Consider the following 57,671-nt stretch of genomic DNA (forward strand, 5'->3'; position numbering starts at 1 on the left):
GGGTTAAGTAGCAAAAAGTGTGTCCGCTCGGCGTGTTGCGGGGCGGGCACACCGTTTGTTACTTCATGGGGCCTTTTCTGATTCCTATCGAGTGTTCGTACTCGGTTGGGATAGCGTTGTCGTAGAAGGCTGGTCGGCCTGTTTCATGGTCGGCTTTGTTGTGGTCTTCTTCGACAAGATCGTTGACTTTGGCGAGTTGATCTTGGCCGAAATTGCACTGCCTGGCGATCTTTAATGGGTCGTCAGGCAGTTGCGTTTTCGAGTGCAGGTACCACTCGAGCATTTTTCGTTGGCGTTCCCCGGACCTGCCGCGATGCGCGTCGGCGATGCGTTTGAGCCCGGCGTTGATGCCGCCTTCCAGACTGTTTGTCGTTGAAGCCCAGCGTTGAGGCTCAAGCGCATTCGGTGGTGGCTGCAGGTAGGTAAACAGCCATCCTTTCCGTGAGAGGTGCAGCAGGGAGTTGTATGCCTTGCGAACTCGCAGATGGGTCCATTCCCACTGGTTGTTGAGTGTGCGGCGCTCTTTTGACACGGGCGTTTTCTCGTTGAGGAATGCTTTGAATACCTGTCCGAAGTCGTGCAGACGCAGCGTCCACTCCCGTGCCTGGTCGAGTGTGGTGATACGGGTCAGTTTCAACGCCAGGGCGTAGATGGCTTTGCCGGCGTCGGTGCGTGGTCGTGATGTGGTGTAGCGGCGGATGACGCGTTGCGCATGGACGAGGCATCGTTGGATTATCGCGTTCGGCCAGCAGGCTTTAATCGCAGTAAGTGCGCCTTGTCCGCCGTCGAGGACGACGCAGAGCGGCTCAGCGATTTTGCGGAGTAGCTGCGTGTAGGCGTGGGCGGTTTCGTGTTTGGTCCAGTGCCATGCGATGACGTGGTCGTGGCTGGCTGCGACGAGCAAGCATCCGGCGGCGGTGTAGGTACCGTCGATGAAGATCTGGTCGTAGATGCGCTGTGGGTCACCGTCGTTGGGGATGTCGATGAGCCAGAACGGTTTGAATCGGCGGTCAAGTGTCCAACGGCTTACCCCTTGTTGCTGGGCGAGTTCAGACAACGTTGCTGTGGAGGTGGCATAAGAGACGAAGGCTTTAAAGTCGCGGGTCTGCGTGCGGTCGGTGCGGGTTCGTGTCGTGGAACTGCCGCAGTTCGGGTCCTTGCATCGCCACCTGGTTGTGCCTTTAGAAGTGGTTCCGTTTTTCTTCATTTGCCCAGCGCATATCGGGCATCGTGGTCTGTTTTTACTCACCCGGAAAGCACACCAACCCCCGATTAGCACATGCGGGTGCCATTCCGGTGGATTGAACACTAATCGGGCGGATATAAGGTCTTGATGCTTATATCCGCCCGATTTACCCAGCCTAATCAGCAGTAATGCTGAAAGTCAGACACACTTTTTGCTACTTAACCCCCAACTTGCAACCCTCGCTCGCACCCCACGCCTGACTCAAACAAGGGTTAGATACGCAAAAGCGCACGACCCCAGGCAACCACCCGAAGCGCGTGCGCTAATTACCGAAAAACTATTTAGCAGCAGTCTCAATCATCTCGCGAATGCGGTCAATTTCCTTGCTGCGATTGCGGTTGCGACGAATGCCCATTGCGATGCCACCAACAACAAGTGCGGCAACGACGCCCAGTGCTGCCTGCACCTTCGGCTCATTCAGAGCATCGAAAACACGGGTCTTTGCGTCATCCGCAACGTTCTTCGGATTCGTTCGCACGGTTAGCTCATCCAGAGTACGGGCGAGCTGGTTACGGTTACGCTCAATATCGCGCTGGATATCTTCAATGCTGCGAGCCACGTAAACTCCCTAAAAAGTTGAATATCTAAAGTGATTGTTCGCCTAAAAGACTAACACTTCCACTACAGCAACGTGGGCGAGCACGGGGAAAAACTCAACGCATTGCTTCAGAGTCGACACGCACCGCTCCAGAGTCGATACGATGAAGCCATGACTACTTCTTCCTCCAGCGACAAAGAATACGGCCAGAACAACATCCGTCTGGAAGCTGGCGACCCTGCCCCAGCGTTTACTCTTCTCAACGACGCCGAAGAGCAGGTTTCTCTGTCGGACTACGCGGGCAAGCCCGTGCTGATTTACTTCTACCCGCGGGCCAACACCCCAGGTTGCACCACTGAGGCATGCGACTTCCGCGATGAATCCGCTGCCCTGAACGATGCCGGCATTCCTGTCGTAGGTATTTCTCCGGACAAGCCGGCGAAACTCGCAAAGTTCCGCGAGGACCACGGCTTAAACTTCACCCTTCTGTCCGATCCGGACAAGGAAACCATGACCGCATTCGGCGCTTTCGGCGAGAAGAAGAACTACGGCAAGATTGTCCAGGGCGTCATCCGCTCGACTTTCCTGGTTAATGCCGAAGGAGAAATTGAAAAGGCCTGGTACAACGTTCGCGCCAAGGGGCACGTCCAGCGCGTACTGCGTGACTTGGGCGTGGAATCACAGGCTTCCGAAAGCTAACTAGCCGCAAGGCCTACTTTGACCCTGGCCCCAAACTCTCCTCCCACATCATCCCGATTAGACGGTTTCGTAGTAGTGACTCAATCCCAGGACGCACCGAATATTCTTCGTCCCCGTCGCACTCCGGCTCAGCAACGCAGCCGAGAGCGGTACGCACGCATGCTCAGCTCGGCACGCACAGTGCTCATCGAGCACGGGTTTGAGTCTTTCACTTTCGACGAAGTCGCTCGCATCGCAGATATCCCCATTGGCACGCTCTACCAATTCTTCGCAAACAAGTATGTGATGATCTGCGAGCTCGACCGTCAGGACACCGAGGCCGTCATCGAGGAAGTCTCACGCTTCGGCGAAACAGTCCCCACCTTGAAATGGCCGGAGTTTCTCTCGGAGTTCATCGATCACCTGGCAAAACTCTGGCGCGAGGACGTTTCCAGAAGAGCCGTATGGCTGGCTGTTCAATCAACGCCCGCCACACGCGCAACCGCAGAAGATACGAAGTCACGCCTGGTCACCGAGATTTCAAAGGTGCTGCGCCCGCTGGTGCCGTCGTCAAGCGATGCGGAACTGAACTTCATCTCCGACCTCATGATTAACGCCACGTACGCCCTGCTGAATTATGCGGTGGACCATCCGGGAAGCGATGCTGAGCGGGAAGCTCATTACGAGCTGACGGTGCAGGAAATCAAACGCATGACAATCTCTTATCTCATGAGCGTCGCGGAGGCCGCAGACTAGAGAGCACCCCTCGCCCACCTCGGCAGGGGCATTTATTGCCCTTATCAATACGCGGAGGGTAGGCTTGCCTTAGTTTACGCTTTACTCTGGTCAGCGCGGTGGGGTTCCCTGTTTTTCGCCGCGCCTGCGCCGGAACTCCCAAACAGAATCAGAGGTTCACATGTCCACGACGCAGGGCGCTTTCCGACGGAGCCTGCTTCCCCGCTCTATTGTTTTAGCTTCGGCAATCGTAGTGAGTACGGGATTTTTACCCGCAGTCCCCGCATCGGCACAGTCACTGCCATCGATTGGACAGCTCGGCGGTTCGCTCCCCGGCATCGGCGACCTTCTCGGCGGCAGCACCGATCAGTCTGAGCGCCAGCTCTCTGTGACCCCTGCCACCGATCTGTCCGACGGCGCCACCGTGACCATCAAGGGAGTCGGCTACCCCGCTAACGCAAATATTTACCTGGCCCAGACAATCGAGAAGCCAAAGTCGGGCTACCCTTCGACCTACGGCGAAGCGGCCAAGGTGACAGTCGGCGCTGACGGAAGTTTTACGCAGGAGATGAAGGTCGCGACCAGCTTTGGCGATGTCGACTGCACCTCCACCCAGTGCTACGTAGCCTCCTTTACTGCGTTCCCTAATCTTTCTGACCGCAGCAATGACCAGTGGGTCCCCATCACCTTCAAGGCGGGTGCTACTTCCCAGGCTGCTCAATCACAGGGTTCCACCAGCGCGGCACCGAGCGGTGGCCAGAGCACTGGTTCGGGCTCCCAGTCACAGTCGGGCTCGCAGTCACCGTCGCAGTCACGGGGTAACGCATCGGTGAGCCTGTCCAAGACCTCAGACTTGAACCCGAGCGGCGACACCATTCGAGTTGAAGGCAAGGGATTCAAGACCTCTGGACCGGGCATCTACGTCGGTATCGCGCAAAATGACCAGATGGATGTGACCAACGCCGATTCCTTCGGCCCGGATACCCAGTTTGTGTCTACCTCTCGCGGCAACTTGAAGTCCGACGGCAGCTTCAGCGTGGATCTTCCGGTCAGCGCGAAGTTCGGCACGGCAGACTGCATGCAGAACGCTTGCTCGGTCTACACCATTGCTGCTCACGGTTCTTCCGACCGCAGCCAGGACACGGCGACCGCGGTATCGTTTGCCGGCGGAGCTGCCAAGCAGGACGCTACCCTGCCCTCCGGCGGTGGCTCCTCACAGTCCGCAGGCAGCGCAAGCTCCGGCACCAGTGGCAGCACAGGGTCTAGTGGAACGAGTAGCACCAGCGCTTCCAGTGGCTCCAGCAGCTCCAACGGCAGCAGCTCCTCGACCGGCACCCCGTCGGTAAGCCTCTCCACCACGGAACTGAACCCATCGGGCAGCACCGCAATTACTGTCTCCGGCAGCGGATTCAAGACCAGCGGCAACGGCATCTACGTCGCAGTGGCTGAGAAGAACAAGTTCTCCACCACCAACGCTGATGCTTTCTCCGCCGCTGAGTTTGTGCGCACCTCCCAGATGTCCTCCGACGGCAGCTTCTCTACAACGCTCAATGTCGAGGCCGTCACCTCGGCCGCCAACTGCGTCGAAAATGACTGCGCGCTCTACACCTTTGCTGCTCACGGTTCCTCCGACCGCAGCCAGGACACGGCCACGGACCTCAGCGTCGGCGGCTCCGCCAAGGAACGCGAAGAAGCTGTGAAGACCGGTGCCTCCAAGACCGGAGAGTCCAAGGCCAGCGGCTCCTCCAAGGCATCTGGCAAGGTTTCCGCAAAGTCCAACGCTTCCGGCAATGGCCTCGACGAAGTTGATGTGCAGACTCAGCAGGCCGCGACCAACTCCCCGCTCCAAACCGCCGCAGTCGCCGGAACCGGCGCAATCCTGGGCGCGCTAATCTTCGGTGCCGGCATCCTGGTCGGTCGCCGTCAGAAGTCCGTCGATTAGCGCGGTGCCGGACTAGTCCAGGCGTACGACGGCGATTGCGTAGTCGCCGTCGTGCGAGATGCTTAACGACGGCCCCAGCTGCCACTCCTGATCGTGGAAATGGCGGCTCACAGCACCGTGGAGACTGATGCTCACGCGACCGTAGGCATCCGGCTGCACCTCTATTTCCCGCCAGTCCAGCTGATCGCGCGCAATCGGCGGTTGGCTGCCGAAGAGGGTCTGCGACCAGGCCTTGATGAAGGCTTCCTTCGCAGCCCAGCGGCCCGCTAAGTGACGCGCCAGCGCGCCGCCGACTGCTCCGCGGCGCCTAGCTACCAGTAGCTCCGCAGGTGTGAAAACAGCCTGCGCGAACTGACTTCCTGGCATATTCAGCTGCTCTTCGAAGCCCGGAATATAGACGAGGTCTACGCCAATCATGGCTGGAGGACACCATCGATCAGACGGGCGCCGTCGGAAAGCAGAACTGCCTTTTCCAATGCAGCGGGTGAACCGAACCGACCACCGTCCGCCAGGTTTCGCTCGCGTGGACGCTCGTAGAGGGCTTCTCCACCGTAAATAGCCTCATCAATGCGACGCAGACCAGCCGCTTCGCGGTTGTACGCCGCGGACCGCCAACGCTCCGCAGCCTCAGCGCCATCGTGCTGCACTATCGCTTGGTAGAAAGCTTCCGGATGCACGACTGCCACCAGTGCCGAGACATGTCCGAACCCGAGCGAGGTAACAAAGCCAGCCTTCAGCGGCAACGTATTGCCGAAATTGACTGCCTTCGTTGGCCATACCAGACGCGAATGCTCAGCCAATGCGGGATCGACGCAGTCCAGCGATCGATTACCTGGCACAATGCCGCTGCGCAACACCTGGGTCAGACCAATGATCTGGAACGCTGCAGCACCACCCTTAGCGTGTCCCGTCAGCGATTTCTGAGAGACCACCAACAGCGGGTTAGAGCGCTCGCGACCGAGTTCATCTGCAATGCGTTCATGCAGTTCGGACTCATTTGGGTCGTTGGCATTGGTCGAGGTGTCGTGCTTGGACAACACCGCGACCTGATCCGCAGTGACATCGAGTGCTGCAAGGGCGCGAGCCAACCGAGACTTCTCGCCGCCCTGAGCGGCCGCTAGCGCGCCCAAACCCGGCGCCGGAATGGATGTGTGCGCGCCGTCGGCGAAGGACTGGGCGTATGCGACGACACCGAGCACGGGGAGCCCCATGTCACGGGCGATGTCTCCGCGAGCCAACAGCACCGTGCCACCGCCTTGCGATTCCACAAAACCTCCGCGTCGACGATCGTTCGGCCTGGAGAAGTACTCATGCTCGATGCCTTTGTTTTCCATGGTGGCGGAGTCAGCTGTGGCGGCCATGTCGCCGAAACCTGTGATTCCCTCTGTGGATAGGTCATCAAAGCCACCCGCGACAACAAAATCTGCCTTACCCAGGGCAATCTTGTCGACGCCCTCCTCCACCGACACCGCTGCCGTCGCACAGGCTGCCACAGGGTGAATCATCTGCCCGTAGCCACCGACATACGACTGCATAACGTGGGCGGCAATAACATTTGGCAATGCCTCTTGCAGGACGTCATTGGCTCGCGGTTGCCCCAGCAGACCGTCGATGTAAAGACTGCGCAGCGACTCCATCGCACCAATACCTGTGCCCTGTGTCGACGACACTCGCGCCGGGTTGACCGCTTCCAGCAGCTGCGCTGGGCTGAAGCCCGATGACAAGAAGGCATCGACAGTACAGACAATGTTCCACAAGCTCACGCGGTCCAGATTGTCCATCATGTCTGCCGGAATACCGTAGCGTGCCGGGTCAAAGCCCTGCGGAATTTGACCGCCAACATAGCGGCTCATCGCCATTCGGCGTGGAACCTGAACTGGCGTGCCAGCGGCCCGTGTCACAAGCCACTGCCCTGTCTCGGCATCGAAGCTCGCAGTGGTGTTGTCCGGGTTGGAACTGACAAAAGTCTCCGCTGCCGCGCGGTCACGCACAGCAAAGCTCAACGCACGATCCAGGTAGACCGTGGTCAGCTCAGTCATCGTATTGTCAACCAAATCGCCATCATCGGCGTAACGACGCACACCAACTCGCGCCAGTACTTCATCGCGGTAGCGCGTAGCAATGTCGCTTTCTGCCAACGGTTGCCCGTCGGCATCGCGCCAGCCACCCTCATAGGAAATCAGCCCCATTGACCAGGCTAATTCCACAATTCCTGCTGCAGAAATATCATCGACTTCAGCCTCAAAGCGCGTCCGGGAAGAACCGTACGGCCCAAGCTCACCGGCGCCCACAATGACCACCATGTCCTCCGGAGCCGCTGCGATGTCACCAAAGGTCGGTGTTGTCTGCGCAATTGGTCGGCGTGGGCTTGGCAGACCGCTCAGAACACGGCTTGACGACGGCTCCTGCGAACGCGCCCCGCTAGCGACCTCGGAGCTTTGAGCTGTTGGGCCAGCCGCCTGCGCAGCCTCCTGCGCCAATTGCGCAATGTTGAGGTCGACGTCACCCAATCCGCCGGTGAGATCGGCCTGAATCGGGCGGGTTTGTGCCTTCTTCCGAGCCTCCGAGCTCGCGAGCTCAATGAGTTCAGCTGCCATTTCTTCGGTGGAGAAGGTGCGAACTCCCTTTGTTTCCACTGCAGCAACCAGCGGATCGTTTCCACCCATCAGGTTGGTGCCTCGAACCCAACCAATCTGTGCATGAGCCAGAGTGGCGCGGGTGCGCCAAGCGTCCTCCACATTCCAGCGCGCCACCACTGCATCGAGTGCGGCCTTGGCTTCACCATAGGCACCATCACCGCCGAAGCGACCACGGTTCGGTGAACCCGGCAGCACCACATGCAAACGATGGTCCAGATTATTGTCCCCGCCAAGTGCTGACATCCCTGCGATGAGTCGTTCCACCGACCACAGAAGCAGACGCATTTGGGTCTCGGACGCAGGACCGGCGTCGGCAAGCGAACCCGAAACCGTAGGCGCCGCGAACGGGAATAGCAACGTCGGTGACAGTGCAGGCTTGGTCACAACCACTTCCGCACCAATCGTCGTAGTCTGCTCGGTTCCGATCCAGTCGATAAGGGAATCCAGGTCCTGGAAGCTGGACAGGTTCGCCGGTACCACCCACAGCTTCGCCTCGCCCTGCGCATGCATGCGGTAGAGCTGCTTGTAGAAGCTCAGGCGCTCATGTCCCAGGCGTGAGGTAGTGACAACAACGGTTGCTCCCTGAGACAGCAACTGTGCAGTCACAGCGGAGCCAATCGAATTTGGCGATGCACCGGTAACAACTGCGATGTCGGCATTCATCGATAGTTCGTCCACATTCGTGATGGACTCATCCGCCAGCTGTCGGTAGATACTCGCCAACTGTGCCCGCCCTGCCGCGTCTGCCTTGGCAGCCCACCACTGTGCCTGCTCGACTGCGGTTTCGTGGATACTGCCCGGCGCGGTGTCAGCCACGTCTTCATCAGCGGCTGCCCAGAGGCGTGCTAGGTCATCGCGGGAGGTGGCCCAGCGGTCGTCGAGCAGCACTGCCTTGGTGGGCGTAAACGTCGGGGTGACCAGCTTCGGCCAGTCCGCACCGAGTTCAGCAGTGACGAGATTTACCAGGTTGCTGTCGGCGTCTTCGGCATCGAAGTCAATGGCACCGGTAATTTCGTGGCCGAGTTGCTCCAGAATCGTGCGTGCAGCGGTGGCAAGAATTCCTCGTTGACCAGTCAGTTTATCTGCAAACTCAGTGAGTGCAGCCGAGTCGACCATCCCAGCACTACTGTCGCTTGCCGACGGCTTAGCGACAGATACACCTCGTTGCGAGGCGACCGCGAGGATTGCTTCATCGATCAGCTGGTTGAGTTCAGCAGTACTGGTTGGGGCGGCCGGCGCCAGATGCGCAAGATCACCACCGCGCAGGGATGCGCCCTCGCGAGTACCGAGCATGATCTCGGCGCTAACTGCGGTTGCCCACCCCTTGCCGAGCTGCCATTCATCGGCCACATAGTCATCGATGTAATTCGCGCCTGCACCGGCAGGACCGGTAATCCGGCGAATACCGTCGGCAATGGCTTCGGAGAGAATCGGGCCGAATGCGGAATATCCACTGGCCAAGCTATCAATCTTGTCCTTTAGATCAGCCAGTTCCGCATCTGCGGCCCCTTCGATTGAACCGAGGTCGAATTCGACTCCGAGATCGAGCAGCAGTTGATTGCGTCGAGATGAGACTCCATCGACCAGAGTCTCAATGGAGTCGGCGGCACCGAGCTGGTCGGGACGTACCTTCGTCCATTGGCAAATAAGAACTTCCAACGCTTCTGCCGGGCTGACTGCGATATCAGCAACTTCGGCAGCCGGAGTGGCAGCACTCGTGATCGTGGTTGCCTGTTCGGTCGCCGCGAGTTGGTCGACAGATACTGCCGGCTCCGCTGCTCCTGCTGCTCCTGTTTCTCCCGCTGCTCCAGATAGAGCCTGCGCCGTGTCCTGCTCCGGTGTCACCTCCGACTCGAGCTCAGTCTTTTCCGGCTGAATTTGGTCGCGCATAAACACTGCATCAGCATCACGTTCGAGATTGAGTACTCGAATGTCACGGCTTCGGTGACGGGGCAACTGGCAGGTGCGGGCAGCCAGGTTTGCCAGTGTGGGCGCTGTACCTACACCAACTTCAATAATGCGGCTGACGCCGAGATCCTCAAGCAGCAGATCCTGCGTTTCGATCCACCTCACCGGTGAGCAGAATTGCCAGGCCAGTAACTCGACCAGCAACATGCGGGCCAGGCGCGCCGGGTTTTCAGCGGCAGTATCAAAGTCGGCAAGGATTTGTTCCAAAATGTCTGAGTCGACGACTGCAGCCATCTGGCGGACGAACTTCTCAGTCAGCTCAAAAGAGGTCGCGGTGAGATTCGGGATATAGCGTCCCACCAGGCGCTCTGGAGTGATTTCCGCTGGCAGCAGCCGCTCCAGGTGTTTACGGAAGGAATCCACACCGTCGCGTAGGACACTGGAGTGGAATGGCACATCAATACCTGGGATACGCACGTATCCCTTGCCGTCCGAGCTGCGGCGCTCGCACTGTTCAGCCAGTGCCGCAAGACCCGCGACGGTGCCGGCGACGGCGTACTGCTTGCCTGCCAGGTTGAGATTTACGACTTCGAGGAACTCACCGGTTTCCTGCGACAACCGATTAACAAACTCAGTGACCTCGTCCTCGCGTACGCCGATCTTGTCCGGACGCAGGGCGCACAAACCATAGTTGGACCTCCCCTGCTCATCACGTTCGACCAGTTCATGCATGGTCAAACCGCGGCGGTAGACAACCTCCAACGCGGCATCTGCGTCAAGCGCACCAGCGAAAGCCGCCAGCGCGTTGTACTCACCGACAGAGTGTCCCGCAAAGTGAGCTGTTTCATCCAGCAGCCCTGCTTCACGGAGCTCCGCAACCTGCGCCAGCCCCAACGTCGCCATCGCAACCTGGGTGAACTGAGTCAGATTCAGGACACCTTCTGGGTGGAAATAGCGCACACCACCCACAACCACCTCTACCGGGTTGTCCCGAACAATAGCCAGTACGGAAAAGCCAAGCTTCTCTCGGGTCATCGCATCCGCCTGGTCCCACACGCGGCGGGCCGCTACGCTGCGAGTCCGGGCAGACAGCCCCATCCCCTGTGATTGAATTCCCTGGCCAGGGAAGACATATGCAGTCGTCGGTGCGGCAATTACAGCAGTGGCAGTCAGTACCAGCTCGCCCTCTACTGTGGCCGTGGCTTCACGGACTTCACCGGCGCCTGGACGGTCATCAAAACCACGGCGTTCGACAGAGAATTTCACTTCCTGACCAGGTAGAACCGGACTCAGCATAGTAGCCGTGAACTCAATCACCCGATTGCCAATGCCGGCATCCGACGTGGCAACAGCCGCATGCTCGGCCATTGCAGACAGCCACATTCCATGGACAATAACCCCTGGTAGACCAGCTAGCGCTGCCGCGCGGGAATCGACGTGGATAGGATTGCGATCGCCTGTGACACAGCTAAATGGCTCCATCGCCTTAGGCGCTTCCACGGTCAACGCACCGCGGAAACTCCGTGGCGTGTCCGTGACCGTTGGAAATGGCACAGTATTGGTCCGTGCTGTCTCGCCGCCGTTTCGGCCACGAATGGCAAACCGTTCGCTCAAGGTGGCGAGCAGCGTATCGCCATCACGAACCTCCGCGCGCACCACAACTAGTCGCCCTAAGTCCGTATCAACGACCTCATCGACACGCGCGCTAATCCGCAACGTTGTGGTTTCCTGCGGCAGAGCCCCAATCATACGAATGTGATGCTCAAGGTGAACAAGCGCGAGCATGCCCTCAACAACATCAATGCCGGTCTCAGTACGCGCCTGCGCGACTGCCGCAAAAATCGCTGGCCAAGCATGCCCGACCAACGCGTCCGGCACCGTCGCCTGCGACTCGTCGCCGGCAGCTGCAATAGTGACCGCATCGTAGTCAGCCATCGCCATCGGATCCCACTCGGATTCCCACTCCGCGACCCCATCGACGATGTTTGCAAGCTCACCGCCAGCCGCGATTCGCGTCAGCTCCCGCATCGCGGCTGCCGCATCCTCATGCTTGACGACGGGCACTGCGCCCACCGCTGCACTCTGGCACAGGCGAATTCGCAGTTGCGTATTCTCCCCCGCAGCATCGGGCAGCGGAACGGTCAGCTGTGCCCAGACGAGCTCCTCCCCGCCCTCATCATTGCTGCCATCAGCTCCAATGGTCTCCAAAATGGCACCAGTACCTGGGTGCTCCAGGCGTTGTGAACGAGAGACATCACTTGCGTCAGATACACATACCCACTCATGTTCCGCGCCAAGTGCCAGCGCCGGATTCGGCTGCTGTCGACCAGCCCACCAAATCACAGGTGCTGCGAGCATCCGGCTGAGGGCGTCAACAGGTGCCTCCGGCAGGTAGCCGGTATCCGTCAATGCCTGTGCAGTAGCTTTTTCAAACCGACCCAGAATTTCCGCTACTGGCTCATTCGCGCGGGTAATGCCCGAAACAGCCTGCGGCCCTGGGATGATGCAGACTTGATCCGCATCGTAGCGAGAGTCATGCGCCTGCCATAGGGAGTCCGATCGCCACCAGCGACGAACCTCATCATCGATAACCGGAACGAATGGCACAGGTTTGCCAGGTGTGCGGCAGAGCTCAGAGATAAAGAAGGTGACATCTGCTGGGTGGAGCTGGGTATCCAGATCCAGCAGGCCGGACAGTCGCGAGATTTCGTTCTGCGGCTGGGTGTGCAAGCTGTCGCCGTCGGCAAGCGCGTCAAACGTGCCCGCGTCGACTGCATTCAGTCGTGCCTCTACGCGGTCGACGAGTGCGACGAAGCGCGTCGACCACGTTGGATCGAGGAACGTCCCTTCGGGCGCACACAGTTCGAGATAGCGGTTCAGCACCTCGGCATACGTCATGGTGCTGACATCTCCGAAGTACGGCTTCGCGGTGGCGTTAATCGCCTCGATGATCTCTGCGCGTCGTTCAGTCACCTTAGTGAGGTCACCTGCGACTTCGTCAAGCAATCTGCCTGCGCGTGCTGCGGCGTTATCAATTTCGTGGATATCAGCACCCAACTGGCTGCGCCCCGACGCCATGCCATCCATGGCGCTACCAGCGGGAATCCAGTTGTCAGTGCCGACGGTGTCGACCAACATTTGTTTCACGGACTCGGAGGCGGTCGACTCCTTTGCTGCCATCGCAGCTGTGCCGATGATGACAGCATCTACCGGCATCGGCGCCAATCCGCACCGTGTCGACCACGTGCCCATCAGATAATCACGGGCCTGCTCTGGCTTGCCGATACCGCCGCCAACAGCAAGCACCACATCTCGCTTGCGGATCTTTGCGTAGGTGTTAATTAGCAGGTCATCGAGATCTTCCCAGGAGTGGTGGCCACCGGCACGCCCACCTTCAACCTGCATGATGATTGGATACGGCGTGCCCTGCTGCGCCAAGGTGTCTGCAATTTCGAGCACCGACTCGATTTGAGCGATTGTGCCCGGTTTGAAGGAGATATGCGGAATCCCGCCCTCACGCAGCTGCTTTACTAGCTCAACTGCCTCGTCCACCTCGGGGATTCCCGCGGAGATGGTGACGCCATCAATCGGTCGCCCCGCTGCCACTGCGCGCGGGAGCAAACGGCGGCTTCCAATGTGCAAACCCCACAGGTACGGATCCAAAAACATGGTGTTGAACTGTGCACTGCGGCCCTCCTCGAGCAGATCGGAGAGTCGCGCCACATTAGCCTCGAAGATTTCCGGCGTGACTTGGCCGCCACCGGCCAGCTCCGCCCAGAACCCCGCATTCGCAGCAGCCGCCACAATTTCAGGGTCAACGGTTGTCGGGGTCATACCGCCGAGCAGAATTGGCGAGCGCCCGGTCAACTTGGTGAACTTCGTCTCGACACGGGGCTTGTCTCCAGTGACCAGACGCGGCGCAAACTCCAGCCACGATGTCGGGTGCTCAATGTCGCTCTCAGACAGGACGCCCCTCCCCGCAGCTGTCGCCGCAGGAATCACCGCCACGCCATAGCCTTCAGCGTTGCGTTCTGTCAGCTTGACGACGCCTGTGTTCGGCCCCAGATCCAAAATGGTGGTTGCTCCTTGGTCGATGAGCCCCCGTACCTCGGCGCTCCAGTCACTGGGGTCAACCAAGATTGCACGCGCAAGCCGGTCCGCCGTTTCCGCATCTAGCCCAATGCGCTCAGCTCGCTCCACTACCCATGCCACAGCAGGTACCAGCGCTGGGTGATGGAATGCGCCACTAACTGGCAGAACTGTACATTCGACTCTCCGACCCTTCGGCTGCTGCGTTGTGAGCTGCTCTGCCAGCTGGTCTAGTTCATCCTGCTTGCCGATAACTACGCTGGTAGTCTGCGTATTCTTCAGACCGATGACACAGCCCTGGGGGAGGAAAGGCTCCAACTCCTCGACCGTCAGGCCAGAGATACTCATCATCGGCGCGTGCCCAAATCCGGCTACTCGGCTTCCGCGCGCACACGCCACACCGATGAGGCGAGCTAGCGCCAGAAGCTCTGCTGCCTTCTCTGGGCGAGCGACAATCTCAGCGGCAAGAACACCTTGCGAATGACCGGTTACCGCTACCGCTTCGGTGATATTAATTCCCTGCTTTTCCAGCAACTCGACAATGCCCAACTGTGCCAAGACGATGCCCGGGACGCTGACCGCAGGGTTGGTTGTATCTCCGGTAAATGGCTCGTCTGTAACGAGTGAGATTGCCCAGCCAAAGGGGTCGAAACCTGCGGGAAGCTGGCCGATGAGATCGTCGTCAAGCGGTGTGAGCAGTTCCTCAGCGCGAGTGAAAACTTCCCGTAGTTTCTTTGAGTTGCCACTGGCCATGACGCTGGAGAGAGTGTCCAGCCATGGTTGCGATTGACCGGCGAAAGTGACTGCAAAAGTGCCCAGGTCTGGAGCAGTTACGACGTTGGTCTGCAAAGTGGCGAGTTTTTCGTATTTCACGTGGCTGAGGTCCTTGTCTTGTGGAGTACGAAATGAAAACATCTTTTGTTTCCAAATCCTTGCCAGGACACTATGCCATAAATCATGAGGAATCCATCATGTTTTTCTCGCGCAGTTTCGCGGCGCCATCAACGCGAAGATAATTTGCAGCCCCAAAACGAGAGGCTGAACACGGCTGCGAAATCAGCGAGTACAACGCTTCGAAAGCGCAAGAACTTCGCAGGTAGGAAACAGTGTTCCCCTGTCGAAAAGTTGCTTGCGCTTCACCACCCTGGCAGCGCCGGCGGTGGAAAATAAAACGCGGAAGACCGAGCCAATTTATGCCCAATCGGTGATGAACATCACACCCGGAATGCGTGTCAATGGGCGCCGAGAACGCTCAATCTTTCCTCGATTAATCGCCTAGCATATCCAGAATTGTGGACTCCGCTTCTTCTAAGCGCCGCTCTGACTCTTCAAGATCCTGCTGCGACTTACCATCGCGCTCGACCTTGCCGTCGAAGATTGCGCAGGGATCATCGTTGACCACAGTGTCGTCGGGAACTATGCCACGACGCGCCATGTACTCATCCAGATGCATCGAGATGCTCATGTTGCCTCCCTGCTTCCACCTTACGATTCAAGATACGATTCGATCAGCGTCATTGTATCGACAGATTCGATTGCCCTACGCAGTGGAATGAGCGAACAAAGGTTTCCCAGAATGGCACTCACGCGCGCTGTGCGACTGCCCCGTCTTGCGTTCCCGCTAAAAGAGGCAGGACTGTCGCAGGTCTACAACTGGTCTGGCGGCCAGGGTTTTCCATCGGGGAAATACCGGTCAAATTTCCAGCCCAGACGGAAGGGGAGCACGAACTTTGGCGGGCAGTTGTTGGCCTCCCACATTGTCTTGGGTTTTGCCGCGTGTTCAGCCACCTTGCGGTCGGTGTACACCCCGTGACAGATGGGGTCCCAGAAATTGCTATCGGTGATTTCAAGAGTGGGCGTACCACTAAATACCCCGTAGAGAATCTGGTCGCGGCTTTCGACCTCGACCTCGAAATCTTCCCAGGTACCAATCATGTCGCCAGGTTGTGCACGCCACCAGTCGTCTATCTTGCGGGCGGTCTCCTCGGACTCGACGAACCCGCCGAGAGGTTCAGTGTTATCCGGATAGCGGGGATAAACGACGCAGACAACAATTTTCATAGTCATGGTTCTACACCGTGCACGGGAGATTAGCGACCTTGGAATAGCTTCGGGCGGGAAATGGGGCAGATTTTGGGCACGCAGCGTAATGAGGGCGAAAAATCTGGCGGGCTGGAGAACGAAAACACCCCGTGACCTGCATAGTCACGGGGTATTTATGTGTGCGCCTGGGGAGACTTGAACTCCCACGCCCTAAGGCACTGGAACCTAAATCCAGCGCGTCTGCCAATTCCGCCACAGGCGCCCGTCGCGAATCCGTGACAGTTACGTACAGTCCCCGTAAGCATGGACTACCTATTAGCCACCTACAGGCACAACGAACTTTCACAGCTCATTTGGACTGTACACACTTTAACGGGTTTGCCGCAGATTTCCTAATGTCCCATCCCCTGCCTATCCAGCGAGCGCGCTAGCTTGGCAGGTCACGGACTAGCTATGGTGGTTATGTGTCCACTTCACAGCATTCCAATACCACTGACAAGCCAGCGAAGATTCCCACTCGTACCCGCGTGGTGCAACTAATCTTCTTGGCTCTTGCAGTCGGCGCCACTCTTGCACTCGCCTACTGGCAGCTCAGCAGGTGGAACACAACCAGCTCATTCCAAAACCTGGGCTACGCACTGCAGTGGCCAGCTTTCGGCCTGTTCTTTATTTGGGCCTACCGCAAATACATGGAGTACGAACGCGAACGCCTGAGCGGCAATAGCGAGGCCGCATTTGAGGCTAAAGACGATGTCATGACGGAAATTCCAGACGAATTCCTGCCGACCAACCCAGATGGCTCGCGAAAGGTGCAGCGTGTGGATGAGACACAATCGACGGATTCTGGCACCAACGCCTAGGCGATAACTGCTTATTCGAGAAAAGGACTTTTAGTGACCAACATCAATCCAGATCGTCAAGAGCGCGTAAGGAAGGCACTGACGTACTTCTCCGTCACCGCCTACTTCACGGGTGTGATGCTGCTCTTGCTGTGTGCCGAGATGATTTACAAGTACCTCATCCTCGACAACTCCGCCGACGCGCCGCGGTGGTTCTTCTACACCGCCCAGATTCACGGCTTCGGCTACATGGCATTCCTCATTGCCACCGTAAACCTGGGTACCAAGGCCCGCTGGGAACCAGCAAAGTGGATTATCACCGCGCTCGGTGGCGTGGTCCCGTTCCTCTCCTTCTTCGTCGAGAAGAAGCGTCGTGAGGAAGTCGAGACCGCTTTCCAGCTGAAGTAGCGGGCTCTCGGCAGCCCGAGGGCTACCCCTTAGCCTCAACCTCAGCCAGAATTTTCAGCGCCGGAGTCAAGGCACGCAGTGCACGCCCCCTGTGGCTAAAAGCGTCCTTGTCTTCGGCGCTCATTTGTGCCGCAGACAAGGCCCCCTCAGCTTCGTTGCCCTCCCCAACTGCGGGCGCGAACACCGGATCGTAGCCGAACCCATTGTCCCCAACAGGCTCGCGCAGAATGGCGCCAGGCCAGCGGCCCTCTACAACCAGCAGCAGATTACCGGCTTCATCGAGGACGGCTGGGAAACCGCCGTCGGCAAGCGCGGACGGCACCTCCTTGACACCGGGGACGACCAACGCGCAGGCGGTACGGAAGGACGCCGTACGACGCTCATCTGGGCAGTCCCCCATCTGGGCGAGCAGCAGCTCGTAGTTAGCGACATCGTCGCCGTGAGTGCCGGACCAGCGCGCCGAGAGCACACCCGGCATGCCGTTTAGCTCATCGACGCTGAGCCCCGAATCGTCTGCCAAGCACGCGTAGCCGGTGTGTGTCGCACCATCGAAAGCCTTGATGTAGGCGTTGTCCGCAAAAGTGCGACCGGTTTCGGGGCGCTCTGGGTACTCCGGGACGTCGCTAAGCGAAAGAAGTTCCACCGAATCAATACCCGCCGCACGCAGGATGCGGTCGAGCTCGACTAGTTTTTTAGAATTTCGGGTAGCGACGAGGAGCTTCACGGCAGCTCACCCGGGTACGGCGCACGCAGAACTTCCTGCTGCAGGGCAACGAGCTCACGCAGACCCTTTTCCGCCGAGTCGAGCATGTCATTCAGCTGACCTCGGTCAAAGGTGCCTTCCTCGCCAGTGCCCTGGATTTCGACGAACTTACCCTCTGCGGTCATCACCACGTTGAGGTCGACCTCAGCGCGAGAGTCCTCCTCGTAAGGCAGATCCAGGCAGACACGGCCATCAATAATGCCAACCGAAACAGCTGCGACTGGTGCCTTCAGCGGGGTGCCCGGAACTGCACCCGCTGCATGCAGGTAGGTCAGGGCATCAGCCAGCGCGACGTACGCACCGGTGATGGAAGCGGTTCGGGTACCACCATCCGCCTGCAGAACATCACAGTCGATGTTGATGGTGTTCTCACCGAGTTCCTTCAAGTCGATAGCAGCTCGCAAGGAGCGACCGATCAGACGGGAAATCTCGTGAGTGCGACCCTTGACCTTGCCGCGCATTGACTCGCGGGGCATGCGCTCGTGGGTAGAGGCCGGCAGCATGGAGTACTCAGCGGTCAACCAGCCCTCGCCGGAGTCACGCTTGAATCGTGGCACCGACTGTTCGACGGAAGCGGTGCACATTACACGCGTATTACCGAAAGTAACCAGCACAGAACCGGCCGGATTGTCGGTGAAGCCGCGAGTGATGGTCACCTTGCGCATTTCATCAACCGCGCGTCCATCGGCACGGCGAAAATCGGAATTAGCTGTAGTCATGCCAACTACCCTACCGCCCGGCGCGGAAGCGGTGCGACAGCTGTACGGAAACCCGATAGTCGCTGTGACTAGCCGCCTAGCTCCATGCCCAGGTAGGCCAATTCAACGTCACCGGCAAAGGTACTCTTCGCAGCACGTAGTGCTTCTTCACCGTCGGCGTATGGCGGAATGTGAGTCAGCACCAGCTTCTTAACCCCCGCCAGCGTCGCTGCCTTTCCGGCCTCAAAGCCTGTCAGGTGCATGTCCGGTGGGGTGCCCTCTTCGTTGCTGCACCATGTGGCTTCGCAGATGAAGATATCCGCATCCCGCGCCAGCTCCACCAATTCATCGGTCCACGCAGTATCTCCGGTGTACGCAATGGTCAGACCATCTGCTTCAATGCGATATCCAACAGCTGGCACCGGGTGGACCATGTTATACGGCGTGACGACGGCGCCTCCGTCCGCTTCGTCCCCACCGACTAACAGTGGCTCACCGGGGTTACTCACAACCTGATCAAAAGTGTCTTCCAGGTTGGCATCTTCTTCACTTCCCAGTGCTTTGCACATGGTGCCTATCCGGTCGTGAATGTCTCCGGGGCCAACCAGGAGATTCCGGGAACTCGCCGGGGCTGTCGGGTGGAAGCGACGCCAGACGAGCAGCCCTGGAATGTCTGCAGTGTGGTCTGGGTGCACATGAGTTAGTAACAAATCACAAGCTGCAGGATCAGAGATCTTCTGCAATTCGGCGAGGACACCGGGACCCAAATCAATGACAAAGGTTCGACCGTTATCCAGCTCAATGAGGTAGCCAGATGCTGGCGCCGATGGGCCACCCATGCTGCCTGTACATCCCAGAACCTTCAATCGCATACTTCAAGCTTGCCATGTAATTGATCAAAAACGAGCAAAAAACCAATGGAGTGTCTGGATTTAATAAGAAAGGTCACATTTGGGAATGCATAGTGACCTGGCTAATACCCGGCCCAAGGAAGCGCTTTGCCAGGGATGCAAAAACTTGCGGATCTCCAGTGGATTCGAATGTGCGCACAGGGTTCGGATTACTCTCCGGGTCAGCGAGCATGTCGGTCTTTGTGAGGATGCGCAGAACATCCTTCGACGTCTCCTCCGCCGACGACACTAGGGCGACGTCCTCCCCCATAGCCAGCTGAATCACACCAGACAGCAGCGGATAGTGGGTGCAGCCCAGCACGAGGGTGTCCACACCATCGGCCTGCAATGGCGCGAGGTAGCCCTCTGCAAGTCCCAGAATCTGGCGACCGGAGGTAATTCCTCGCTCGACAAAGTCCACGAATCGCGGGCAGTCGACCGCGGAGACATCCACGCCGGGCACTGCATCAAAGAGATCTTGGTAGGCACGGGAGCGAATTGTGGCGGCGGTACCGATTACGCCGACTTTTCCGTTCCTGGTGGTCGAGACCGCACGGCGCACAGCGGGCAGAATGACCTCGACTACTGGGACTGGGTAGCGCTCGCGGGCATCACGCAAAAATGCGGCCGAAGCCGTGTTGCAGGCAATGACAATCATCTTGCAGCCGCGTGCAACCAGTTCATCGGCAATCGCTTCAGCGTGCTGACGAACCTCGGCGATGCGCAGCGGCCCGTAAGGGCCGTTGGCAGTATCGCCGATGTACATAATCGACTCGTGCGGCAGCTGATCCATGATGGCACGTGCCACTGTCAGCCCACCGACGCCGGAGTCAAAGATGCCAATCGGCGCTGTTCGGTCGGGGAAGCCACTATCCTGCGCTGTCAGCTGATTGACTGCCTGAGTTTCTGCTCCTGCTCCCACCGCTATCTGGACTCCTCATATCGTTGGTCAAACACCGAAGCTCCTATTCTAGGCCGATTTCGTCAGGAGCTGATGCCACGTACCTCGGGCTCTTAGCGACGTGCACTCTTAGCCACGTGCACGACCGCGCTTAAACATCACCGCAGCCCAGATGCCCGCAAGCCCACCGAAGAGGTGCATCTGCCAACTAACAGCCATCTGTGTTGGCAGCACTCCCCAGATAAGACCCGAATACATCGATGCCAGAATCACGCCCAAAATAATCTGCATCACCCGACGATTCACGAAACCGCGTACGACCAAAAACGCCAGCCAGCCGTAAATCAGGCCGGACGCACCGATGTGGACGGTATTTACACCGCCGACCAGCCAGGTCAGACCGCCACCAACGACCGTAATCAAGAGTGTGACCTGCCAAAATAGCCGCTTCGACGACATTGCAATCAAACCGGCGAACAACGCCCCGGGCAGAGAGTTCGCCACAATGTGCCCGTAATCTGCGTGCAGCAGCGGTGCGGTCAAAATTCCCCACAGCGTCGAGGTTTCGCGTGGGCGCACACCGAAGTTGTTCAGCGCCCCACCAAAGATGAATTCGTTGACAAGAAAGACCGTCCAGATAAGTGCCAGGTACCCAATAGCCGTACTGATGGCCGCCCCGAGCCCGCCGTCGCGATCCTGTGGAACAATCTGATTATTCCGCCGCGTCTGCACGGGACCGCCCATCGGGTACTGCGCATAGTTCTGGTAATTCTGCTGTTGTCCCGAGCTCCATTGCGGATTCATTGGCGCACTTCCCTCACTACTTATCCAGCATCTCTGACAGCGCGGCCACTCCCGCGCGTCCCGTTGCACTCATCACGGCATCGACAATAGCCATCTGCACCGCATCGGCCGCCATCGCAGCCAACAGGGCCACCACATCCGAGCCCACGGGTTCAGCGTTTCCGCTATCCGCCGCATCGGCCGAGCTGAGGGCAAACAGCGTGTCACCGTCCATCGGCGCATGGGCCGGCCGAATCGCTCGTGCCAGCCCATCATGACCGCACATCGCCAACCGCTTCAACTGCGCAGTTGTCACCGGCGCATTGGTTATCAATGTGCCAATCGTTGTGTTTCGCGTGCTTGCCGACGATTCCCCGTGTCCAGCCTCATCGGCGAGAATCTTGGTCCTACCGACGAAAACCTGGTCCAGCTGGGCCAATGCCTCCTTGCTGGCACCGGCAGCCGCGGGCATTCCGTAAAGGTGTCCCTCCGGGTCAATGACCGCACCAAAGGAGTTGACCACCATTGCGGCAGCCACAAAGTACTTACCATCGGCGGAGGTCACACGGGCTTGTCCAAAACCACCCTTGATTGCCCCGGCCATAGCGCCAACACCGGCACCTATTGTGCCGGAGGGAGTGCCCTCCGGGACGTCGTCAAGCGCGTGCGACAACGCCTCGCGCCCGAGTGCAGCGGTGGGCAGCGTCGGCTCCCCCAACAGCAAGTCGAAGATGACAGCACCGGGAACGATGGGCACGAGGATATCCGGACGAGTTGGGGTGACCTCAAAGCCAATGCCGCGGTCGCGCAGTTCGCGCATAACTCCGTCGGCAGCTGCGAGGCCGTACGCGGAGCCGCCAGCCAAAACGACAGCGTGGGCGCGTTCGACGGTATTCTCCGGTGCGAGCAGGTCGGTCTCGCGGGTGCCCGGACCGCCGCCGCGGACATCGACAGCGCCGACAGCGCCGCCTGGAGCGGCGATGACGGTGACTCCGGTATCCCCCTCAGCAGCATGGCCGATGGAGATGCCGTCGATGGAGTCGAGACAGCCTGCGCCGATGTCGATGCTCGTGCCCAGCGCAGCACTGCTGGCTTGGTGTCGAATGTCGGTGGGGCTGATTGCGAAGATCTCAGAATTCATTGTCGACCACGGCACCTTTCACCACAGTTCATGGCAGCTAGCCTCAGTTGATTACTGCATCTTTCGGGGTTTTGCTCGGATTCGCTACTCACCCATGAACTGGTCCAACAGTGACTCTTGGTTGTAGGACAGCCACTGGTACATCGCGTCGGTCTGCTCAATCTGTTCGATGGAGCCATTGAGGTTCTCCATGGAAACATGCAGGTAAATACGTAGGTCATTGATACCCGCCACCCAGGCATGGGCATCACTTTCCGAAATGGATACCTGCCCCGACTCGGCGGGCTCCAGGGCGTCGATAATCGCACGCAGGGAATGGAGCTTGCTCTCTACAATCTCCGATTCATGCAGCTGGCGCATGAGGGCGTTTTCCCCCTCCACGCTCTCCTCACCCGGCTTGGTGAAGTCCGGCAACAGTCGCGCAAGCTTCGGATCGGATGGGGCCTCGGAGTGCCCGACAGGCATTCCCGTCATTTCCGCGAGCTCATCCTTCGGCGCCGACCGGGCTCGCTCCATCAGCGAGTCCGCCACAGTAGCAGCCAGATTCAGCAGCAAATCCCGCTCCGCGCCTTCAAAAGCCGTGACGTACTTGACGCCACCGCCGAGAAGGGATCGCTTGCGCTTCCAAGGACGCATGTAAATTCTCTCCCGCTGTCGAATATCGGCTTAGTCAGCCTGCTCCATTGTTGCCCACAAGCCTGCCTTGTGGAGCTTCTTCACATCGGCCTCCACCTTGTCACGCTCACCGGAAGACACGATTGCCTTGCCCTCCGTGTGAACCGTCATCATCAGCGCGTGCGCCTTCTTTCGGTCCATGCCGAAGAGCATCTGAAACACGTAGGTGACATAACTCATCGAATTAACCTGGTCATCCCACACAATGCACTGCCAGGGTCGGTTCGATTCCGTCACGACATCGGCATCCATAGTGGGCATCGGTGTTGCTGCTGGCATGCTCATAGGCACCAGGATAGTACGGAGTGGCGCGCGCTCGCCGGAACCGACTGCCCCGGCCCGCTTCAGCCGACTAGACTATTGACCGTGATTGATAAGCATTCCTCCACCGCCCTTCTCACCGATAAGTACGAGCTGACGATGCTGCAGGCATCGCTTGCCGACGGATCCGGCGAGCGCCAGGTCGCCTTCGAGGTGTTTGGCCGTCGTCTACCGAATGAGCGCCGCTATGGCGTTGTCGCTGGTACAGCGCGTGTGTTGGATGCTATCCGCAACTTCCGCTTCACCGAGGAACAGCTGGCTTCGCTGGACTTCCTCGATGACAGGACGCTGGATTACCTGCGTAACTATTCCTTCAGTGGCCAAGTCGACGGCTACCGCGAGGGAGAGCTCTACTTCCCCGCCTCGCCCATTTTGACGGTGCGAGGCACTTTCGCCGAGTGCGTCATTTTGGAGACTGTTATTCTCTCCATTCTCAATGCAGACTCCGCCATCGCCTCGGCAGCAACCCGAATGGTCACGGCTGCCGGTGGGCGCCCGATTATTGAAATGGGTTCGCGTCGCACTCATGAAGAAGCAGCTGTGACTGCTGCCCGCGCCGCTTACCTGGCAGGTTTTAGCGCCACCTCCAACTTGGAGGCAGCGGCACGGTACAACATCCCAGCCTCCGGTACCGCTGCGCACGCGTGGACTCTGTTGCACACCAACCCAGATGGCACGACGAACGAGGCTGCGGCCTTCAAGGCTCAGATTGACACACTGGGAACCGACACCACTTTGTTGGTGGATACCTACGACATCACCGAGGGCGTCAATACGGCTATTGAGGTCGCGGGTCCGGAACTCGGCGGTGTACGTATTGACTCCGGCGACCTCGGAGTTCTCGCTCGCCAGGTGCGTCAGCAGCTCGACTCGCTGGGGGCGCACAACACCAACATCGTAGTGTCCTCTGACCTCGACGAGTTCGCCATTGCGGCGCTGAGGGCAGAGCCGGTCGATGTCTACGGCGTGGGCACCTCTGTAGTCACTGGCTCCGGCGCACCGACTGCGGGCCTGGTCTACAAGATGGTCGAAGTTGATGGGGTGCCCGTCGCCAAGCGTTCTCTGGATAAGCGGAGCCATGGTGGCGTGAAGGCGGCGATTCGTACCTGTCGCCGTTCCGGTACCGCCGTAGAGGAAATCGCTTTCCCGCTCGGCTCGGAAATCCCGGATGTGGGCAACCTGCACTACCGCGATCTGACCATTCCGATGATGCGCGATGGCGAGGTCGTCGATGGTCTACCGACCTTGGAGGAGTCCCGCGATCACTTGGTTAAGGCGCTGGTCAGCCTCCCTTGGGAGGGGCTCGCACTTTCCCGTGACGAGCCGGTACTGTCCGTCCGTTTTCACGGCGTTTAGGCGGCGGGGGAACTGTGTCGGACAGTACCGAGCACGCAAATTTTGCTGAGCTATCGGACGACTTTGAGGACTTTGACGATGTTGACGATGTTGACGAGCTAGCTTCACCGAGAGCCAGCGTCCATAACGCGGATAGCATCGAAGCTCTTCTCGATGCGGCAGTGAAGGAACTCGGCGGAACGACTCGACCGAATCAGGTCAAAATGTCCCGGTCGGTGGCCTCCGCCTTTGCGCGCGAGCGGCACCTAGCGGTACAGGCAGGTACCGGTACGGGTAAGTCGCTGGCCTACCTGGTGCCTGCCATTGTGCAAGCAATGGAGTCCGACGAGTCTGTAATCGTTTCCACGGCGACCATTGCGCTGCAACGCCAGCTGGTCGAACGCGACTTGCCGCGGCTAGTCAGTTCGCTAGAGCCACACTTGTCCCGTACGCCAACCTTCGCAATCCTCAAGGGCCGCTCGAACTACCTGTGCAAGTCCAAGGTCGGAAATGTCATCAAAGATCCCGTCATGGACGGTGATGAATCCGAGCCGACCGCTATGGGCGGCCCCACTGCTCTACTCAGCGAAGCGCAGCTCAGCCGAACCGCTGCCGAGGTCATGCGGCTACGCGAGTGGGCCAATGACACCGACACCGGCGACCGCGACAGCCTGGACAAGGGCGTTTCCAACGAAGCCTGGCGGCAGGTCTCCGTCACGGCTCGCGAATGCGTCGGTGCCATTTCCTGCCCTTTCGGCGAGGAGTGTTTCGCCGAACAAGCCCGCCGCGAGGCCTCCAACGTCGACATCGTTGTCACCAATCACGCACTGTTGGCCATCGATGCGCTCTCCGACGCCATGATTTTGCCGCAGCACGACTGCGTTGTCATTGACGAGGCTCACGAGCTCGACGGTCGAATCACCTCTGTTGCCACCGACGAGCTCTCCCCTGCCGGTATCACCATGATGGCCCGGCGCGCCCGCAAATTCGGCGCCGCAGAGCAGGTGGATGATGTCACCGATGCCACGGATTTACTCGGCGAGACCGTCGCATTGCTTGCCGACGCCTACAGCGGCGCACTCGAAGAAATTCCCGGTGAGCTTGGAGCGGCGCTAGCTTCGCTCCGCGATAGCCTGTGGCAACTACAGACCACGCTAGGTACCTCTAGTTCAGGCAGCTCTGGCGGGTCGGGCTCCGGTGGTTCGGGTTCTGACTCTGACAACACTGAGCGCCAGACCGTCCGCGCTGCCGTGGAGAATATGCACGACACAGTCGTGCGAATTCTAGAGTTCAGTAGCGACGATGTCGTATGGCTTGGCGAGAACAAGACAGTTTATGTCGCTCCCCTGTCCATCGCAGCACTGCTTCGCGAACGCCTCTTCGGCGAATCCACCGTCGTTTTGACCTCAGCAACACTTGCTCTTGGCGGCAAGTTCGATGCCATGGCCGCCGCTTGGGGGCTTCCCTCCGGTGGGTGGGATGGCTTGGACGTCGGCACGCCCTTTGACCCGCAGAAATCTGGCATCCTCTACGTCGCACGCGACCTGCCACGACCTGGACGCGACGGCGCCACACCAGAGCAGTTCGCGATCATGGAGCGCCTCATCCGCGCCGCTGGTGGGCGAACGCTCGGGCTGTTTTCTTCTCGCCGAGGCGCCGAGGCAGCGGCGGAGGAAATGCGCAAGCGCCTGCCTTACGACGTGCTGTGCCAAGGCGATGACTCTATCGGTGCTCTGGTTGATCGCTTCGCAGCTAATCCGCAGACATGCTTGTTTGGCACGCTGACGCTGTGGCAAGGCGTCGATGTTCCTGGCCCATCGCTATCGTGTGTCATCATCGATCGCATCCCGTTCCCCCGCCCCGACGACCCGCTTTTGTCCGCGCGCTCCGATGCGGCTAATGCCGCTGGCCGAAACGGTTTTATGGAGGTCTCAGCGACACATGCAGCGCTGCTGATGGCGCAGGGTTCTGGTCGTCTGCTACGCCAAGTCGATGACCGCGGGGTTGTTGCGGTACTGGATTCACGGTTGGCTACTGCACGCTATGGTTCCTGGATCGCCGCGTCGATGCCTGACTTCTGGCGGACGACCAACCTGGATATTGCGGCTGGAGCGTTGCAGCGGCTGACCCAAAGCTGATTCAGAGGGGGCTGTCTGGGCTCACGAGGTGACGCTGGATTAGGCATAGTTTCTGGAAAAAATCCCACGCTTTTCTATCCAATACATTATTGTGATGTGAAACACAGCACTGCTACAGTGCCCGAGCTAATGAAGCAGGACACTTGGCAGCCGTGCACGAGATTAGAAAGGCGATTTCCTGCATGCCCCTTTCCAGCAACCTCCCCGACATCGACATCCCGGAGACCTCACTCTTTGAGTTCCTCTTCGGAGAAATTGAGCCACGTCACCAGGACAAGCTTGCAATCGTTGACTCAGGCTCCGAGGTCACCTTCGGTGATCTGAAGGCCAGCATTGAGAAGTTTGCGGGTGCGCTGGCAGCACGTGGGATTAAGAAGGGCGACGTTGTGGCTCTCCACTGCCCCAACTCGACAACCTTCGCGGTCGCTCTTCACGGTGTCCTACGCGCGGGGGCTGTCTGCACGACGGTCGCATCGCTGGCAACTGCGGAGGACATTGAAAACCAACTCCGGATGTCTGACGCGAAGATGATGCTGACGACCTCCTCAATCGGTTGGGCTGGCGCCCACGGCGCTGAGGCTGCTGGTCTGCCGGAAGAGATGATTATCGGCCTGACGGGTCTCCACGGCATGGGCGAGCTGCTTGCCGAGGGGCACGCAGCCCCGGACGTCGACGTATCACCCGATGACGTTGCCGTGATTCCGTTTTCCTCGGGAACCACCGGTGTACCGAAGGGCGTCCAGCTCACTCACCGCAACTTGGTGGCCAACGTCGCTCAGGCGGGTGGAGCTACAGTCAACGCGCTGACCGAGGACACCCCGGCTGTCACTATCCTGCCGTTTTTCCACATCTACGGCCTGACTGCGCTGCTGAATCTGTGCCTGTGGCGCCGCACGACGCAGTACACCATGGGCAAGTTCGACCTCGTCGATTTCCTGTCCATCATCGCCGAGCACAAGGTGAAGTTCGCGTTCATCGCACCGCCTGTAGCTGTGGGCCTGGCCAAGCACCCAGCTGTCGATTCCTTTGACCTGTCCAGCCTGGAGACAATCTTCTCGGGTGCCGCTTCTCTCCAACTTGACCTCGCGGAACAGGTGGAAAAGCGCCTTGACTGCGTGGTCGCACAGGGCTTCGGCATGACCGAGTCCTCGCCAGCAGCCCACATCCGCATCGGCCACGATAGTCCGCTGGACTCGATCGGTCGCGCAGTCCCCAACACTCAGTACAAGATTGTCAACCTCGACTCCGACAGCTTTGAGGAAATCCCGGTTCCCGCCGAGGGGCGCTCGGAGGCAGGTGAGCTATGGATTCATGGTCCACAGGTGATGAAGGGCTACCTCAACAACCCGAAGGCGACGGCAGAGACGCTTGTCGACGGTTGGCTGCGTACCGGCGACGTTGCGGAACTCGACGAACACGGGAATGTGTACATCGTCGACCGCTTCAAGGAACTGATTAAGTACAAGGGCTACCAGGTTCCGCCGGCCGAGCTCGAGTCCGTGCTGCTCAGCCACCCGGATATTGCCGATGCCGCCTGCAGTGGTGTCGTTCGCTCCGACGGCGAGGAGATTCCTAAGGCCTACGTTGTCCTCAAGGCGGGCAAGCAGGTGACTGAAGACGAGATTATGGACTACGTCGCCGACCGCGTCGCACCGTACAAGAAGGTGCGAGCAGTCGAGTTCATGGATGAAATCCCGAAGTCGGCGACGGGCAAGATTCTGCGCAAGGATCTCAAGGCCATGGAGGCAGCACGCGCTCAGTCGTGAGTTACTGCCCCAGGGGTCACCGCCACGGTGACTGAACCGGGTGCAATCTCGGTAAACCCGGCATCCTGAACCTCAACCGCGCGGGGCTCTGGCGCTGGCCACTGCTCCCGCGGTACTTCTTTCACATCTAACGCATAACCACTTTGCGCCCACGCCCAAGCGTCCTCGACCGACAGGCTGGCCGCATAGAGCATCGAGCCGTGTCCAACTTGCGCGGCCACCTTTCCTACGGACATATTCAGGTTTTTGTCCACCCAAATCACTGGCGGAGCAAAGGTGTCAGCGCTCTCATGGTCGCCCGGGGCGCCGGGAGATGTGTTCTCCGGGTCGTCGTAAGGCAAATCGGTGCCGGAAATTTGTAGTTTGGCAATCTCCGGGTAGGTTTCGTCGACAGGCGTTGGCACTAGTGCGCGAGCTTGCGCGCCGTCGACGTCCACGGTGACACCCGGTGCAAGCTGAGCGCGTTGCCAGCCGATATTGCGAGCGCGACGTGTGAGCTTGCGGATGCGCGCACCGTACCAAGACGCCAGACCTTGTTGATAGGCAGAAGTGTCATCGCCTGCGCGTTCGTCCAGGCAACAAGCAACCACAGCCATCGCGGCAGCGCGGAGCAGCGCAGTGCGCGAGGGGCGTTCCTTCTTCGGAACCTCAAGCACAATAGCCATTGCCCACGGCACATCCTCGCCGTGGTCTTCCCTATCAGGTTGCGGCAGGAGATTATGGGCGATACGGAACCACTCCGGTACCGATGATGCGTCCGTGACAGCTGGATCCTTGTGATCCTCGCGTTGCACTACTGCTCCAACGGCACGCGGCGGAAGGTGCCATCTTCGCGGTCGGCATCGTCGATTTCATCGCGGGAAATGCCCAGCATGAACAGAATCGAGTCCATGAATGGAACGTTGACGGACGTGTCAGCGATTTCCTTCAGCGCCGGCTTGGCATTGAAAGCAATACCAAGGCCTGCGACCGACAACATATCGATGTCATTGGCCCCATCGCCGACCGCAACGGTCTGATGCATCTGAAGCCCCGACTCTGCGGCGAACGTCTTGAGGCTGCGGGCCTTCTCCTGCCTATCGACGACATCGCCGACCACGCGTCCAGTCAGCTTTCCGTCCTCGACCTCGAGGGTATTCGCCTTGTAAAAGTCCAGACCGAGATCCTTTGCCAGCGGCTCCAAGATCTGGATAAAGCCACCGGAGACAGCACCACACTTGTAACCGAGGCGCTTCAGCGTGCGGATCGTGGTGCGGGCGCCTGGAGTCAGCTCGATGGAGTTAGTGACTTCCTCTAGGACACTGACCGGCAGGCCAGCCAGAGCCTTAACTCGCTCATGCAGTGACTCGGCGAAGTCCAGCTCACCGCGCATAGCGCGCTCTGTAACCGCTGCAACCTCCGCCTCGCGACCAGCATGGGCGGCCAGCATCTCAATGACCTCACCGGTAATCAAGGTCGAGTCCACATCGAAACAAATCAAGCGCTTGGAGCGGCGTTGCAAACCAGCGCGTTCAATTGCGATGTCAATGTCCTGGTCCTGTGCAAGCTCGGCCAGTGCCTTACGCAGCGGAATGCCCGCACCCGGCTTCGGGTCCGGAATAGAGACCAGCAATTCCAGGCCAGTGACTGGGTAGTCAGCAATACCGCGAATGGAATCGATGTTTGCACCGTAATCAGCAAGAGTGCGGCCGATACGGGAAATATCCTCAGCGTTGACCGGATTGCCCAACACGACAAGTGCGTGGGTGGAGCCATCGCTGCGCTCAATCGGGGCATCCAGCTGGAAACTGACAGTCATGCCGTGAGGCTTCAGTGTTTCAATGAGTCCCTCACGGAGAACACCGACCTTTTCTTCTGTGACACCAACAAGCGCACCGAGGCTCAGATTAGAGCGGAACACCGACTGTTCCACATCCAAAATTTGAACTCCGTGGGCCGCGAGCACGCGGAAGAAAGCTGCGGAGACACCCGGGCGGTCTCGGCCAACAGCGGTAATAAGCACCGGAGCTAGTCCCGGTGCCAACGAAACCGATAGAGCATCGGTATCTACAGACTGACTGGGAGAGATAATTACCTGTTCATTCACCAATCCAGTATCGCATGAAGCCCCGGCAGAGTGCTCATCGCATAGTGGGATTCCGCACTTCAGTGGGTGGCCAGTGACAGGCGCTAGCCATCGCCCTGCTCTCTTGCCCTTCTGGCGCTCCCTGCCCCCCCCCTGCTCTCCCTGCGCTCTCTTACTGCCTCTTCCCTAGGAAAGACTCTCAAAGACAAGACTAAGGCCCCATCACGGAGAACCGTGATGGGGCCTTAGCTTCGCGTAGTTATTAACTCAGAGTTGCATCAGCCATGTAGCCACTAGCTCTTAGAGCTGACGACCAACGTGGGCCTCTGCGCGCTGACGCTCAACCATGTGCGGGTAGTGCAGCTCGAACGCCGGGCGCTCCGAGCGGATGCGCGGCATCGAGGTGAAGTTGTGGCGCGGCGGCGGGCAAGAAGTAGCCCACTCGAGGGAGTTACCGTAACCCCACGGGTCATCAACAGTGACGACCTCACCGTAGCGCCAGGACTTGAAGACGTTCCAGACAAACGGGATAACAGACAGACCCAGGATGAACGCACCAACGGTGGAGATCATGTTCAGGGTGGTGAAACCGTCAGTCTCGAGGTAGTCGGCGTAACGACGCGGCATACCCTCGTTACCCAGCCAGTGCTGGACCAGGAAGGTCAGGTTGAAGCCGATGAAGGTCAGCCAGAAGTGAACCTTTGCCAGCTTCTCGTCGAGCATACGACCAGTCATCTTCGGGAACCAGAAGTAAACGCCCGAGTAGGAAGCGAAGACCAGGGTACCGAACAGGGTGTAGTGGAAGTGCGCCACGACGAAGTAAGTATCAGAGACGTGGAAGTCCAGCGGTGGGGAAGCCAGCATAATACCGGTCAAACCACCGAACAGGAAGGTCACGATGAAGCCGAGAGCGAAAGTCATCGGAGCCTCGAAGGTCATGTGGCCACGCCACATGGTGCCCATCCAGTTGATGAACTTAACACCGGTCGGGACCGAAATCAGGAAGGTCATGAACGAGAAGAACGGAAGCAGAACGCCACCGGTCACGAACATGTGGTGTGCCCACACAGCCATGGACAGACCTGCAATAGACAGGGTTGCGAAGACCATACCTGCGTAGCCGAACAGCGGCTTACGGGAAAAGACCGGAACGACCTCGGTGATGATGCCCACGAACGGCAACAGCAGGACGTAGACCTCTGGGTGACCGAAGAACCAGAACAGGTGCTGCCACAGCATTGCGCCACCGTTTGCCGGGTCGTAAATGTGACCGCCCAGCTTACGGTCGTACAAAACACCAAGAGCAGCTGCAGTCAGAATCGGGAAGATCAGCAGAGCCAGGATCGAGGTAACCAGGATGTTCCAGGTGAAGATTGGCATACGGAACATGGTCATGCCTGGTGCACGGAGGCACAGGACAGTGGTGGTCATGTTAATGGCGGAAGCGATGGTACCGACACCACCAACACCGACACCGACAATCCACAGGTCAGAACCGACACCCGGAGAGTGAATCGGGTCAGACAGCGGGGAGTACATGGTCCAACCGAAGTCAGCAGCACCACCCGGGGTCAGGAAGCCCGACAGCATCAGAATGCCACCAATGGTGGTCAGCCAGAAGCCGAAAGCGTTCAGACGCGGGAAAGCCACGTCCGGAGCACCAATCTGAAGTGGCAGAATGTAGTTAGCAAAACCCCAAACAATCGGGGTACCGAACAGAAGCAGCATCACCGTGCCGTGCATGGTGAACATCTGGTTGAACTGCTCGTTAGAAAGGAACTGAAGTCCTGGGGCGAAGAGCTCAGCACGGATAAGCAGAGCCATCAGACCGCCGACAAAGAAGAACGAGAAGGACATAATGATGTACATGATGCCCAGCTTCTTGTGGTCGGTCGTGGTCAGCATTTCCCACGCCCAGCTGCCCTTACGCTCATGTCCGAACGGCTGCGGCCGTTCCGGCGCTACAACGCCATGATCTGGACGAGGCGCTACTGCAGTCATTCTTCCTCCTTACTACGCGAAGATTTCCTGTAACTCACTACAGGGATTTTAAGTTTTGTCCTTGTGAGAATAGTGCAGGCGAGTACGCGACGGCGAACCCACCTACCGCTATGTGCCAGATTCTAGTCTGAACCTTGGAAAAAGTTAAGGCTAAGGGATTTTCCGGCTCACTTCCCCACTCAGCTAAGCACACTATTAGTTTCCTGAGAATTGTCTTAACCTGGGCTAACGCCTATTTAGCAGGAACCGTCGAGGCTAGGACTACTACCCCCGTGTGTGTGCTGTCACCAGAGTGAGGCTCGATGCGGAATGTTCCCTACACCTGTGCTTTTAGAAGTCCCAGTCCTCATCCTCGGTTACTTCAGCCTTACCCATGACGTAGGAAGAGCCGGAACCCGAGAAGAAGTCGTGGTTTTCGTCAGCATTCGGCGACAGGGCCGACAGGATCGACGGCGAAACGCGAGTCTCGTCGGCCGGGAACATACCCTCGTAGCCCAAGTTGTTTAGAGCCTTGTTGCCGTTGTAACGCAGGAAACGCTTGACATCCTCGGTCCAACCGAGTTCGTCGTACATCTCTTCGGTGTACTGAATCTCGTTGTCGTAGAGATCAAACATGAGGTCGAAGGTGTAATCCTTCAGCTCGTCACGTTCGGCCTGGGTCAGACGCTCCAGGTTGCGCTGGTACTTGTAACCGATGTAGTAACCGTGAACTGCCTCATCACGAATGATTAGGCGAATAATGTCCGCGGTGTTAGTCAGCTTGGCGTGGCTGGACCAGTACATCGGCAGGTAGAAGCCCGAGTAGAACAGGAAGGACTCCAACAAAGTGGAAGCGACCTTCTTCTTCTGCGGATTATCGCCCTCGTAGTAGTCGAGGATAATCTTGGCCTTCTTCTGCAGGTACTCATTCTCCTCGCCCCAACGGAACGCATCCTGAATCTCAGGAGTCGACGCCAGCGTCTGGAAAATCGACGAGTAGCTCTTTGCGTGCACCGATTCCATGAAGGCGATATTGGTGTACACAGCTTCCTCGTGCGGAGTCAGCGCATCCGGGATGAGCGATACTGCGCCAACTGTGCCCTGGATGGTGTCCAGCATGGTCAGACCAGTGAACACGCGCATCGTGGTGCGCTGCTCCAGTGCGTTGAGCGTATTCCAGCTCTTGATGTCATTCGACAGCGGCACCTTTTCCGGCAACCAGAAGTTACCGGTCAGACGATCCCAAACCTCGAGATCCTTGTCATCAGGAATCGTGTTCCAGTCAATAGCCGCAACTGGGCATGCACGCGACTCTGGATTCTTCTCACGGTGGGCCGGAGTCGAGGGTGGGCAATCATCGAAACTCACGTGGAAACCTCTCCCTTTTTCATTGATATTGCCGTTTTTCGAACGCACCTTATATATAAGGAACGTCCTTCACTCTTTATGAGTCCAAAACAGCGGCTGCAGCGGTGGCTATTCCAGCCTTGTCCCACTACAAAACGTCAGGCTCCCGATGAAAGGAGCCACTACCCTTAGCAGCTTACCCACACCCGCATTATTAAGCACGTGGCCTAGAAGAAATCGCCCCACTTGCCGATTCTTGTTCCCGGCACCCCTCCCCTAACCCCACGTCACACAAAGAAAAAGGTGCTTGACGACGCAATGTCCGTCGTCAAGCACCAAGCGCAAGATGTTGCGCGAGCCTAGGCGTGAACCTTCTCTCGGTTTTCCGCCGTGTCGTTGATGATGCGGTCGGAGATGACGTACACCAGCAAACCTACGACAGCCATGAGCGCGAGCAACCAAGCGATGGTAGCGGAGACCCCTTCTGCTTCAGACTGCGCGATGGAGAGGGTGCTGAAGAAGGCCGGTCGAGAATCAACAAGCATGGCCGTTAACGCGATGCCAACCGGTACGGCAATGTTGATCGTCAGATTGTAGAAACCGATTGCAACACCGGACTTGGCGGCAGGAATGTTCTGCAGTGCGGTCGCGACCAACGGCGCATACATGAGCGCGAACCCTGATGGGAACAGAATCATGGAGACGATAACCGTGGCAACACCGGCCCCCGGCAGCACTGCGGGGATGAGCAACGCCACGATGATGATGCTGATAGCCGCGACAATGGCCTGCTTCGAGGGCAGGAACTTGGCAACCTTGCCAGACATTACACCGACGATGACAGCGCAGAGGTAGCCCGGCGCGAGGATATAGGCAGCACCGTCGAGGTTGATGCCATAGAGCTCGTCGACCATATACGGCAACAGAATGGCCGAATACCCCAACTGGACCATGTAAACCACGAGCACAACAATCAGCGCGCAAACGTAGCGAGCATTGGTAAAGAACGACGGGCTGACCACGGCGTTGTCATGTGTCCGGATGTGCCAGACAAAGAGCGCGACGCCCAGCGCAGCGGCAACCAGCCACCACCATTGGAACTGCTGCATGAACAGCATCACCGCAGTGGCGATGACCGCGATGAGGAACAGGCCAAAGATATCCAGGTGACTCTTCTGCTGCTGCTCCTCCGGAACTGTCTTGATCAGGAACGGAATGGCAACTATCAGAATGAGCGAAATCAGGAACATAGCCGGCCAGGAAATGTAGGTAGCCACGATTCCCGAGGTCAACGTTCCAATCAGCAGCGCGGCTTGGAAGGCCGCGGTGGAAAAGCCGAGGTAGGTTTTCTGATCTTCTGGGCTTAGGTACTTGGTGACATAGATGACGTAGAGTGTCTCAGCCGCCGCCAGGCCGGCAGTTTGAATAATGCGGGCAGTAAGCACGATTGGCCATACTCCCTGGAAGAAATAACCCAGTAGAGAGCCCACGGCGACGAAGCCGATACCGACAATCATCAATTTGCGGATACTGATGCTGTCCGCCAATGCGGCGTACACCACCGCTCCAATGCCAATCAAGATACCGGCGAGTGTCGCCTGCAGACTGGCCGTGGAGACACTGAGGTCCAGAGATTCCGCAATCGGCTTGGTCATGAACTTAAAGCCATTGTCCAAGACCAAACAGAATACAAAGGAAAACAGCAAGACCGGGACTGCGGCCTTAGGGTTTGGCGCGGCAGCCTTGGACGCTGCGCTTTCACGGGGATTCACGTTCAAGCTGGTATTGCTGGCGGGATTGCTCATCGCACTGTACCTATTTCACACTTCAAGCCAATTGATTGCGGACCAGGACACTAGAGTCGAGCCAGCGGCAATGCCAGCTCCATCATCGTCGTGAAGGCCTTCTCACGTTCTTCCGGAGTGGTCTTTCCACCGGTGACGATGTTGTCCGACACAGTGAAGATTCCCATGGCCTCCACACCGGCCTCGGCGGCGGTGGCATAAAGGCCAGCAGATTCCATCTCCACCGCCAGCACACCCATGCGTGCCCAACGGTCGTTCACATCATCCTGGAAGTTGTAGAAAATATCGCTGGACAAGATGTTGCCGACGTGTGTAGTGATGCCCTGCTCGCGGGCACGATCGCGAACATCTTCAATCAGACGGAAAGATGCGGACGGGGCGAACGTTCCCGGCAAGTTGTACTGCGATAGAAAATTGGAGTCCGTCGATGCCGTCTGGCCGATAACCACGTCATACAGGTCCAGCTCCGGCTGCAACGCGCCGCAGGAACCGACGCGAATCAGCTTCTTGCAGCCGAAAACATGGATAAGTTCCCAGGAGTACAGCGAGATAGACGGAATGCCCATACCGGATCCCATGACGGACACTTCCTGCCCCTGGTAGGTGCCGGTAAAGCCCAACATGTTGCGAACTTTGTTGAACTGAACGACATCGTCCAAATAGGTCTCCGCAATGAACTTGGCACGCAGCGGGTCACCTGGCAACAAAATGGTTTCTGCAATCGGCGCACCCTTTGGGTTGATGTGTGGAGTGCTCTTACCAGTGGTATCGGACATGGCTTCCAGCCCCTTCCCCCACTAGCCGTGGGTGAAAATTATGCGAACATTGGTGTACCACTGCCCAGGTTAATTACCTGGATTACAACCGTCAATAGTGATATTTACATTTGTTCCCAATTGGGTGGAGTGACGAAAAAGGCGCGAGAATCTCCCGGCAAAACTCGGGGAAATTCTCGCGCCTTCAATGCGCTACAACTGAAGCACTAGATGCCTAGCCCTCAAGCACGCTTGCTTAAAGCATGCAGGATACGCAACCCTCGACCTCAGTACCCTCCAGCGCAACCTGACGCAGGCGGATGTAGTACAGAGTCTTAATACCCTTGCGCCATGCGTAAATCTGCGCACGGTTGAGGTCACGAGTGCTCACCGTGTCCTTGAAGAACAAGGTCAGCGACAGTCCCTGGTCAACATACTTGGTAGCGACCGCGTAAGTGTCAATGATCTTCTCGTAGCCGATTTCGTAGGCGTCCTGGAAGTACTCACGGTTGTCATTGTCCAAGTGCGGAGCCGGATAGTATACGCGACCGATCTTGCCCTCCTTGCGAATCTCAATCTGAGATGCAATCGGGTGAATCGACGAGGTCGAGTTGTTGATGTAGGAAATCGAACCGGTCGGCGGCACTGCCTGCAGGTTACGGTTGAACAGGCCGTACTCCATGACGTCGGCCTTCAGTTGCGCCCAGTCCTCAGCGTCCGGAATGTGCGCGGTGGAGTTCTCGAAGATCTCCTTGACGTGCTGAGTCTTCGGCTGGAACTCTGCCGGATCGAAGTTATCGAAGTACTTGCCGCTGGCGTAGTCAGAGTTCTCAAAGTTGACGAACTTCTGACCGCGCTCGCGAGCAATCTTGTTGGATGCGCGCAGGACTGCGTAGAGCACTGCTGCGAAGTAGGCGTTGGTGAAGTCCAGGCCCTCTTCCGAGCCGTACATAATCTTCTCGCGGCCAAGGTAGCCGTGCAGGTTCATCTGCCCCAGGCCGATGGCGTGAGATCCGTCGTTGCCCTTGCGAATCGATGGCACCGAGTCAATAGAAGTCTGCTCACTGACCGCAGTCAGGCCACGGATGGCAGTCTCGACAGTGCGACCAAAGTCCGGCGAGTCCATGGTCATCGCAATATTCAGCGAACCGAGGTTACAGGAAATGTCCTCACCCACGTGCTCGTAGGACAGGTCCGCATTGTAGGTCGACGGGGTGTTGACCTGCAGAATCTCCGAGCAGAGGTTCGACATGTTAATGCGGCCCTCAATCGGGTTCGCGCGGTTAACCGTGTCCTCGAACATGATGTACGGGTAGCCGGACTCAAACTGAATCTCAGCGATGGTCTGGAAGAACTGACGCGCGTTGATCTTCTGCTTACGAATACGCGGGTCCTCGACCATATCCGCGTAATTCTCGGTGATGCTAATGTCCGCGAACGGCTTACCGTAGACACGCTCGACATCGTACGGGCTGAAGAGGTACATGTCGTCGTTACGCTTGGCCAGCTCGAACGTGATGTCCGGAATGACAACGCCGAGCGACAGCGACTTGATGCGAATCTTCTCGTCCGCGTTCTCACGCTTGGTATCCAGGAAGCGCATGATGTCCGGGTGGTGCGCGTGCAGGTAGACAGCGCCTGCTCCCTGGCGAGCACCCAGCTGGTTAGCGTAGGAGAAGGAGTCCTCCAGCAGCTTCATAACCGGGATGACACCGGAAGACTGATTCTCGATGTGCTTAATCGGAGCGCCCTGTTCACGCAGGTTGCTCAGCAGCAGCGCCACACCACCGCCGCGCTTGGACAGCTGCAGCGAGGAGTTGATGGCGCGGCCAATGGACTCCATGTTGTCCTCGATACGCAGCAGGAAGCAGCTCACCGGCTCGCCGCGCTGGGCCTTACCGGAGTTGAGGAATGTAGGAGTAGCAGGCTGGAAGCGTCCGGCGATGATCTCATCAACCAGGTGCTGCGCGAGCCCCAAGTCGCCGTCGGCAAGCGTAAGAGCAACCATGCACACACGGTCTTCGTAGCGCTCCAAGTAACGCTTGCCGTCGAAAGTCTTCAGCGTGTACGAGGTGTAGTACTTGTAAGCACCCAGGAAAGTCTGAAAACGGAACTTGTGGGCGTAGGCCTGCTTGAACAGCGCCTTGACGTCCTCAAATTCGTACTTCTCCAGAACCTCAGCCTCGTAGTAATGGTTCTCTACCAGGTAATCGAGCTTCTCCCGCAAGTTATGGAAGAACACAGTGTTCTGATTGACATGCTGCAAGAAGAACTGCCGCGCAGCCATGCGGTCTTTATCGAACTGAATCTTGCCGTCTTCACCGTACAGATTCAGCAGCGCATTGAGCGCGTGGTAATCCAGCTTGTCCTCACCCACCGGCTCCGCGACCTGCTTGCCCATTTCCGACACGTTGACTCCTTTAATATTCATTTGCCTGCACAGGGTCTGTTCCAACACTGCCCAGAGCAATCCAATCTAGCTATTTTCCTCGCACACCGCTTTACGACGGCTTCCGCGAGCGTATCCATTCGGTTGTCCTCAGTGCCCCTTCCCTCGACACTGAGGCTTGCCAACTTAGGCGCTGGCTCTACCGTGGAAGAATTCCTCTAGCCCTTCTCGGACTCGCCGCACATCGTGGTCGGTTCCCATCAGCTCGAAGCGATATAGATATGGAACCTTGCACTTGTAGGAGATGACATCCCCTGCTTTACAGAAGTCCTCACCGAAGTTGAGATTGCCGGCAGCAATCACACCTCGGATGAAAGAGCGGTTGTGCTCATTATTAAGAAATTTGATGACCTGCGGAGGAACTGGCCTTGAGTTACCACCGCTGATGGAAACGCCACCACCATAAGTCGGACAAATGAGGACATAGGGCTCATCGACGATAAGCTCCGGCTCATTACGACGGATGGGAATGCGGGCATTTTTGATACCTAGCTTTTCAACAAACTTGTGTGTATTCCCCGTCGCCGAGGAGAAATACACCACCAGCATGAGAGCTTCACCCTTTACATCGCAAAACCCCCGCAATCTTCGCTTCCCGGGTGGTCAACGAAATCTGCGGAGAGGTGTGTGATTCTTACGCTGCCTGGAGAGCCTTGATGCGATCCGGACGGAAACCCGACCAGGTCTCAGTGCCAGTGTCAACGACCGGCGCCTGGAGGTGACCGAGAGCCATGACGTAGTCCCGAGCCTCATCGTCCATGGTGATGTCGACGATATCGTAGGCAATTCCAGCCTTATCGAGGGCACGAGTGGTAGCGCGGCACTGGACACATGCAGGCTTGCTGTAAACGGTAACCATGACTCTCACAAACTTTCTGGCTTTGGGTAAGACCAATGAATCGGATCGACTTCGTACAAACAACGGAAGCGGCCGAGGAATCAGCGGATTGGTTGAATGACCGAAAGCTCCCAGGGTTCATGAGAAACCGAGTACGGGTGGCAGACAGGTCCTTTTAGCTCTCCTTGGCTCGACATCGAAAACACTACACTTGGTGCCTAGAAAACTCTAGTCATACTAGATGTAGTACTCACAACCATGGTATTCCCTGTTCGGAGATCTCTGGCGCACAAGATGTTGTACACAGACGCACCACAACCTTGTAATTTCACGCTAAAAATTCTAGAAAATCGTAGAAAAACAACTATCGGTGGATTTTGGTTAAACCAATTACTGCATGACGCCCCGCAGCCGACCGCACCGATTCCAGGCGCCGCAGTGTCCCCGCCCTGCCTTTGTCCCTCCCCTACCCAACTTCGGATTCCGCAGCGATCTCAAAAATCGCGGGCTGCACATATGAACACGGGCTGCACATATGAAACTGTGCGAGTTTATGACACTTTCAAGCCAATTTTCGGGCCATTTTTGACATAACCGCAGTCAGTAACTTCCATCGCCCCCACCCCCAGCCATAAACGCAGTAACCGCCTGAACCTCCCCTCCCTAAAAACCAAAAACCGCAACCTTTAGCCACAGTAAAACTGCGACTTCAGATTGCGGTTTTGGCAATAAATGAGGAAGCTATTTGCTTCGCGCTAGCCTAAATAAGGCTTAGCCCTGGCGGGCCTTGAAGCGCGGCTCCTTCTTGTTGATCACGTAGACCTTGCCACGACGGCGCACGACCTGAGCGCCCGGCTTGTTCTTCAGCGACCGAAGGGACTTGCGGACCTTCATTCGGGCGCTCCTTTCTACTCGGCTCCGAAACGGGAATGTGCACACTGCACTCTCCCCGGACAATCACCCCAGTGACTGCCTGGCAACGCACCCTTCCTGATAATCCGAAGAAATATCAAAGAGTATGCGTTACGACACGAGTTGCCATACTACCTAATAAGCGGAATAACTCCAAAAATCCGGGGGAAACATGTCCTTTGACGGTCAACCCCAAGATTGCGACTCCCCACGTTGCAACTGCCTCCGCTTCTCTATTTGGCAGCAGCAATCATGTACTCGCGGACCTCGGCAAGTGTCTTGCCCGAAGTCTCCGGCACCGCCTTGATGGTGAATACCAGCGCAATTGCGCCCGTGATGGCAAAGAAGAAGAACGACCACGCACCACCGACAGCATCCACCATCGGGAGAAATGCCTGCGCCACAAACCAGTTCGCAACCCAGAGCGCGAGACCTGCCAGCCCCATACCCAGGCCACGGGCTTCTGTCGGGACAATCTCGGAAATCAGGAGCCAGGTCGCCACTGACACAGCCGCCTGCTGAAACACGATAAATACAGTCATCAGCAGAAGCGACATCATGGCACCCGTCGAAGAGTTACTCGACAGGCCATAGACGGGCGCCAGCACGAGCAGCGAGCTTGCACAGCCCACCAAACCGATAATCAGCATTCGCCGGCGACCAACGCGGTCAATAATGCTCATACCGATTGCACACGAGATCACCGAGGCGATACCGATGATGATGGAGGTGTAGACAGAGCTTTCCGTCGACAAGCCAACCTTGTTCATCATCGTCGGCGCGAAATACATAATCGCGTTCGCACCCGTGACCTGCTGCGTCACGCCAATCAGCATCGCAATGATGACGGTGCGTCGCACCCACGGGGTTTTCACGGCCAGACGCTCTGCTGCACGCTGATCGGCGCTTGACGACGCCTCACCAACGGCAACCTCAGCCAACGTCGCCTCATCTCCCTGCATCTGACGCAGCACGGCCAGCGCCTTGCCCTCCTGTCCCCGACGGACGAGGTAAGCCGGTGTGTCCGGCAGAACCAGCATGCCGATGAGCAGCACGATGCCGGGGACAGCGCCGAATCCAAGCATGAGTCGCCAGTTACCGGAGGAGGCTAGGGCGGAGTTGGTGAGGAACGCCACCAGCTGACCAATCACGATCATCAGCGAGTTCAGGCTGACCAGGCGTCCACGCACATGCGGTGGTGCCATTTCGGAGATGTACATCGGTACGACGATGGAAACACCACCGATACAGACGCCGAGCAAAGTACGCGCAGCACCCAGCGAAAACGCACTAGCAGCGAAAGCGCACCAGATACTGCCGATGATGAAGCCGACCGCTCCGAGCAGGATGGTGCCACGGCGCCCCAGGGAGTCCGCTACGCGACCGCCCAGGAACGCACCGATAGCCGCACCGACCAAGAGCATGGCGGTGACAGTGGACTCCTGTCCTGGAGTCAGCTCAAAAGAGCGCTGGATATACAGCAGCGCGCCCGAGATGACACCGGTGTCGTAACCAAAGAGGAGGCCGCCCAGAGCGGCGATGATAGCCACGGCTATCGACCGAGATGTGGTGGTTTCCCGGTTCGGTCCAGTCTTATTCTGTTCGGTTGTACTCACGCTGGAAATCTTGCCACCGTCCGGGCAAAGACCCCCTATCCGAACAGCACTTACTCGATAAAGATGAGAGTTTTGGCACTCTTCTGGCAGGAAAATCATCCCTTTTCCCGTCCGGAACTAGCGGTAGAGTGAGGCTCATGACCCCAGTAGGCACACAGGATTTCCCGCATCCCCTCCAGTCGGAGATTATTAACGACCTCCACGTCCAGCCCACCATCAATGCCGCCGAGGAAATCAGCCGCCGAGTCGATTTTCTCTGCGATTATTTCCGCACCGCGCACGCCAAGGGATTCGTGCTCGGAATTTCTGGCGGCCAAGACTCCACGCTGGCCGGGCGTCTAGCGCAGTTGGCCGTCGAAAAGCTTCGCGACGGCGGTGAGGATGCCACTTTCATTGCCATTCGCCTCCCCCACGGCGTCCAGGCCGATGAGGACGACGCACAGGTGGCACTGCAATTCATTCAGCCTGACCAAAGGCTAACTATCGATATCGCACCGGCCACCGCCGCGATAACCACCCAGGTCACCGATGCCCTGGCCGGCAGCGCTATCAGCGATTTCAACAAGGGAAATATTAAGGCCCGCATGCGAATGATTGCCCAGTACGCAGTGGCGGGTGTTGACGGCGCTTTGGTCATCGGCACAGATCACGCCGCGGAGGCGGTCACCGGCTTCTACACCAAGCACGGCGACGGCGCCTGCGACCTCGTCCCGCTGCAGGGGCTGAGCAAGCGCCAGGGCGCGGCCTTACTCCGTCACCTCGGCGCACCAGCCAGTACGTGGGAGAAGGTGCCGACGGCCGACCTGGAAGAAGACCGCCCTGCGCTTCCCGACGAAGTTGCGCTCGGGGTGACCTATACCGCCATCGACGACTACCTCGAAGGCAAGGCTGTCTCAGATGAGGATGCCGCGCGAATCGAGCACCTCTACTCCATTTCCCGGCACAAGCGAGCCGTCCCGCCCGGACCGGCCGATTCCTGGTGGCGCTAGGCTACTGCCCCGGGCCACCGATCTAGCGTCCCGGACAGAGCAGCAAACCCCTTAAGAGAAGGCCTCCGCGCCAGCGTCCCAAATAGCCCCAACTGCGGCCAAGCTGTCTGCCGCACCGGCTTCGGCGCTGGGTTCCAGCGCAGGTGAACCATCCTGGACCAGCTCGGCGGTCACCAAACCGTGGGCGAACGCCCACATGGCCAATCCCTTAGGCTCATCGCCGGCAACCTTAATGAATGCATCGCGAATCCAGGCATCCAACGACGAAGGCGAGACGACATTCACGAAATTAGTGCGACTCATCAGCCGGTAACCATGCGGATCGTCGAGAACTGCCTGGCGGTACGCCTGCAGCAGAGACGCCGAAGTGCATTCCTCATCAATGGCAGCATGAATACGCTTGCCCAGATTCTCGAGGCTCTCGGTCAGCAACAGCTGAAGGAGCTCTTCTTTACCGCTGATGTGCTTGTACAGCGATGGCGCCTTCACATCGAGCCGCGCCGCTAGGCGGCGCATGCTGATAGCACTCCAGCCCGATTCGCGCAGCATCGCGCGCGCTTCATCTACGATCTTCTGCATACGTGGAGACTGCCTGCGCACATCGGGCTGCGCTGGCACCCCATCGGTCGATTCTATGGTGCACGTCACATTTGCGACTGTAACGGGTTGAATCTCACTTAGGGCGCTTTTGGGTAATTTAACCCAACAATTTTTAAAAAACAGCTAACGGCGGTGCTCAGTCACTAAAAGCTGCCTTTGCACGCTACAAGCTTTGCTTCACGACGGAGCCCCCACCGTCGTAAAGCAAAAGTGCCGTATGCCACCGCTACACTTCGTAGCGATTCGGCTCCTCCCCGAGGTGGAAATGGCGACCCGAAACATCGTTCGGGGTAATGCGCACGTAGTTGTACTTTAACGTCGGCAGCCAGGGCTTCAGCGGCAGCTCATCTGCAGCGTTAATATCCGCGCGGGAGGTGAGAACCTCTGCGTCACCCTTTACGATGACCGACCAGGCCTTCTGAGCATCCTTGTCAACAAAGTCGGCCTCAAAAAGAACATCGTGGTTCAGAGAAACAGTAAAGAGCTTCGACCCCTCGGCAGTGCGGAAGTAAATGCTCCCCTCATGAACAACGTAGTTCAGCGGGAAAAGATCCATATCGTCTTTACGACGAACAACCAGGCGCCCAAAAGTCTGCGTAGCCAGCAGCTCAAGGGATTCTTCGGTGGACAGTTTCTGAATAACGGAGTCGTTGTTTGCCATACCCCCAGTATTCCACCGTTCAGACAAAGTTGCTACAGCCATACGGATTACCAATCATTGAGGTAAACGGCGAGCACACTACCCAGGGGTAGATACAAGAAAACCCCCGGTCATTTCGACCGAGGGATTTCATACTGGTGGAGCTAACGGGACTCGAACCCGTGACCCCCACACTGCCAGTGTGGTGCGCTACCAGCTGCGCCATAGCCCCAGAATCAACATCGAAGTGGCTTTCCCCCTCCGCTGTGGACTCCTCAAAGGCTACATGGCACTGTCATGTATCACCAAATCCGCATGTAGAACACTCTTTTACGTATTCGCCGAGTGCCCCAGAGTGGATCTGCCGAACATGAACCGAGGATGAATCGTGTGAGCGTGCACGGATCCTAGCGCAGGGCTACCTTGACCCACTGCCCCAGTCCGCCATCACCGGAAATGTTCTCCAGAATATCCTTGCCGTCGACAAAGACGTGCGGCGAGGAAACCTTGCCCAAGCGCTTCTCAAGGTCATCGAAGTTGGCATTTGCGCTTGCCTTAGCCTCGGTGGTGTCGATGCCGGAACGGACTTCGCTGACAATTTCGTCAGCAACACCGAGCTGCTCCAGACGGTCAGCCAACTCATCATCGCTCCACGTGACAGAGTTCTGCTGGTCAGCCATCATCATTGTGCGGAAGTTCCAATATGCGCGAGCATCACCGGTCTCAGCAATCTTGCGGGCAACCGCGAAGACGCGAGTGGAGTGACCGTCACGCTGCTCCTTCTCCTGACCATCCAGGAAGTTCAGCGTGCGGTATTCAGCGACAAGCTTGCCGTCGTTTAGCGCCTTGAGCTCATCATCGTGGCCCTCTTCGCTCATCTGAGCACAGTAGTGGCACGAGAAGTCCTCAAAAATCGTGGCTGTTTTAGCCCCTTCGGCGCCGTCCTTGCTCAGTCGGATGACATCGCCGTCGAGTGCGACGGAGAAGTCGACGTCCTCATCTGGCAGTCCCTCAATCGGCTGCGACCGGCCGATGTAGATAACGCCACCAATAACAACTGCAACGACAGCAAGAAGAGCAATCAGGCCGACGACGAAGCCACTGCCCTTTTCATTTGGATTCTTAATCTTCTGACTCACACCGCTTACGATAGCGGTGTTTTCTTGCCAATGACACAATTGCGCCTGAGAAAACGGAAATGGTTGTTAGGCCGCATCGCTAGGCCCCATCACCTTGCCCCATTCCCCTGGCCTATCCCCTAGGCTTCCCCTCTAGCCAGCGGGCTAGGCGTAAATGGCAAACTTCTTCCACGGCCACACGTACACAAATACAGCCAAGGCCAGAAAACCTATATCTCGGGCGATTTCCGTCAGATACGTAGCGGGGCCAGCGTTCTCGTCGTAGCCACCGCCACCAAAGCACCCGCAGTCAATCTGCAGGCCGCGCGCCCACGCCGAGATAATGCCGCCGATAAACACCAGCAAGAGCGCGCCAGACAACACCGCTACCGGGCGCAGGAAAAGCCCCAATACCAGCAGGAGTCCGAGGATAACTTCGAAAGCGGGCAGCGCAACCGCTACCATCGGCACCAAATCGCTCGGCAGCAGCTCATAAGATTGAACTGCCTGACGCGATTCCAGCGGGTTCAGCAGTTTGATAAGACCCGAGTACAACCAAACTGCAGCCAGGCCGAATCGTGCCACCACGCCTACGAAATTCTCCATACACAGAAATGTTAGTACAGGCTAACTGTTTACAGCTAGCCCAACGGCTACCGATTACCCGTTCAGAACTGCCGAGACCACGTCCTGCGCCTCAGCCTGAACCTGTGCCAGATGATCTGCGCCCTTGAAGGACTCCGCGTAAATCTTGTACTTATCTTCAGTGCCCGACGGACGCGCCGCGAACCAAGCGTTCTCCGTAACCACCTTGAGCCCGCCAATCGCAGCGCCGTTGCCCGGTGCTTCAGTCAGTTTGGCCGTGATGGTCTCCCCTGCCAGGGTGTCGGCCTTGACCTGCTCCGGCGAGAGCTTCTTCAGGATTGCCTTCTGCTCACGGGTTGCGTCCGCATCGGTGCGGGCGTAAGCCGGGGCACCGTACTTATCGGCGAGTCCTGCGTAGAGCTGCGATGGAGTCTTCTCGGTCACGGCCTTGATCTCGCTGGCCAGGAGGTCCAGGATGATGCCGTCCTTATCGGTAGACCACACAGTGCCGTCGTGACGCAGGAACGATGCACCAGCGGATTCTTCACCACCGAAGCCGATGGTGCCGCCGAGCAGACCCGGGACGAACCACTTGAAACCGACTGGAACTTCCACGAGCTTGCGGCCCAAATTGGCAACGACGCGGTCAATCATCGACGAAGACACCAGCGTCTTACCGACCGCGGTCTCCTGCGACCAGCCCGGACGGTGTGCGAAGAGGTAGTCAATGGCAACGGCCAGGTAGTGGTTCGGGTTCATTAGACCCGCGTCCGGTGTGACAATTCCGTGGCGATCGGAGTCCGCGTCATTGCCGGTGGAGATGTCGAACTTATCGCGGTTACCAATCAAGGACGCCATCGCATTCGGCGAGGAGCAGTCCATACGAATCTTGCCGTCTGTATCCAGCGTCATAAAACGCCAGGTCGCATCAACCAGCGGATTAACCACGGTCAGGTTTAGGTTATGCGCATCGCCAATTGCGCCCCAGTAATCCACCGACGCACCACCCATTGGGTCGGCGCCGATACGCACGCCGGCATCACGGATGGCGTCGAGGTTGACAACGTTCGGCAGGTCCGACACGTATGCGTTGAGGTAGTCGTGCTTTACGACGAGGTCTCCGGCCTTATCCACCAGCTGGCGCTTAACCCCATCCAGGCCCTTAGCCAGGTATTCATTGGCACGAGCTGCGATCCAGTCCGTCGCATCCGCGTCCGCCGGACCACCAGTCGGCGGGTTGTACTTAAAACCACCATCCCGTGGCGGATTGTGGGAAGGGGTAATCACGATGCCGTCGGCACGCGCGGAGCTATTCCCCGTCGGACCTCCCTCCACGTCGCGGTTGTACGTCAGAATCGCGTGGCTGACGGCCGGAGTCGGCGTGTAGCGATCCTGAGCGTCAACCATCACGGTGATGCCGTTGGCCGTGAGCACCTCGAGGGCGGAAATCATTGCCGGCTCGGACAGGCCGTGGGTATCGCGACCGACGTAGAGCGGGCCTTCAATGCCCTGGCCCTTGCGGTAATCCACGATGGCCTGAGTGGTGGCATGAATGTGGTCTTCGTTGAAAGCGCCGTCGAGGGAGGAACCGCGGTGACCGGAAGTACCGAAGACGACCTTCTGGTCGGGGTTATTCGGATCCGGGTGCTTTGTGTAGTAAGCAGTGACCAGTTCCGCGACATCGATAAGGTCGGATGGCTGGGCCAATTGCCCGGCGCGCTCATGAGCCATTGTGGGTATCCTCCTGCTGAATCGGCGAACTGCGCAACCACCGATTTCACCGCCGACGAGCCGGCCGGAATGGGAAAACCGGATTTAAATGCGCTTCCTCTTCCCCAGTGTCCCCGTTTTAGGGTCGGCGCGCATGGCAAGAACCACTCGGTAAGGCAAACTCGCCCCTGCAATAGGGTGCAGTAGGTAGATTGTCGCGTGCCGACGGGAACACCTCCTGGTGAAAGATTCCGAATTGTCGGCGCCTACCTCCCCTTTCGCCACTGTGCTAGCGTTTTCACCATGAATGAGGAATCTGTCGCTGCGAAACTGCCATCAGCAGGACGGGCGCAGGTTCTCATGGCCCTGGTTGTCGCCGGCGGTGCCGCTATTGGCGCGGTAAGTCGCTTTCTGCTCGGCGCGGCAATCGATGCGATTGTGAGCTCGGGAACTAGCGCAGTTTCGACCACTGTCATCAACTTGTTGGGCTGCTTTCTCTTCGGCCTGGTCAGCAGTATCGCGTTTGCTAATCCTCGGCTTTCCGCTTTCTGCGGTACTGGCTTTTGTGGCGGTTTCACCACTTTCTCCGCATTTATCATTCTCTTGTTGGCGCAGGCGGACACGTCAGTCGTGCTGATTGTGAGCGTTGGACTTATTCACCTGCTGTGCTGCCCTCTCGCCTACTGGTTGGGCACCAAGTGCACATGGGAGGTCGCGGAATGACCGGCGATCTCCTCGGCTCTTTTTCCTCGGCACTCTCTGCCATCCTCGCTATCGCAGTTGGCGCGGCAGTAGGTGGAGCGCTGCGCTATGCGCTGGCCGAACTTGCGGTGAAGTGGGCTGATTCCAAACTGCCCGGAACGTGGACCGCGAATATGATTGCCTGCTTCGTCGCCGGTGTCGCTGCTGTGGTGTGGTCGCGGGGAACGTCGATAAGCAATGGCATGACGCCTGCCCTGGCCTATGCGACGGTAATGATTGGCTTCGCCGGCGGCCTGTCGACGTGGTCCACACTCGCCGGAGAGATCGTACGCCTTAAGAACCAACACTTTTGGAGGGCATGTGGGTACCTTGCTCTCACACTGATTGGCGGAATAGTTTTTGCTTTCGCCGGAATATGTTTACCCCCACTTGTGACGAATTAGTAGCACAATAATCATTTTCTGAGAATTTAATGATCGGATTAAGGCTTTCTACCAGTAAAGTTCCACAGCATGGAAAGCTTCAGCGATTTTGCCTCAGCGGCGGATAGTTTTATTTGGAGTCCGTATCTCCTGATCCCCGCGCTGATTGGCACCGGAATCATTTTGACCATTCGCCTGGGTGCAATTCACCTGGTCAAACTCGGCCCGGCACTGCGCCTCGGACTCATCGACCGTAACGATGAAGACGCCGAGGGAGATATCACCAACTACCAGGCGCTTGCGACGGCTCTCGCGGCAACAGTCGGTGTCGGCAACATTGTCGGTGTCGCTACCGCGATCGGCCTGGGCGGCCCCGGTGCGCTGTTCTGGATGTGGGTGACCGGCCTGCTAGGTATGGCATCGAAGTACTCCGAGGCATTCCTGGGTGTGAAGTACCGTCAGGTCGATGCAGCTGGCGAACAGTCCGGTGGCCCGCAGTACTACCTGCGCAAGGCCATCCCGAATGGTTTTGGTAAGACGCTGGGTAATCTCTTCGCCGTCTTTGCTGCGCTGGCAGCGTTTGGTATCGGCAACCTGACCCAGGGCAATGCCGTGGCCTCGAACCTGGAAAACAGCTTCGACATCGATCCGACGCTCTCCGGCATGATCATGTTCATCCTGGTAGGTGCAGCTCTAATGGGTGGCATTAAGTCGATTGGCCGCATCACCGCCAGCTTTGTGCCGATGATGATTGTGCTCTACATCGGTGCGGCCGTGTGGGTGCTCGTCGCCAATGTCTCGGCGCTGCCCGAGACCTTCAAGCTCATCTTCACCGATGCTTTCACCGGCACCGCGGCCGTTGGTGGGTTCGCAGGATCCACGCTGATTCTCGCCCTGCAGATGGGTGTTGCCCGCGGCCTGTTCTCCAACGAGTCGGGCCTGGGTTCCGGTGCTATCGCCGCTGCCGCCGCATCGACCACTCACCCGGTTCGTCAGGGTCTGGTCTCCATGACTCAGACCTTCATTGACACCATCATCGTCGTGTCCTTCACCGGCCTGGTTATCATCAGCACCGGTGTTTGGCAGGATGGCAACGTCGACACTGGCGCTCTGACTGCTGAGGCATTCTCCCGCGGTCTACCTGGCCACTGGGGTGGCACAATCGTCACGCTGTCGGTTGTCTTCTTCGCATTCTCCACCATGCTGGGCTGGTCCTACTACGGTGAGCGCGCATTCGAGTCCCTGGTCGGTCGCCGCGGCACCGGTCTCTACCGTGCGGTCTTCACCTGCGTAGTCTTCGTCGGCGCTGTTACTCATCTGGAAACCGTCTGGTCCGTCGCCTCGGCTCTCAACGGCCTGATGGCGCTACCGAACCTCATCGGTCTGATTGTCCTGTCCGGGCTCATTGCGCGCGAGACAAAGGCCTACCTCAAATTTGACCCGCAGTTGCGCGCAACGGCTGCAGAGATTGATAAATGGCAGTCTCAGCAAAACTTCGAGGCCTTCAGCAAGAACTAGCTGAAACTAGCAGCTGCTCGTAGGGACTACGGCAAAAACTACGAGCAGGTCTGCGCGGTCTCCGGCTTTTCGATTGCCGCAAGCGCGTCGTCAAGCACAGAGACCTTTACCAACTTCATATCGCCTCGGTCGGCAGTCACAGCCTCTGCGCAATTGCCTTCCGGCACGAAGAACATCTCGGCGCCCTCATCTCGGGCGGCCGAGATTTTGTGTGTAATGCCACCGATTTCGCCCACGTTGCCGGCAGCATCAATAGTGCCGGTGCCAGCGAGGTGCTGCCCCTCGGTCAAATCGCCTGGACTCAGCTTGTCAATCACTCCGAGCGTCATCATGAGACCCGCCGACGGACCTCCAATGCCGCTGAGCTGGTACTCAACCTTGGTGTCGTCCGCGGATTGCGCCCCCATCCCAACGCCGAGCAGCGCGGCATTCTTCTGATGCGGGTTTTCCGCCAGTGTCACAGAAATATCGACGGCTTTCTCGGGGTCAGAGTCCTCGCCCTTAGCAGTCTTCTGCTTGTCGACGGTCGCAGACTTGACCCTCAACGTGACAGTATCGCCCGGGTTGCGTCCGGCAATGATCGCCTTGACTTGCTCAGGCTTGCTTACGGCCACCCCATCCACGGCGAGAATCACATCGTCTTCATGCAGTCGCCCATCGACAGGACTATCCGGCACTGTGTAGGCGACGGTGACTTCCATCGGCAACCCGAGATGGGCTAGCGCAGCGGAGGTGGCGTTGGCCTCCGACTCGGTGAATGCAGCCTTGTTCTCCTCTTCCACCTCGTCCTGGCTCTGGCCCGGAGGGAATACCGCCTCAATGGGGACGATATCGTTGTCACGATCGAACCACAGGCCAATGACCTGCGGCAATGTCAGGTTATGCCTGACTGCGACGGTTGTCATATCCAGCGTGCCCTTAGAGCGTTCGGAGTCCGCAGCACTGCCGCTGACTGAGATAATGCTCTTTCCCTCGACATCGCTGAGGACGTCGAAGACCGGGCCAGGCCCCTGCGCGGCATAGGGCACTGTCAGCGTTGGCAGCGAAAGCACAGTTGCCAACGCGGCGATGGGCACAGCGCCCGCAACAAGAGTTTGGGTACGACGATTCACAAATAACACCCTACATTCTCGCTATCTGCCTACTGGACACCTGATGAATCTTGTCCGTGTCTGTTCGCTGGGCGCGAAGTTGCCAATAAAGTGGTGCTTTTAAGTACTCACGCGGGTCATTGCCCGGTACGGTGGGAGCATGAGTTCTAACGGATTTGGCTTTGGTCCGAACGACAATGATGACGATCGTGACGACGCTGGCAACAATGACTCCGGCCAGGGCGGTCAGGGCGGCCAGGGCGGTCCTTTCGGTTTCTTCGGGTTTCCCTTCGGTGGCATGGGCGGCGCCGGTGGCTTCGGTTTCGGCGGCCCCGGGCAGCCCGGCAGCGGCTCCTCTGGCAAAGGAGAACAGCCGAACTTGGGCGATATTCTCAACCAGTTCGGCGAGATGTTCTCCGGCATGGGGCAGCGATTCCAGGAGTCTAACTCTGGCCCTGTCAACTACGACGCGGCCGAGCGCGTTGCGCGGACCCGTCTTGGTAACCCAGCTCCGGTGAAGGACTCGGCCCGCGAGGCGCTGGCTGATTCCTTGCGCCTGGCCGAACTGTGGCTAGATGACGTCACCTCCCTTCCCGCTGGTGTCAACCGCGTAGAAGCGTGGAATAGCCTGCAGTGGTTGGAGAACACCAAGTCGACATGGACTCGCCTTGTCGATCCCGTCGCCAGCCGCATGAGTGATGCCTCCCTCGAGGGCGTTCCAGAGGAAGCTCGCGAGATGATGGGCCCGATGCTGGGCATCATGCGCCAGATGAACTCGATGAGTTTCGGTACTCAGCTAGGGAATGCGCTGGCTGAATTGGCACAGACGAGCCTGACTGGTTCTGACCTCGGGCTGCCGCTACACACCACTGGTGCGGCGGTACTGCTGCCAACACATCTAGTTGCTCTCGCAGAGGAACTCGAGGTTCCAGCGCGCGATCTGTTTATCTACGCCACTGCCCGCGAAGCTGCACACCAACGTCTTTACGACCGCGTGCCATGGCTGGCTGAACGCATGATTTCCTCTATCGAGGAGTACGCCGCTGGCATCGTCATCGACTACTCCGCGATCGAAGAGGCCGCTCGCGGTCTGGATATTGAGAACATGCAGGATCCGCAGCGTATGCAGGAGGCTATGAGCGAGCTGCAGAATATGGATCTGAGTCCGAAGATTCGTTCTCGCAACGAGAATGCTCGTACTCGTTTCCAGACGCTGCTAGCACTGGTCGAAGGGTGGGTGGACATGGTTGTCACCGATGCCCTCGGTGAGCGTCTACCGGGTGCCGCACAATTGGATGAAGCCTGGCGTCGTCGCCGCGCCACCGAAGGTGCTGAGCAGGCGCTGGAGAAGGCCACCGGCATTGACCTCGGCTCCCCCAAGGTGCGTGAGGCAACCAACTTGTGGCACCGCCTGACCACCGCTGTGGGCATCGAGCGACGTGACAAGGTCTGGGATCACCCGGACTTCCTGCCCGTAGCAGAAGATTTGGATGAACCCGCGGCCTTTATTGACTCGGTTCTTGGCGGCTCGGAAAACGATGACTTCGACCCGATCGCAGAGCTTGAAGAGCAGCTGCGCAAAGAAGCCGAAAAGCGCGCGGCTGACGGCAACGACAGTGACGCCGACGAGGACAATTCTGGCGACGCCGACGACGATAAGTAGCGAGTTAGCTCTGGGTTCCCCAGCGCTGATACGCCTCTAAATAGCCCCGTGCCCGTTCGTGGTACGGGGCTTTTGCCGCCCAATACCAAAACTCTTCGGTATGACCACCGTCGACGAAAGTGTGCACCAGTTCGTGCACAATGACGTCGTCGAGGACGTACCCCGGGACGTCGGCAAGCCTGTGCGAAATGCGAATGCGCCCAGGACTATCGACACCGCCGGTGACGGATGCCCACCTGCGCGACATGTTCTTGACCCATTTGATTGACTCGAACCGCGGGCGATCTTCCAGCACCGTACGAGAGAGCAGCCGTGCGCGGCGCTCCAGCTCGGAATTATCCAGGTTGCTGCCAACTTTCTTCCGCACTCGCGCAACAATTTCATTGACCTGCTGTTTTTCCGCAGCGGCGCTGAGATCGTCCGGAACCATGACAATGATCCGGTTTCCCTCCGCGCGGGCGGACACAGTACGGCGGCGGCGCTTCGAGCGCCGAACCTCAACATCCGGGCCGTACTCAGGTCGCTTGGTGCTCATGCTTTTTAAGCGTATATGCTCTGCGCTGCGATTGCGTAAAAGCTGGCCCCGGGGTAAAAGATATTTTTATGGGGGAATACAGGGATACGTCTCGGGGGCGGGATGGTACGGCTGGCGTAATAGGTTCGGACGCACCCGCAGCACAAACGCTTGCCGCGCCTACCACGGACTACGCGCTGCGGCCGGAGATACCGATTGTCATGCGCCCAGGCGCGCGGATTCAGTTCGGCGTGGAACCGGAGCGCAGCATGATTCTGCCGCTTTCCGACGGCACCCCGCCGGGGCCTGTCTTCTCGGCACTTCTTGCAGCTCATAGAGGTAGCACCTTAAGCGAGGCCTTTGCTGACAGTCACGACAAACTGTCACCGCAGTTCATTACCGCACTTATCTCCGACCTTCACCGAGCCGCACTGGTCCAAAAACCACCGACACGGCGGAGGATTACACTGATCGGTCGGGACAGTTTGCGCACTGGACTTTTAAAAGAGCTTCGTCGCACGGGTTGTGGTAGTTGGACGACGGCAATGTCGCCCACTCGCAATGCGACGCTGAAGATATCTCAATCCACGCCGGAAGACATCGGGCTCGCGGTGGTCACGGGCATGGAAGTACCGAGCATGCCCTTGGTTCGCGCTCTGTTTCATCGTGGAATTGAGCATCTGCACACGCATTTCCGCGATGGAGCACTGATTCTTGGGCCGCTTGTTCAACCAGGTCAAGGGCCCTGCTCGATGTGTTTCGAAGCTTATCGACGAGACCGCGACCCCGTCCGGGCACTGATTGCGCTACAGCTTCGCACTTTTACGCCCGTGGCCGCACCGGAATGGCTGAACACAGCGGTGCCACTGTTGGTTGGGCAGCTGCGGCGGCCGGATCTCTCAGATCTATGTGCAACGGAGGTGCGCATAGATCTGGAAAGCCTCGATATCACTCGCACTACTGTTGCTCCCCACCCGCAGTGCCCAGTGTGTGGTCATGGAAACTCGCAGATGCAGTTCATGTAATTCGAAGTGCCTTGAGCAGAATCTGACTAGGAATTCACGAAAGAATTGACGATTCCCAAGATGCCTTCGCCGAAATGATTGAGCTTCGCTTCTCCAATTCCGGGAATCTGCAGAAGTTCCTCCGGCGTAGTCGGCTGCTGCTCACCGATGGCCAGAAGGGTCGCATCGGAGAAGATCACGAATGCGGGGACCGTCATTTCCCTCGACATTTCCAAGCGCCATGCACGCAATGCTTCCAGTAGTGCAGGATCCGCACTGACTGGGCACTCTTCACAACGCCCTGAGATCCGCTCGGCATCGGTGTGCAATGGCTTAGTACAGCCCTTGCACTGTTTGGACTGCTGACGCTTACTGCGGGAACTAGATCTCCTTGAGCTTCGCTGTGCCTCAGCCGAGTAGTCAGAGACATCAATGTCGAGTTCATCGAGGAATCGTGTGCGGCGACGTGACCTGCGGCCGCCTTCTGTCCGCGACAATGACCAAGATAGCTCCAGATGTTCGCGGGCTCGAGTAATGCCGACATAGAACAGACGGCGCTCTTCTTCGATGGCTTCCGCCCCCTGTGCAGGAGACCGGTCGAATTTATTCAGCGCATGTTGGATAGGCAGTGAACCGTCGGTAAGCCCAACGAGGAACACTGCATCCCACTCCAGCCCCTTGGCTGCATGCAGGCTAGCCAGCGTCACGCCATCCAGCGTCGGTGGATGTTTGGCCTGCTGCCGAGTGTGCAATTGGCCGAGGAGCGCCTGGATATTGACCTCGGTGTTGGCATGAACGATGTCCTTACACAGGTCAAATAGGGCGCGCAGTGACTGCCAACGTTCCCTGGCACCAGCGCCTTCCGGCTCTTGGTCAGTCATGCCAAGACCCGCGAAAACCTGCTTGACCAAATCCAATAGATTCGTGCCCTGCAATGTCGGAACGGTCCGTGAGGAACGGGAAACTCGCACAAGTGCGGCGATGGCATCGCGAATCTCGGGACGCTGGTAGAAACCGTCCCCACCACGAACCTGGTAGGCGACTCCTACCTCGGACAAAGCCTGCTCAAAAACTGCGGACTGTGCGTTGATGCGGTACAAAACGGCAATCTCCGATGCCGGTGTACCCGCGTCGATAAGTCGCTTGATGCTGCGCGCGGTCGCGCGAGCTTCCATCGGCTCATCGTCGTACTGGTTGAAAGTCGGCTCCGGGCCGTCTTGACGCTGTCCAATCAGCTTCAGCCGCGAGCCGGCGATACGCCCCTGTGCACGGCCGATGACATTGTTGGCCAGCTCAACGACCTGTGGGGTCGATCGGTAGTCCCGCTGCAGGCGGACCACTGTGGCTTCGGGGTAGTCCCGAGAGAAGTTCATCAGGTATTGCGGAGTCGCACCTGTGAAGGAGTAAATCGTCTGGTTGGCGTCCCCGACAACTGTGAGGTTGTCACGGTCTCCCAGCCAGGCGTTGAGAACTCGCTGCTGTAACGGGGTGACATCCTGGTACTCATCGACGACGAAGCACCGATACTGGTTGCGGAATTCCTCCGCCACTGCACGGGAATTCTCCATCGCACCGGCGGTGTGGATGAGCAGGTCGTCGAAGTCAAGCAATAGCCCGTCAGGAGTGGTTTTTATGTCCTCGTAAGCGCGATAGCAATCGACAATTTTTTCCGCAGACAGAGGTGCCGTGCGCCCATGCTCCCGCAGCGCGGCCTGGTACTGATCCGCACCGGCCAGAGTGGCCTTCGCCCACTCAATCTCGCCCATGACATCGCGGATCGTTTCCTTGGAGGTGTCCAGGCCCACCCGGCGTACTGCTTGGGCGACGACACGGAATTTCTTGTCATCCAACAGCTGCCAGGGCATATCACCGGCGACTTGGGGCCAGAAGTAGCGCAGCTGGCGAAGAGCTGCCGAGTGGAAAGTACGCGCCTGGACTCCAGGCGTTCCCATCTTTGCCAGGCGGTCGCGCATCTCCCCTGCTGCACGCGAGGTAAATGTCACCGCTAATACCTTCTGCGGCTGCACAAACCCCTGGTCAATGAGGTACTTGATGCGATGAGTAATTGTTCGGGTCTTACCTGTACCGGCTCCAGCAAGAATGCACACCGGCCCCATCGGAGCCGTTGCTGCCTCGCGCTGGTCTGGATCCAGCCCAGCTAGATAATCCGGCTTGTTCACATCCGCCTCTGAGTAAGTCAAAAGTTGTTAGACCCCATTTTTAAACTGGTCGAGTGCTATTCGTCATTGCTGTAGACACGGCGGACGTACAGCAGCCGGTCGCCTGGCTCCACCGACTCACACTCCGGTGAATCAATTCGGTACAGCTCACCCGAGCGCACCACGCCGAGTGCAATATCCGCGAGGTGCCGTGGGCTGGCACCGATTTCCTCTTCGGTGACCAGCCTCTCTGCAACAGAGAATCCTTCATCCGGGCTCAGGAGGTCTTCCATCATCTCAACCACCGAAGGAGTCACCGTGGCCAGCCCCAGCATTCGGCCGGCGGTTTCAGAAGAAATAACCACTTGGTCTGCACCTGACTGCGTCAACAAGTGGCGGTTTTCTGATTCACGCACCGAGGCCACAATTGAGGCACCCGGCGCCAACTCACGGACCGACAACGTGACCAGCACCGCTGTGTCATCTTTGTTCGGTGCAACGACTATAGAGCGGGCACGCTGAATACCAGCTAACTTCAGCACATCGGATTTGGTAGCCGACCCATGCACCGTCGCCAAGCCTTGATTCGAAGCGTGATCGAGTGCTTCCTTGTCCGTATCAATAACAACGATTTCTGCCGGATCTACGCCGTCCGCGAGAAGAGCTGCAATGGCAGAACGACCCTTGGTGCCGTATCCGATAACGACGGTGTG

48 protein-coding genes and 2 tRNA genes (1 of these 50 running past the window's edge) are annotated in these 57,671 nt (G+C 58.2%); 14 read left to right on the forward strand and 36 right to left on the reverse strand.

All coding sequences use genetic code 11. From position 1 onward, the window contains the following. Positions 1–58 precede the first annotated feature (58 nt). Together ADM64_RS04935 and ADM64_RS04940 are read right to left on the reverse strand one after the other, a co-directional pair. Positions 59–1,249 carry an IS1249 family transposase gene (locus tag ADM64_RS04935; protein ID WP_162838042.1) on the reverse strand — a complete coding sequence of 397 codons (1,191 nt, stop codon included), beginning with the start codon at positions 1,247–1,249 and terminating at the stop codon, positions 59–61. A 274-nt stretch (positions 1,250–1,523) separates the two neighbouring features. Beyond that, positions 1,524–1,805 carry a DUF3618 domain-containing protein gene (locus ADM64_RS04940; RefSeq protein ID WP_038628049.1) on the reverse strand — a complete coding sequence of 94 codons (282 nt, stop codon included), beginning with the start codon at positions 1,803–1,805 and terminating at the stop codon, positions 1,524–1,526. Positions 1,806–1,955: 150 nt separating this feature from the next. On the opposite strand from ADM64_RS04940, the gene bcp reads away from it, so the two are divergent. The 3 genes from bcp to ADM64_RS04955 all read left to right on the forward strand — a co-directional run bounded on the left by bcp (position 1,956) and on the right by ADM64_RS04955 (position 5,139). Next, positions 1,956–2,483, forward strand: coding sequence for a thioredoxin-dependent thiol peroxidase (gene bcp, locus ADM64_RS04945; protein ID WP_049172881.1), 528 nt, complete (start codon positions 1,956–1,958; stop codon positions 2,481–2,483). Between the two features lie 75 nt (positions 2,484–2,558). Next, on the forward strand, positions 2,559–3,218 hold the full coding sequence (locus ADM64_RS04950) for a TetR/AcrR family transcriptional regulator (RefSeq protein ID WP_049172878.1): 660 nt from the start codon (positions 2,559–2,561) through the stop codon (positions 3,216–3,218). Positions 3,219–3,378: 160 nt separating this feature from the next. Further along, entirely contained in the window at positions 3,379–5,139 is a 1,761-nt protein-coding gene (locus tag ADM64_RS04955) for a neocarzinostatin apoprotein domain-containing protein (protein WP_070549690.1), read from the forward strand. Positions 5,140–5,151: 12 nt separating this feature from the next. On the opposite strand, the gene ADM64_RS04960 is transcribed toward ADM64_RS04955, so the two are convergent. From ADM64_RS04960 to ADM64_RS04980, 5 genes are all read right to left on the reverse strand, one after another. Then, positions 5,152–5,556 (reverse strand): holo-ACP synthase, encoded by a 405-nt coding sequence (locus ADM64_RS04960; protein WP_016422272.1) that lies wholly within the window; start codon positions 5,554–5,556, stop codon positions 5,152–5,154. After that, positions 5,553–14,690: a type I polyketide synthase gene (locus ADM64_RS04965; RefSeq protein ID WP_241486330.1), complete on the reverse strand. Its 9,138-nt coding sequence runs from the start codon at positions 14,688–14,690 to the stop codon at positions 5,553–5,555. Before ADM64_RS04965 ends, ADM64_RS04960 begins: the two co-directional genes overlap by 4 nt. A 352-nt stretch (positions 14,691–15,042) precedes the next feature. Beyond that, positions 15,043–15,240, reverse strand: a complete 198-nt coding sequence (locus ADM64_RS04970; RefSeq protein ID WP_016422270.1) for a hypothetical protein — start codon at positions 15,238–15,240, stop codon at positions 15,043–15,045. A gap of 182 nt (positions 15,241–15,422) precedes the next feature. Next, positions 15,423–15,836, reverse strand: a complete 414-nt coding sequence (locus tag ADM64_RS04975; protein ID WP_241486331.1) for a hypothetical protein — start codon at positions 15,834–15,836, stop codon at positions 15,423–15,425. Positions 15,837–15,998: 162 nt separating this feature from the next. Further along, positions 15,999–16,080: transfer RNA gene (locus tag ADM64_RS04980), tRNA-Leu, on the reverse strand. A 202-nt stretch (positions 16,081–16,282) separates the two neighbouring features. On the opposite strand from ADM64_RS04980, the gene ADM64_RS04985 reads away from it, so the two are divergent. Then, positions 16,283–16,678, forward strand: a complete 396-nt coding sequence (locus tag ADM64_RS04985; protein ID WP_016422268.1) for a hypothetical protein — start codon at positions 16,283–16,285, stop codon at positions 16,676–16,678. A 33-nt stretch (positions 16,679–16,711) separates the two neighbouring features. Continuing rightward, positions 16,712–17,065, forward strand: a complete 354-nt coding sequence (locus tag ADM64_RS04990) for a DUF3817 domain-containing protein (RefSeq protein ID WP_005511118.1) — start codon at positions 16,712–16,714, stop codon at positions 17,063–17,065. 22 nt (positions 17,066–17,087) lie between these two features. Here the strand turns inward: ADM64_RS04990 and ADM64_RS04995 are convergent, their stop codons facing one another. From ADM64_RS04995 to clpS, 8 genes are all read right to left on the reverse strand, one after another. After that, complete coding sequence (locus ADM64_RS04995; RefSeq protein ID WP_016422267.1) at positions 17,088–17,789, reverse strand: non-canonical purine NTP pyrophosphatase; 702 nt, start codon at positions 17,787–17,789, stop codon at positions 17,088–17,090. Further along, positions 17,786–18,547: a ribonuclease PH gene (gene rph, locus ADM64_RS05000; protein ID WP_049193334.1), complete on the reverse strand. Its 762-nt coding sequence runs from the start codon at positions 18,545–18,547 to the stop codon at positions 17,786–17,788. The genes ADM64_RS04995 and rph overlap by 4 nt, the downstream gene beginning before the upstream one ends. A 68-nt stretch (positions 18,548–18,615) precedes the next feature. Next, a complete protein-coding gene (locus tag ADM64_RS05005; protein WP_049193335.1) occupies positions 18,616–19,398 on the reverse strand; it encodes an MBL fold metallo-hydrolase in 783 nt (260 codons plus the stop codon). 73 nt (positions 19,399–19,471) lie between these two features. Further along, positions 19,472–20,338: a glutamate racemase gene (murI, locus tag ADM64_RS05010; RefSeq protein WP_016422264.1), complete on the reverse strand. Its 867-nt coding sequence runs from the start codon at positions 20,336–20,338 to the stop codon at positions 19,472–19,474. 108 nt (positions 20,339–20,446) lie between these two features. Then, the gene (locus ADM64_RS05015; protein WP_016422263.1) at positions 20,447–21,121 is read right to left on the reverse strand and encodes a rhomboid family intramembrane serine protease; all 675 of its coding nucleotides are present in this window, start codon (positions 21,119–21,121) and stop codon (positions 20,447–20,449) included. 16 nt (positions 21,122–21,137) lie between these two features. Continuing rightward, positions 21,138–22,241 (reverse strand): P1 family peptidase, encoded by a 1,104-nt coding sequence (locus tag ADM64_RS05020; RefSeq protein WP_049193336.1) that lies wholly within the window; start codon positions 22,239–22,241, stop codon positions 21,138–21,140. An 84-nt stretch (positions 22,242–22,325) separates the two neighbouring features. Then, positions 22,326–22,877: a DUF2017 domain-containing protein gene (locus ADM64_RS05025; protein ID WP_049193339.1), complete on the reverse strand. Its 552-nt coding sequence runs from the start codon at positions 22,875–22,877 to the stop codon at positions 22,326–22,328. A 30-nt stretch (positions 22,878–22,907) separates the two neighbouring features. Further along, the gene (clpS, locus tag ADM64_RS05030) at positions 22,908–23,201 is read right to left on the reverse strand and encodes an ATP-dependent Clp protease adapter ClpS (RefSeq protein ID WP_005511165.1); all 294 of its coding nucleotides are present in this window, start codon (positions 23,199–23,201) and stop codon (positions 22,908–22,910) included. 81 nt (positions 23,202–23,282) lie between these two features. Here clpS and ADM64_RS05035 point away from each other — a divergent pair, with 81 nt between their 5' ends. From ADM64_RS05035 to ADM64_RS05045, 3 genes are all read left to right on the forward strand, one after another. Then, positions 23,283–24,593 carry a nicotinate phosphoribosyltransferase gene (locus ADM64_RS05035; RefSeq protein WP_016422259.1) on the forward strand — a complete coding sequence of 437 codons (1,311 nt, stop codon included), beginning with the start codon at positions 23,283–23,285 and terminating at the stop codon, positions 24,591–24,593. A gap of 137 nt (positions 24,594–24,730) precedes the next feature. Beyond that, positions 24,731–26,710, forward strand: coding sequence for an ATP-dependent DNA helicase (locus ADM64_RS05040; RefSeq protein WP_193390811.1), 1,980 nt, complete (start codon positions 24,731–24,733; stop codon positions 26,708–26,710). A gap of 182 nt (positions 26,711–26,892) precedes the next feature. Continuing rightward, positions 26,893–28,476 (forward strand): AMP-binding protein, encoded by a 1,584-nt coding sequence (locus tag ADM64_RS05045; RefSeq protein ID WP_042388489.1) that lies wholly within the window; start codon positions 26,893–26,895, stop codon positions 28,474–28,476. Here ADM64_RS05045 and ADM64_RS05050 read toward each other — a convergent pair. From ADM64_RS05050 to ADM64_RS05100, 11 genes are all read right to left on the reverse strand, one after another. Continuing rightward, a complete protein-coding gene (locus ADM64_RS05050) occupies positions 28,467–29,270 on the reverse strand; it encodes a peptidyl-tRNA hydrolase (protein WP_049193344.1) in 804 nt (267 codons plus the stop codon). The two genes, ADM64_RS05045 and ADM64_RS05050, sit on opposite strands and share 10 nt — an antisense overlap. Then, positions 29,270–30,562: a phosphoserine phosphatase SerB gene (gene serB, locus ADM64_RS05055; protein ID WP_049193346.1), complete on the reverse strand. Its 1,293-nt coding sequence runs from the start codon at positions 30,560–30,562 to the stop codon at positions 29,270–29,272. Before serB ends, ADM64_RS05050 begins: the two co-directional genes overlap by 1 nt. A 279-nt stretch (positions 30,563–30,841) precedes the next feature. Further along, positions 30,842–32,542, reverse strand: coding sequence for a cytochrome c oxidase subunit I (ctaD, locus tag ADM64_RS05060; protein WP_005511131.1), 1,701 nt, complete (start codon positions 32,540–32,542; stop codon positions 30,842–30,844). A gap of 330 nt (positions 32,543–32,872) precedes the next feature. Next, entirely contained in the window at positions 32,873–33,889 is a 1,017-nt protein-coding gene (gene nrdF / locus ADM64_RS05065) for a class 1b ribonucleoside-diphosphate reductase subunit beta (RefSeq protein WP_016422253.1), read from the reverse strand. A gap of 338 nt (positions 33,890–34,227) precedes the next feature. Then, positions 34,228–35,673: an MFS transporter gene (locus ADM64_RS05070; protein ID WP_016422252.1), complete on the reverse strand. Its 1,446-nt coding sequence runs from the start codon at positions 35,671–35,673 to the stop codon at positions 34,228–34,230. Between the two features lie 50 nt (positions 35,674–35,723). Then, positions 35,724–36,449 (reverse strand): purine-nucleoside phosphorylase, encoded by a 726-nt coding sequence (gene deoD / locus ADM64_RS05075; RefSeq protein ID WP_016422251.1) that lies wholly within the window; start codon positions 36,447–36,449, stop codon positions 35,724–35,726. Positions 36,450–36,684: 235 nt separating this feature from the next. Further along, the gene (nrdE, locus tag ADM64_RS05080) at positions 36,685–38,829 is read right to left on the reverse strand and encodes a class 1b ribonucleoside-diphosphate reductase subunit alpha (protein WP_172620253.1); all 2,145 of its coding nucleotides are present in this window, start codon (positions 38,827–38,829) and stop codon (positions 36,685–36,687) included. Positions 38,830–39,003: 174 nt separating this feature from the next. Continuing rightward, positions 39,004–39,426: a class Ib ribonucleoside-diphosphate reductase assembly flavoprotein NrdI gene (nrdI, locus tag ADM64_RS05085; RefSeq protein WP_049181994.1), complete on the reverse strand. Its 423-nt coding sequence runs from the start codon at positions 39,424–39,426 to the stop codon at positions 39,004–39,006. An 85-nt stretch (positions 39,427–39,511) separates the two neighbouring features. Beyond that, a complete protein-coding gene (gene nrdH / locus ADM64_RS05090) occupies positions 39,512–39,736 on the reverse strand; it encodes a glutaredoxin-like protein NrdH (RefSeq protein WP_005511161.1) in 225 nt (74 codons plus the stop codon). Between the two features lie 750 nt (positions 39,737–40,486). Next, positions 40,487–40,609 carry a type B 50S ribosomal protein L36 gene (gene ykgO, locus ADM64_RS05095; protein WP_005511141.1) on the reverse strand — a complete coding sequence of 41 codons (123 nt, stop codon included), beginning with the start codon at positions 40,607–40,609 and terminating at the stop codon, positions 40,487–40,489. 251 nt (positions 40,610–40,860) lie between these two features. Then, positions 40,861–42,342, reverse strand: coding sequence for a sugar porter family MFS transporter (locus tag ADM64_RS05100; protein WP_152682218.1), 1,482 nt, complete (start codon positions 42,340–42,342; stop codon positions 40,861–40,863). Positions 42,343–42,380: 38 nt separating this feature from the next. Between ADM64_RS05100 and nadE the strand changes: the two genes are divergently transcribed. Further along, positions 42,381–43,232, forward strand: a complete 852-nt coding sequence (nadE, locus tag ADM64_RS05105) for an ammonia-dependent NAD(+) synthetase (protein ID WP_016422247.1) — start codon at positions 42,381–42,383, stop codon at positions 43,230–43,232. Between the two features lie 51 nt (positions 43,233–43,283). Here the strand turns inward: nadE and ADM64_RS05110 are convergent, their stop codons facing one another. The 6 genes from ADM64_RS05110 to pgm form a co-directional block, all read right to left on the reverse strand. Continuing rightward, positions 43,284–43,880, reverse strand: a complete 597-nt coding sequence (locus tag ADM64_RS05110; RefSeq protein WP_224784081.1) for a TetR/AcrR family transcriptional regulator — start codon at positions 43,878–43,880, stop codon at positions 43,284–43,286. 178 nt (positions 43,881–44,058) lie between these two features. After that, positions 44,059–44,493, reverse strand: coding sequence for a pyridoxamine 5'-phosphate oxidase family protein (locus ADM64_RS05115; protein WP_048732964.1), 435 nt, complete (start codon positions 44,491–44,493; stop codon positions 44,059–44,061). A 135-nt stretch (positions 44,494–44,628) separates the two neighbouring features. After that, positions 44,629–44,704 (reverse strand) — tRNA-Ala (locus tag ADM64_RS05120). 175 nt (positions 44,705–44,879) lie between these two features. Continuing rightward, positions 44,880–45,611, reverse strand: coding sequence for a DsbA family protein (locus ADM64_RS05125; RefSeq protein ID WP_016422244.1), 732 nt, complete (start codon positions 45,609–45,611; stop codon positions 44,880–44,882). 144 nt (positions 45,612–45,755) lie between these two features. After that, complete coding sequence (locus tag ADM64_RS05130) at positions 45,756–46,196, reverse strand: MauE/DoxX family redox-associated membrane protein (protein ID WP_049193349.1); 441 nt, start codon at positions 46,194–46,196, stop codon at positions 45,756–45,758. Between the two features lie 54 nt (positions 46,197–46,250). Then, positions 46,251–47,906: a phosphoglucomutase (alpha-D-glucose-1,6-bisphosphate-dependent) gene (gene pgm, locus ADM64_RS05135; protein WP_049193350.1), complete on the reverse strand. Its 1,656-nt coding sequence runs from the start codon at positions 47,904–47,906 to the stop codon at positions 46,251–46,253. Positions 47,907–48,188: 282 nt separating this feature from the next. Here pgm and ADM64_RS05140 point away from each other — a divergent pair, with 282 nt between their 5' ends. The 3 genes from ADM64_RS05140 to ADM64_RS05150 all read left to right on the forward strand — a co-directional run bounded on the left by ADM64_RS05140 (position 48,189) and on the right by ADM64_RS05150 (position 50,527). Then, a complete protein-coding gene (locus ADM64_RS05140; protein WP_241486332.1) occupies positions 48,189–48,608 on the forward strand; it encodes a fluoride efflux transporter FluC in 420 nt (139 codons plus the stop codon). Further along, entirely contained in the window at positions 48,605–49,030 is a 426-nt protein-coding gene (locus ADM64_RS05145; protein ID WP_049193353.1) for a fluoride efflux transporter FluC, read from the forward strand. Before ADM64_RS05140 ends, ADM64_RS05145 begins: the two co-directional genes overlap by 4 nt. 69 nt (positions 49,031–49,099) lie before the next feature. Further along, positions 49,100–50,527, forward strand: a complete 1,428-nt coding sequence (locus ADM64_RS05150) for an alanine/glycine:cation symporter family protein (RefSeq protein ID WP_049193354.1) — start codon at positions 49,100–49,102, stop codon at positions 50,525–50,527. Between the two features lie 38 nt (positions 50,528–50,565). Here ADM64_RS05150 and ADM64_RS05155 read toward each other — a convergent pair whose 3' ends face one another. Further along, complete coding sequence (locus tag ADM64_RS05155) at positions 50,566–51,639, reverse strand: YlbL family protein (protein WP_049193355.1); 1,074 nt, start codon at positions 51,637–51,639, stop codon at positions 50,566–50,568. Positions 51,640–51,778: 139 nt separating this feature from the next. Here ADM64_RS05155 and ADM64_RS05160 point away from each other — a divergent pair, with 139 nt between their 5' ends. Then, on the forward strand, positions 51,779–53,281 hold the full coding sequence (locus ADM64_RS05160) for a zinc-dependent metalloprotease (protein ID WP_049193357.1): 1,503 nt from the start codon (positions 51,779–51,781) through the stop codon (positions 53,279–53,281). 4 nt (positions 53,282–53,285) lie between these two features. Here the strand turns inward: ADM64_RS05160 and ADM64_RS05165 are convergent, their stop codons facing one another. Further along, entirely contained in the window at positions 53,286–53,816 is a 531-nt protein-coding gene (locus ADM64_RS05165) for a YgjP-like metallopeptidase domain-containing protein (RefSeq protein WP_016422236.1), read from the reverse strand. A gap of 524 nt (positions 53,817–54,340) precedes the next feature. On the opposite strand from ADM64_RS05165, the gene ADM64_RS11125 reads away from it, so the two are divergent. Further along, the gene (locus ADM64_RS11125) at positions 54,341–54,820 is read left to right on the forward strand and encodes a TOMM precursor leader peptide-binding protein (RefSeq protein WP_241486333.1); all 480 of its coding nucleotides are present in this window, start codon (positions 54,341–54,343) and stop codon (positions 54,818–54,820) included. Between the two features lie 26 nt (positions 54,821–54,846). Here the strand turns inward: ADM64_RS11125 and ADM64_RS05175 are convergent, their stop codons facing one another. Then, entirely contained in the window at positions 54,847–56,916 is a 2,070-nt protein-coding gene (locus ADM64_RS05175; RefSeq protein ID WP_049193365.1) for an ATP-dependent DNA helicase UvrD2, read from the reverse strand. A 119-nt stretch (positions 56,917–57,035) separates the two neighbouring features. Further along, a protein-coding gene (locus ADM64_RS05180) for a potassium channel family protein (RefSeq protein WP_016422233.1) crosses the window boundary here: on the reverse strand, positions 57,036–57,671 show its 3' portion. The gene runs 432 nt beyond the window's last position; 636 of the gene's 1,068 nt are visible here — the last part of the coding sequence; the start codon falls outside the window, past its right edge; its stop codon occupies positions 57,036–57,038.

This window comes from Corynebacterium sp. 401_CJEI (assembly GCF_001076435.1).
Lineage (GTDB): Bacteria > Actinomycetota > Actinomycetes > Mycobacteriales > Mycobacteriaceae > Corynebacterium > Corynebacterium jeikeium_D.

What these genes read in the sequence shown, in the direction of transcription:
- bcp (WP_049172881.1), top strand. Translation starts at nt 1,956, where the DNA reads ATGACTACTTCTTCCTCCAGCGACAAAGAATACGGCCAGAACAACATC.
- ADM64_RS04955 (WP_070549690.1), top strand. Translation starts at nt 3,379, where the DNA reads ATGTCCACGACGCAGGGCGCTTTCCGACGGAGCCTGCTTCCCCGCTCT.
- ADM64_RS04960 (WP_016422272.1), bottom strand. Translation starts at nt 5,556, where the DNA reads ATGATTGGCGTAGACCTCGTCTATATTCCGGGCTTCGAAGAGCAGCTG.
- ADM64_RS04965 (WP_241486330.1), bottom strand. Translation starts at nt 14,690, where the DNA reads ATGTTTTCATTTCGTACTCCACAAGACAAGGACCTCAGCCACGTGAAA.
- ADM64_RS04970 (WP_016422270.1), bottom strand. Translation starts at nt 15,240, where the DNA reads ATGAGCATCTCGATGCATCTGGATGAGTACATGGCGCGTCGTGGCATA.
- ADM64_RS04975 (WP_241486331.1), bottom strand. Translation starts at nt 15,836, where the DNA reads ATGAAAATTGTTGTCTGCGTCGTTTATCCCCGCTATCCGGATAACACT.
- rph (WP_049193334.1), bottom strand. Translation starts at nt 18,547, where the DNA reads ATGACTACAGCTAATTCCGATTTTCGCCGTGCCGATGGACGCGCGGTT.
- ADM64_RS05005 (WP_049193335.1), bottom strand. Translation starts at nt 19,398, where the DNA reads ATGCGATTGAAGGTTCTGGGATGTACAGGCAGCATGGGTGGCCCATCG.
- ADM64_RS05015 (WP_016422263.1), bottom strand. Translation starts at nt 21,121, where the DNA reads ATGAATCCGCAATGGAGCTCGGGACAACAGCAGAATTACCAGAACTAT.
- ADM64_RS05020 (WP_049193336.1), bottom strand. Translation starts at nt 22,241, where the DNA reads ATGAATTCTGAGATCTTCGCAATCAGCCCCACCGACATTCGACACCAA.
- ADM64_RS05025 (WP_049193339.1), bottom strand. Translation starts at nt 22,877, where the DNA reads ATGCGTCCTTGGAAGCGCAAGCGATCCCTTCTCGGCGGTGGCGTCAAG.
- clpS (WP_005511165.1), bottom strand. Translation starts at nt 23,201, where the DNA reads ATGAGCATGCCAGCAGCAACACCGATGCCCACTATGGATGCCGATGTC.
- ADM64_RS05045 (WP_042388489.1), top strand. Translation starts at nt 26,893, where the DNA reads ATGCCCCTTTCCAGCAACCTCCCCGACATCGACATCCCGGAGACCTCA.
- ctaD (WP_005511131.1), bottom strand. Translation starts at nt 32,542, where the DNA reads ATGACTGCAGTAGCGCCTCGTCCAGATCATGGCGTTGTAGCGCCGGAA.
- ADM64_RS05070 (WP_016422252.1), bottom strand. Translation starts at nt 35,673, where the DNA reads ATGAGCAATCCCGCCAGCAATACCAGCTTGAACGTGAATCCCCGTGAA.
- deoD (WP_016422251.1), bottom strand. Translation starts at nt 36,449, where the DNA reads ATGTCCGATACCACTGGTAAGAGCACTCCACACATCAACCCAAAGGGT.
- nrdE (WP_172620253.1), bottom strand. Translation starts at nt 38,829, where the DNA reads ATGGGCAAGCAGGTCGCGGAGCCGGTGGGTGAGGACAAGCTGGATTAC.
- nrdI (WP_049181994.1), bottom strand. Translation starts at nt 39,426, where the DNA reads ATGCTGGTGGTGTATTTCTCCTCGGCGACGGGGAATACACACAAGTTT.
- nrdH (WP_005511161.1), bottom strand. Translation starts at nt 39,736, where the DNA reads ATGGTTACCGTTTACAGCAAGCCTGCATGTGTCCAGTGCCGCGCTACC.
- ykgO (WP_005511141.1), bottom strand. Translation starts at nt 40,609, where the DNA reads ATGAAGGTCCGCAAGTCCCTTCGGTCGCTGAAGAACAAGCCGGGCGCT.
- ADM64_RS05100 (WP_152682218.1), bottom strand. Translation starts at nt 42,342, where the DNA reads ATGATTTTCCTGCCAGAAGAGTGCCAAAACTCTCATCTTTATCGAGTA.
- nadE (WP_016422247.1), top strand. Translation starts at nt 42,381, where the DNA reads ATGACCCCAGTAGGCACACAGGATTTCCCGCATCCCCTCCAGTCGGAG.
- ADM64_RS05115 (WP_048732964.1), bottom strand. Translation starts at nt 44,493, where the DNA reads ATGGCAAACAACGACTCCGTTATTCAGAAACTGTCCACCGAAGAATCC.
- ADM64_RS05130 (WP_049193349.1), bottom strand. Translation starts at nt 46,196, where the DNA reads ATGGAGAATTTCGTAGGCGTGGTGGCACGATTCGGCCTGGCTGCAGTT.
- pgm (WP_049193350.1), bottom strand. Translation starts at nt 47,906, where the DNA reads ATGGCTCATGAGCGCGCCGGGCAATTGGCCCAGCCATCCGACCTTATC.
- ADM64_RS05140 (WP_241486332.1), top strand. Translation starts at nt 48,189, where the DNA reads ATGAATGAGGAATCTGTCGCTGCGAAACTGCCATCAGCAGGACGGGCG.
- ADM64_RS05145 (WP_049193353.1), top strand. Translation starts at nt 48,605, where the DNA reads ATGACCGGCGATCTCCTCGGCTCTTTTTCCTCGGCACTCTCTGCCATC.
- ADM64_RS05150 (WP_049193354.1), top strand. Translation starts at nt 49,100, where the DNA reads ATGGAAAGCTTCAGCGATTTTGCCTCAGCGGCGGATAGTTTTATTTGG.
- ADM64_RS05160 (WP_049193357.1), top strand. Translation starts at nt 51,779, where the DNA reads ATGAGTTCTAACGGATTTGGCTTTGGTCCGAACGACAATGATGACGAT.
- ADM64_RS05165 (WP_016422236.1), bottom strand. Translation starts at nt 53,816, where the DNA reads ATGAGCACCAAGCGACCTGAGTACGGCCCGGATGTTGAGGTTCGGCGC.
- ADM64_RS11125 (WP_241486333.1), top strand. Translation starts at nt 54,341, where the DNA reads ATGTCGCCCACTCGCAATGCGACGCTGAAGATATCTCAATCCACGCCG.
- ADM64_RS05175 (WP_049193365.1), bottom strand. Translation starts at nt 56,916, where the DNA reads ATGGGGCCGGTGTGCATTCTTGCTGGAGCCGGTACAGGTAAGACCCGA.